At 58.1% G+C, this 56,463-nt stretch carries 61 protein-coding genes, 1 tRNA gene and 1 pseudogene (1 of these 63 cut by a window edge); 34 read left to right on the plus strand and 29 right to left on the minus strand.

All coding sequences use genetic code 11. The features are described 5' to 3' along the window. Positions 1–243: 243 nt before the first annotated feature. From E5554_RS15945 to E5554_RS15960, 4 genes are all read right to left on the minus strand, one after another. Entirely contained in the window at positions 244–684 is a 441-nt protein-coding gene (locus E5554_RS15945; protein WP_136187407.1) for a hypothetical protein, read from the minus strand. Positions 685–714: 30 nt separating this feature from the next. Then, positions 715–1,152, minus strand: coding sequence for a hypothetical protein (locus tag E5554_RS15950; RefSeq protein ID WP_136187408.1), 438 nt, complete (start codon positions 1,150–1,152; stop codon positions 715–717). Positions 1,153–1,850: 698 nt separating this feature from the next. Continuing rightward, entirely contained in the window at positions 1,851–2,225 is a 375-nt protein-coding gene (locus E5554_RS15955) for a hypothetical protein (protein WP_136187409.1), read from the minus strand. Further along, complete coding sequence (locus tag E5554_RS15960) at positions 2,222–2,524, minus strand: hypothetical protein (RefSeq protein ID WP_136187410.1); 303 nt, start codon at positions 2,522–2,524, stop codon at positions 2,222–2,224. Before E5554_RS15960 ends, E5554_RS15955 begins: the two co-directional genes overlap by 4 nt. 125 nt (positions 2,525–2,649) lie before the next feature. Between E5554_RS15960 and E5554_RS15965 the strand changes: the two genes are divergently transcribed. Together E5554_RS15965 and E5554_RS15970 are read left to right on the plus strand one after the other, a co-directional pair. Beyond that, a complete protein-coding gene (locus E5554_RS15965; protein ID WP_136187411.1) occupies positions 2,650–3,624 on the plus strand; it encodes a hypothetical protein in 975 nt (324 codons plus the stop codon). After that, a complete protein-coding gene (locus tag E5554_RS15970) occupies positions 3,624–4,241 on the plus strand; it encodes a hypothetical protein (RefSeq protein WP_136187412.1) in 618 nt (205 codons plus the stop codon). The genes E5554_RS15965 and E5554_RS15970 overlap by 1 nt, the downstream gene beginning before the upstream one ends. Before the next feature lie 71 nt (positions 4,242–4,312). On the opposite strand, the gene E5554_RS15975 is transcribed toward E5554_RS15970, so the two are convergent. Further along, on the minus strand, positions 4,313–5,134 hold the full coding sequence (locus E5554_RS15975; RefSeq protein WP_136187413.1) for a hypothetical protein: 822 nt from the start codon (positions 5,132–5,134) through the stop codon (positions 4,313–4,315). Positions 5,135–5,176: 42 nt separating this feature from the next. Between E5554_RS15975 and E5554_RS15980 the strand changes: the two genes are divergently transcribed. From E5554_RS15980 to E5554_RS15995, 4 genes are all read left to right on the plus strand, one after another. Continuing rightward, complete coding sequence (locus tag E5554_RS15980; RefSeq protein WP_136187414.1) at positions 5,177–5,731, plus strand: hypothetical protein; 555 nt, start codon at positions 5,177–5,179, stop codon at positions 5,729–5,731. A gap of 1,053 nt (positions 5,732–6,784) precedes the next feature. Further along, positions 6,785–7,078: a hypothetical protein gene (locus E5554_RS15985; RefSeq protein ID WP_136187415.1), complete on the plus strand. Its 294-nt coding sequence runs from the start codon at positions 6,785–6,787 to the stop codon at positions 7,076–7,078. Positions 7,079–7,523: 445 nt separating this feature from the next. Next, a complete protein-coding gene (locus E5554_RS15990; protein ID WP_136187416.1) occupies positions 7,524–8,894 on the plus strand; it encodes a phage terminase large subunit in 1,371 nt (456 codons plus the stop codon). Between the two features lie 27 nt (positions 8,895–8,921). Beyond that, positions 8,922–10,307 (plus strand): DUF4055 domain-containing protein, encoded by a 1,386-nt coding sequence (locus E5554_RS15995; RefSeq protein WP_136187417.1) that lies wholly within the window; start codon positions 8,922–8,924, stop codon positions 10,305–10,307. Here E5554_RS15995 and E5554_RS16000 read toward each other — a convergent pair. Continuing rightward, entirely contained in the window at positions 10,284–10,811 is a 528-nt protein-coding gene (locus tag E5554_RS16000; protein WP_136187418.1) for a hypothetical protein, read from the minus strand. The genes E5554_RS15995 and E5554_RS16000 overlap by 24 nt on opposite strands. A gap of 151 nt (positions 10,812–10,962) precedes the next feature. On the opposite strand from E5554_RS16000, the gene E5554_RS16005 reads away from it, so the two are divergent. The 11 genes from E5554_RS16005 (at position 10,963) to E5554_RS16055 (ending at position 19,466) form a co-directional block, all read left to right on the plus strand. Continuing rightward, the gene (locus E5554_RS16005) at positions 10,963–11,574 is read left to right on the plus strand and encodes a kinesin (protein ID WP_136187419.1); all 612 of its coding nucleotides are present in this window, start codon (positions 10,963–10,965) and stop codon (positions 11,572–11,574) included. 173 nt (positions 11,575–11,747) lie between these two features. Continuing rightward, positions 11,748–12,755 (plus strand): hypothetical protein, encoded by a 1,008-nt coding sequence (locus E5554_RS16010; protein ID WP_136187420.1) that lies wholly within the window; start codon positions 11,748–11,750, stop codon positions 12,753–12,755. A 66-nt stretch (positions 12,756–12,821) separates the two neighbouring features. Then, entirely contained in the window at positions 12,822–13,232 is a 411-nt protein-coding gene (locus E5554_RS16015) for a hypothetical protein (RefSeq protein ID WP_168708722.1), read from the plus strand. Then, positions 13,232–13,543 (plus strand): hypothetical protein, encoded by a 312-nt coding sequence (locus E5554_RS16020; protein WP_136187422.1) that lies wholly within the window; start codon positions 13,232–13,234, stop codon positions 13,541–13,543. The genes E5554_RS16015 and E5554_RS16020 overlap by 1 nt, the downstream gene beginning before the upstream one ends. After that, a complete protein-coding gene (locus tag E5554_RS16025; RefSeq protein WP_136187423.1) occupies positions 13,533–13,874 on the plus strand; it encodes an HK97-gp10 family putative phage morphogenesis protein in 342 nt (113 codons plus the stop codon). Before E5554_RS16020 ends, E5554_RS16025 begins: the two co-directional genes overlap by 11 nt. Continuing rightward, a complete protein-coding gene (locus E5554_RS16030; RefSeq protein WP_136187424.1) occupies positions 13,871–14,218 on the plus strand; it encodes a hypothetical protein in 348 nt (115 codons plus the stop codon). Before E5554_RS16025 ends, E5554_RS16030 begins: the two co-directional genes overlap by 4 nt. A 64-nt stretch (positions 14,219–14,282) precedes the next feature. After that, positions 14,283–14,732 carry a hypothetical protein gene (locus tag E5554_RS16035; protein WP_136187425.1) on the plus strand — a complete coding sequence of 150 codons (450 nt, stop codon included), beginning with the start codon at positions 14,283–14,285 and terminating at the stop codon, positions 14,730–14,732. A gap of 55 nt (positions 14,733–14,787) precedes the next feature. Continuing rightward, positions 14,788–15,147, plus strand: coding sequence for a hypothetical protein (locus E5554_RS16040; RefSeq protein ID WP_136187426.1), 360 nt, complete (start codon positions 14,788–14,790; stop codon positions 15,145–15,147). A gap of 235 nt (positions 15,148–15,382) precedes the next feature. Further along, complete coding sequence (locus E5554_RS16045; protein WP_136187427.1) at positions 15,383–18,622, plus strand: hypothetical protein; 3,240 nt, start codon at positions 15,383–15,385, stop codon at positions 18,620–18,622. A gap of 2 nt (positions 18,623–18,624) precedes the next feature. After that, on the plus strand, positions 18,625–18,957 hold the full coding sequence (locus E5554_RS16050; RefSeq protein WP_136187428.1) for a hypothetical protein: 333 nt from the start codon (positions 18,625–18,627) through the stop codon (positions 18,955–18,957). Then, a complete protein-coding gene (locus E5554_RS16055) occupies positions 18,957–19,466 on the plus strand; it encodes a hypothetical protein (protein WP_136187429.1) in 510 nt (169 codons plus the stop codon). The genes E5554_RS16050 and E5554_RS16055 overlap by 1 nt, the downstream gene beginning before the upstream one ends. Here E5554_RS16055 and E5554_RS16060 read toward each other — a convergent pair whose 3' ends face one another. Continuing rightward, positions 19,467–19,949: a hypothetical protein gene (locus E5554_RS16060; RefSeq protein ID WP_136187430.1), complete on the minus strand. Its 483-nt coding sequence runs from the start codon at positions 19,947–19,949 to the stop codon at positions 19,467–19,469. It lies immediately after the preceding gene. Between the two features lie 24 nt (positions 19,950–19,973). Here E5554_RS16060 and E5554_RS16065 point away from each other — a divergent pair, with 24 nt between their 5' ends. From E5554_RS16065 to E5554_RS23105, 11 genes are all read left to right on the plus strand, one after another. Further along, positions 19,974–20,720: an NlpC/P60 family protein gene (locus E5554_RS16065; RefSeq protein ID WP_136187431.1), complete on the plus strand. Its 747-nt coding sequence runs from the start codon at positions 19,974–19,976 to the stop codon at positions 20,718–20,720. Beyond that, the gene (locus tag E5554_RS16070) at positions 20,720–23,608 is read left to right on the plus strand and encodes a phage tail protein (RefSeq protein WP_168708723.1); all 2,889 of its coding nucleotides are present in this window, start codon (positions 20,720–20,722) and stop codon (positions 23,606–23,608) included. The genes E5554_RS16065 and E5554_RS16070 overlap by 1 nt, the downstream gene beginning before the upstream one ends. Positions 23,609–23,611: 3 nt before the next feature. After that, entirely contained in the window at positions 23,612–25,672 is a 2,061-nt protein-coding gene (locus E5554_RS16075) for a hypothetical protein (protein WP_136187433.1), read from the plus strand. Continuing rightward, positions 25,672–26,037, plus strand: a complete 366-nt coding sequence (locus E5554_RS16080; RefSeq protein ID WP_136187434.1) for a hypothetical protein — start codon at positions 25,672–25,674, stop codon at positions 26,035–26,037. The genes E5554_RS16075 and E5554_RS16080 overlap by 1 nt, the downstream gene beginning before the upstream one ends. Further along, positions 26,034–26,195 carry a hypothetical protein gene (locus E5554_RS23100; protein ID WP_168708724.1) on the plus strand — a complete coding sequence of 54 codons (162 nt, stop codon included), beginning with the start codon at positions 26,034–26,036 and terminating at the stop codon, positions 26,193–26,195. The genes E5554_RS16080 and E5554_RS23100 overlap by 4 nt, the downstream gene beginning before the upstream one ends. Positions 26,196–26,251: 56 nt before the next feature. Then, entirely contained in the window at positions 26,252–26,608 is a 357-nt protein-coding gene (locus tag E5554_RS16085; RefSeq protein WP_136187435.1) for a hypothetical protein, read from the plus strand. An 18-nt stretch (positions 26,609–26,626) separates the two neighbouring features. Continuing rightward, a complete protein-coding gene (locus E5554_RS16090) occupies positions 26,627–30,076 on the plus strand; it encodes a hypothetical protein (protein ID WP_136187436.1) in 3,450 nt (1,149 codons plus the stop codon). Positions 30,077–30,138: 62 nt separating this feature from the next. Continuing rightward, a complete protein-coding gene (locus tag E5554_RS16095) occupies positions 30,139–30,495 on the plus strand; it encodes a hypothetical protein (protein WP_136187437.1) in 357 nt (118 codons plus the stop codon). Between the two features lie 421 nt (positions 30,496–30,916). Continuing rightward, the gene (locus tag E5554_RS16100; protein ID WP_247594288.1) at positions 30,917–32,107 is read left to right on the plus strand and encodes a hypothetical protein; all 1,191 of its coding nucleotides are present in this window, start codon (positions 30,917–30,919) and stop codon (positions 32,105–32,107) included. A gap of 29 nt (positions 32,108–32,136) precedes the next feature. After that, positions 32,137–32,322, plus strand: a complete 186-nt coding sequence (locus E5554_RS16105; protein ID WP_136187439.1) for a hypothetical protein — start codon at positions 32,137–32,139, stop codon at positions 32,320–32,322. Beyond that, positions 32,322–32,498, plus strand: a complete 177-nt coding sequence (locus E5554_RS23105) for a hypothetical protein (protein ID WP_168708725.1) — start codon at positions 32,322–32,324, stop codon at positions 32,496–32,498. The genes E5554_RS16105 and E5554_RS23105 overlap by 1 nt, the downstream gene beginning before the upstream one ends. Before the next feature lie 25 nt (positions 32,499–32,523). Here the strand turns inward: E5554_RS23105 and E5554_RS16110 are convergent, their stop codons facing one another. From E5554_RS16110 to E5554_RS16140, 8 genes are all read right to left on the minus strand, one after another. Continuing rightward, positions 32,524–34,095, minus strand: a complete 1,572-nt coding sequence (locus E5554_RS16110) for a hypothetical protein (protein ID WP_136187440.1) — start codon at positions 34,093–34,095, stop codon at positions 32,524–32,526. Positions 34,096–34,533: 438 nt separating this feature from the next. Further along, positions 34,534–34,707, minus strand: a complete 174-nt coding sequence (locus E5554_RS23110; RefSeq protein WP_168708726.1) for a hypothetical protein — start codon at positions 34,705–34,707, stop codon at positions 34,534–34,536. Beyond that, positions 34,704–35,072, minus strand: coding sequence for a hypothetical protein (locus E5554_RS16115; RefSeq protein WP_136187441.1), 369 nt, complete (start codon positions 35,070–35,072; stop codon positions 34,704–34,706). The genes E5554_RS23110 and E5554_RS16115 overlap by 4 nt, the downstream gene beginning before the upstream one ends. Beyond that, on the minus strand, positions 35,069–35,461 hold the full coding sequence (locus E5554_RS16120) for a hypothetical protein (protein WP_136187442.1): 393 nt from the start codon (positions 35,459–35,461) through the stop codon (positions 35,069–35,071). Before E5554_RS16120 ends, E5554_RS16115 begins: the two co-directional genes overlap by 4 nt. After that, complete coding sequence (locus E5554_RS16125; RefSeq protein ID WP_136187443.1) at positions 35,458–35,961, minus strand: hypothetical protein; 504 nt, start codon at positions 35,959–35,961, stop codon at positions 35,458–35,460. The genes E5554_RS16120 and E5554_RS16125 overlap by 4 nt, the downstream gene beginning before the upstream one ends. Then, positions 35,958–36,461: a hypothetical protein gene (locus E5554_RS16130; RefSeq protein WP_136187444.1), complete on the minus strand. Its 504-nt coding sequence runs from the start codon at positions 36,459–36,461 to the stop codon at positions 35,958–35,960. Before E5554_RS16130 ends, E5554_RS16125 begins: the two co-directional genes overlap by 4 nt. A gap of 371 nt (positions 36,462–36,832) precedes the next feature. Then, positions 36,833–37,165, minus strand: a complete 333-nt coding sequence (locus E5554_RS16135) for an endodeoxyribonuclease (RefSeq protein WP_136187445.1) — start codon at positions 37,163–37,165, stop codon at positions 36,833–36,835. After that, a complete protein-coding gene (locus E5554_RS16140; protein WP_136187446.1) occupies positions 37,162–37,593 on the minus strand; it encodes a lysozyme in 432 nt (143 codons plus the stop codon). Before E5554_RS16140 ends, E5554_RS16135 begins: the two co-directional genes overlap by 4 nt. Before the next feature lie 119 nt (positions 37,594–37,712). Between E5554_RS16140 and E5554_RS16145 the strand changes: the two genes are divergently transcribed. Next, positions 37,713–38,468 carry a hypothetical protein gene (locus tag E5554_RS16145; RefSeq protein WP_168708727.1) on the plus strand — a complete coding sequence of 252 codons (756 nt, stop codon included), beginning with the start codon at positions 37,713–37,715 and terminating at the stop codon, positions 38,466–38,468. 47 nt (positions 38,469–38,515) lie between these two features. Here E5554_RS16145 and E5554_RS16150 read toward each other — a convergent pair whose 3' ends face one another. Continuing rightward, positions 38,516–39,163, minus strand: coding sequence for a hypothetical protein (locus tag E5554_RS16150; RefSeq protein WP_136187448.1), 648 nt, complete (start codon positions 39,161–39,163; stop codon positions 38,516–38,518). Positions 39,164–39,271: 108 nt separating this feature from the next. Here E5554_RS16150 and E5554_RS23535 point away from each other — a divergent pair, with 108 nt between their 5' ends. Further along, the gene (locus tag E5554_RS23535; protein ID WP_136187449.1) at positions 39,272–39,463 is read left to right on the plus strand and encodes a DUF6771 family protein; all 192 of its coding nucleotides are present in this window, start codon (positions 39,272–39,274) and stop codon (positions 39,461–39,463) included. Between the two features lie 337 nt (positions 39,464–39,800). Next, a pseudogene (locus E5554_RS16160) lies at positions 39,801–40,094 on the plus strand (JAB domain-containing protein); the annotation flags it as partial. A gap of 2 nt (positions 40,095–40,096) precedes the next feature. Here E5554_RS16160 and E5554_RS16165 read toward each other — a convergent pair. From E5554_RS16165 to E5554_RS16175, 3 genes are all read right to left on the minus strand, one after another. Continuing rightward, positions 40,097–40,477 carry a VOC family protein gene (locus E5554_RS16165; protein WP_136187450.1) on the minus strand — a complete coding sequence of 127 codons (381 nt, stop codon included), beginning with the start codon at positions 40,475–40,477 and terminating at the stop codon, positions 40,097–40,099. 97 nt (positions 40,478–40,574) lie between these two features. Beyond that, the gene (locus E5554_RS16170; protein ID WP_136187451.1) at positions 40,575–41,966 is read right to left on the minus strand and encodes a DEAD/DEAH box helicase; all 1,392 of its coding nucleotides are present in this window, start codon (positions 41,964–41,966) and stop codon (positions 40,575–40,577) included. Positions 41,967–42,100: 134 nt separating this feature from the next. Then, entirely contained in the window at positions 42,101–42,532 is a 432-nt protein-coding gene (locus tag E5554_RS16175) for a hypothetical protein (RefSeq protein ID WP_004207401.1), read from the minus strand. A 77-nt stretch (positions 42,533–42,609) separates the two neighbouring features. Between E5554_RS16175 and E5554_RS16180 the strand changes: the two genes are divergently transcribed. The 3 genes from E5554_RS16180 to E5554_RS16190 all read left to right on the plus strand — a co-directional run bounded on the left by E5554_RS16180 (position 42,610) and on the right by E5554_RS16190 (position 45,349). After that, positions 42,610–44,064: an FAD-binding oxidoreductase gene (locus tag E5554_RS16180; protein WP_136187452.1), complete on the plus strand. Its 1,455-nt coding sequence runs from the start codon at positions 42,610–42,612 to the stop codon at positions 44,062–44,064. Between the two features lie 116 nt (positions 44,065–44,180). Next, a complete protein-coding gene (locus E5554_RS16185) occupies positions 44,181–44,969 on the plus strand; it encodes a SapC family protein (RefSeq protein WP_004207403.1) in 789 nt (262 codons plus the stop codon). A gap of 305 nt (positions 44,970–45,274) precedes the next feature. After that, positions 45,275–45,349: transfer RNA gene (locus E5554_RS16190), tRNA-Glu, on the plus strand. A gap of 798 nt (positions 45,350–46,147) precedes the next feature. Here the strand turns inward: E5554_RS16190 and E5554_RS16200 are convergent. The 10 genes from E5554_RS16200 to E5554_RS16245 all read right to left on the minus strand — a co-directional run. Continuing rightward, positions 46,148–46,687 carry a lytic transglycosylase domain-containing protein gene (locus E5554_RS16200; RefSeq protein ID WP_230461472.1) on the minus strand — a complete coding sequence of 180 codons (540 nt, stop codon included), beginning with the start codon at positions 46,685–46,687 and terminating at the stop codon, positions 46,148–46,150. Beyond that, positions 46,671–49,604, minus strand: a complete 2,934-nt coding sequence (mobF, locus tag E5554_RS16205; protein ID WP_017502399.1) for a MobF family relaxase — start codon at positions 49,602–49,604, stop codon at positions 46,671–46,673. The genes E5554_RS16200 and mobF overlap by 17 nt, the downstream gene beginning before the upstream one ends. Continuing rightward, on the minus strand, positions 49,601–51,604 hold the full coding sequence (locus E5554_RS16210; RefSeq protein WP_017502400.1) for a type IV secretion system DNA-binding domain-containing protein: 2,004 nt from the start codon (positions 51,602–51,604) through the stop codon (positions 49,601–49,603). The genes mobF and E5554_RS16210 overlap by 4 nt, the downstream gene beginning before the upstream one ends. Next, on the minus strand, positions 51,601–51,903 hold the full coding sequence (locus tag E5554_RS16215; protein ID WP_026109438.1) for a hypothetical protein: 303 nt from the start codon (positions 51,901–51,903) through the stop codon (positions 51,601–51,603). The genes E5554_RS16210 and E5554_RS16215 overlap by 4 nt, the downstream gene beginning before the upstream one ends. Positions 51,904–52,371: 468 nt before the next feature. Next, positions 52,372–52,587, minus strand: a complete 216-nt coding sequence (locus E5554_RS16220) for a hypothetical protein (protein ID WP_048937920.1) — start codon at positions 52,585–52,587, stop codon at positions 52,372–52,374. 315 nt (positions 52,588–52,902) lie between these two features. Then, the gene (locus E5554_RS16225; protein WP_136187453.1) at positions 52,903–53,214 is read right to left on the minus strand and encodes a hypothetical protein; all 312 of its coding nucleotides are present in this window, start codon (positions 53,212–53,214) and stop codon (positions 52,903–52,905) included. A gap of 66 nt (positions 53,215–53,280) precedes the next feature. Further along, positions 53,281–53,706: a DUF2958 domain-containing protein gene (locus E5554_RS16230; RefSeq protein WP_037520612.1), complete on the minus strand. Its 426-nt coding sequence runs from the start codon at positions 53,704–53,706 to the stop codon at positions 53,281–53,283. Further along, positions 53,703–54,647 carry a zincin-like metallopeptidase domain-containing protein gene (locus tag E5554_RS16235; RefSeq protein ID WP_136187454.1) on the minus strand — a complete coding sequence of 315 codons (945 nt, stop codon included), beginning with the start codon at positions 54,645–54,647 and terminating at the stop codon, positions 53,703–53,705. The genes E5554_RS16230 and E5554_RS16235 overlap by 4 nt, the downstream gene beginning before the upstream one ends. Positions 54,648–55,114: 467 nt before the next feature. Beyond that, on the minus strand, positions 55,115–55,333 hold the full coding sequence (locus E5554_RS16240) for a sigma factor-like helix-turn-helix DNA-binding protein (protein ID WP_037520615.1): 219 nt from the start codon (positions 55,331–55,333) through the stop codon (positions 55,115–55,117). Between the two features lie 59 nt (positions 55,334–55,392). After that, positions 55,393–56,463, minus strand: the 3' portion of a protein-coding gene (locus E5554_RS16245) for a chromosome partitioning protein ParB (RefSeq protein WP_136187455.1). 462 nt of this gene lie beyond the right edge of the window; only the last 1,071 of its 1,533 coding nucleotides appear in the window; its start codon lies beyond the right edge, outside the window — the gene reads right to left on this strand; its stop codon occupies positions 55,393–55,395.

Below are 56,463 nucleotides of genomic sequence, written 5' to 3' on the forward strand. Positions count from 1 at the left end.
TTTAATGATGTTAAAGGCTGCCAGCGCAAAATGGATAGGCGCATGAACCCTAACCTGGTTGACCAGCCCTGCGACAACCAGTCCTCGTCAGTTGAGGAAGCAGTGACTTCTGGTGCACGCGGGATGAGGTGGAACCGCTGACCAACGCCATGCAGTATGAACCCACCCACCAGATGGTTTCTGAAATGATCTTGGATGCCCTTCTTATGGAAATGGGCAGACAGATAGGCGGTTCGCAACCGATTAGCGGCCGTCCCTTTTCCTCCGCCAATAGTCCTCATAACCAGTATAGTCATCGCTTGCCACTCTATAGCGCACCGCTGTGCCAAGCGACGGCCAATCACTTGGTGTCCCACCAATCCGCAGCGAACCTGAGTTTATGTCTTGTAAGGCCTCCTGAAGACTGATCATATTGCTGTTGAAGCTCAGCTTATATGGGCGCCAATCGCATAGAACCGCGACCATGTTCTTCCCACTTTTGCCACGAATCAGCCTAATCGCGCCTAAACATGGCGGAGAGTAATATATCGAATACGCTGTATCGTTCGGCGTCTTACGTTCGATGATAATCGGGATCGCATTTGAAGGAAGAGACATGCCACCGTAATTTGGCTTTCCTACAAAAGTCTGTGCTTGAACTGGCGCGGCAAGCACAAAGGTTGCAATAGCCAAGGAAATCCGCATTTTATACTCCTCTGGCAAGCCGATACGGCTTTACATTCTGCACTTACCAAATTCAGTCAAAGAGACATAGTTTCCGACGAACATATTGGTGGTAAGGGAATAACCAAGAGATCCGTCTTCATCTTTGTTGACATGCAGCGTATAGCTGAAGTTGAATCCCCCTCCCGACAAACCAAATTCCGTAGGAAAAACGCTTTTATCGAGCGCCCTTAGATCGATGCCTCCCGCTCGCACAGTTTTGAAATCAAACTGAGGCGTGTTCCAGATGATATCATACCTACCATCGGCGTCCTGAACCACTTTGAAACCATCGCCCTTATCGGGTTTGGTTGTGCTGCTCTGCGCCTCACCTCTTGCTTGGAATATGGAAGTCTGTGATAGCGGAGAACATATAATTTCTGCGGCCCATGTCGGTGAGGCCCAAACTGCCAGAGCGGCAATCGAAGTTGTGAACGCTGCCTTTGACATATGCCCCCTCATTTTCACTGGTATCCGAGTAAGGCGATCCTACGCCCGACCGCTACATAAACTGTTCGTTTCCCATATGCTATTCGCAGATTGCGCGCTTCTCATTGAACTTCGGCCAGATCACAGTTGTCCCGCTCTGCACCATGGCACAGTTGATTTCGATGCGGGCTTCATTCCGACAGATTGCGGTCACTCGATTATAGCTGGTCCCGGTTTTCCGACATTGGAGCGTCTGGCCGCTGGCCAACTCTGATAGTTTGGCGGTGGCAGAAGCGGCACTTGCCGAAGGGCAAGGATGACCGGGAGAGCATGTCTCGTCACTCTCGCGAGCCGCAACCGCATGGAGACGAACTCGCGTTCCATTCGCGCAGCGCAGTGTATCGCCATCGGTGATAGAACTGACCTGACAGGAGAAGTCGGATGCGAAACTCGCATGATGGTCACTGGAGATAGAAGACGACGGCCAGAAGAACACCGTCAAGCCGACCGCGACGACGAAAACTGCCGAAAGCAGGAGGACGACCGGATCATTGTCCTGCCGCCCCCTACGCTTCCGCGTCTGGCTCATCATCGCGCGATGATGAGCATTCGCCCAATTCCTATGTCCGCTGCCCCTCTTCATATCCCCACCCTTATCACGCTCCGATTGGAATGGCGTTAACGGGATCGCTTATCGGCGCGAGCGGCGGCAGCGATACTCAAACTGGCGCTGGGCTGAACTTGACCTTGAAAAGCTGCGCTTCCCGCTTGTTCTGAAACACGAACAAAAGTGCATCATACCAGCTTGGAAAAGCCTGCAGAGGCGTGACAGAGCCGGAAGTAGCAGCCGTCTGGAATGCCGGATCATAGGACAGGTCGAGCCTGCATTGATCGACTACCCGGTAACCAAATGCCTTGCCCAGCATGTCCGGGGTGTCTTCCTTCCAGCCGAACACCTGCACGGGCTCCGATCCACGCTCAAGAACTTGGTGACACTCGTCCCAGTCGGCCTCGGTCAGCCAAACGTGGAAGCCTGCTGTTGGTCCGCTATCCTGAGGAACTCGCTCTGCCAGGGCTGCAATTTCGGGCGTCATGCGTTCTCCGTTTCATGCGGCAACGTCGCTTCCACCAGTGTGGTGGCATCAACCTCTTCTACGATCAGATTGGCCTCCGCCATGAACGTGCCCATGATGCCTTGCATCCGCTCTGCCATCAGCTTTGCCTTGGCCTCGCTCGCCAGATCGGCATCGCGACGCGCATCGTGCAGTTCGCGCTTCAACTGAGTGCGAGCAGCGACCAGCATATTCCGCGCCACGTAGGCTTGCAGGTCGGCGTCCGGAGATAGGCCGAGAAGATCGGTATCGAGGAGAAAAGTAACACTTGCTTTGGTCATGCGCGCCCTCCTGCCGAACGGCAGTTAAAGCACCTTTAACGGCGAGATTGACGTGCTAAACAATCACAGCATCTCGGCTCTTCCCATCTACAGTCGATCCATTATCTTCCTTTTGAAATCAGGGGATGATGATGATTAATCTGGACGTTGAAGCGGGTAAAAAACAGCCACGAACTCGCACGGGCTGGAACGACCGGCTCGCACATTGGGAAAGACCCGCAAGCGACCATGAAGAAGCCAAAATCGAGCGGGCCGCAAATATCGCTCGCAACCTAATTGCCAACAGTGACATTCTGAATGCTGAGCAGGTGGTTGTCCGTCCGCAGGGAAGCTATTTCAACAACACGAATGTGCGCCTCGAAGCTGACATGGACTTGCGAGTCCAACCGACCGGTGGGTTAATTACCCGCTATGCCGAAGATGTCGATCGCGCCGCAGCCGATGTAGACGGAGGCTATACCAACTTGGGCCGAGACGGCGTTGATGTCGTTGCTACGATAAGGGACGAATTAGCACGCATATGCAGGGCGCGCTTCGGTTGGCAAAATGTGAATGTCGGAAACAAGGCGGTTACCGTGGACGGTCTTGATGGCAGCCGAGCCGATGTCGATCTTGTGCCTGCCCTTCGATTCCACTGGATTTACAACAATCCGTATGGCGGCTTCTATACCGATGAAGGCGTTATCATCTACGGCAGCGATGGTCGTGAAACAATCAACTTCCCGCAGCAGCACAACGCTAACGGCATTACCAAACGAGCAAACACCCGGCACCGCTTCAAGAAGGTGGTCAGGATGCTCAAACAACTCAACTATGAGCTTGACGCGATGGGAGCGATATCCCACCGCGCCCCCTCCTTCCTCGTTGAATGTCTCGTTTATCTAGTCGAGGACGGCTATTTTCTGTGGGAAAACGATGATCGGCTAGACCGTTTGCGGCGCGTGGTAGGCAGGTGCCTGGACCTCCTGTTTGATGAAGAATTTACCTCCAAAGCCACTGAGATAAATGGCATCAAATTCCTGTTTCATTCCAGCCAAGCATGGACGCTGCTGGATGCCAAATCATTTATCCGAGCTGCCCACGCAAGGGTCTATGCCTGATGTGGTCCCTGATAGATCGCAAGGCGCAGCTTACAATCGTCGTCGCCCTGACGGTGATCGTTTTGCTCGGCCTGCAAAGCCTTTTTGAGCTAGTGACCGGCGACAAGGTGTCGCCCTTGAAACTGATTGCTGCTTTGGTTTTCGTAATCGGAACGCTATTCGCATTTATCTTCAATCAAGTGTGGCGATGGCTATGGAGAAAACTCCCTTTCCTTAGTCGCGCTTTCTTCCCTGACCTCAATGGTGTCTGGGATGGGCATCTTAAATCGACCTGGATCGATCCTGAGACAGGAAAGCCGAAGGGGCCAATACGATCTACAATCACAATCCGTCAGAGTCTGTTTGACATCAGTATCATGCAGAAGACTGGCGAAAGTGACTCCTACTCATTGATCGTGATTCCAGAAGCCACACCTAAGGCCGACAGGTATCGACTGTGGTATTCTTACTCCAATCGTCCCAAGGCCCAATTTGCTTATCGCTCTGCGAATCACGATGGTATAGCTTGGCTGGAGGTAAACGTAGCTGAAGACCCAGACTTACTTGAAGGCCAATACTTCACAGCGAGGCGCACTACCGGCGATCTATCAGTGCGGAGGCACTCTGACATCAAGTGAGGCCGCTTTGAAAAATCTCAATTGCGGCTTTATTCTCTCACGACGCGGATTGCCCAGCGGACAGCCAACGCTCATTTTTCATTGGCGGCCTTGGTATGCCCATCCTTTTCCTCAGCATCTGCCTGAGCACCACCAGCTTCTTCGACGCTTTCCCCACCAGTTAGTAGCTTCACGATGTTGCCCCCATGGGTCAGCGCATTGTCCACATGCTCAACCGTCGCACTGACGGACGTGACTGCCAAGCCAATGGCACCAAGGATTGGCAAAGCGCCGCTATACCACTTTTTCGCCTCAGGACTGCGCGCTCCCTGCATACCTTGGCTGCGAGCGATCTCTCCAGCCATAGCGCCCCAAGCCTTGGTCAGCCCCTCAATACCAATTAAGTCAAATGTCTGTATGCTCCACAAAAAGTTCCTGATCTGCTTCTCCAAATGGGCCTTGAGCCGACTATCAATGTGACTTTCGTTCAAGTCTTTCAGCATGGAGGTAGCCTTTTCAACAAGGCTCTGAAGAAAACCCTCCGGCAATTCACGATAATCAAGCGGCCTCAATACGTCATCGACAAGCGTAAGATACTCAAAGGCTTTGACTTCACCGCGCAAACTGTCGTTCACGATGTTATTCAGCGATTCCAGTGTAAGATAATTTGATAATGCAGCAACGGCTCCGACATAGAGTTCTTGGCTCCCTTGCTTCAACGGACTAGCTCTGATGTCGAGAACAAGCTGATCGCATTTCGCCTTGATACCAGCAAGCGTCTGATGAAATTCGACACTACCGACCGTGGTATTTGCCGTCTGAGCAATGGCATCACGCATGGCCCGATTTGGCTTGCGCGCCAGTGCCTGAAATAGTTCTCGCACTTCCGTTGCCAACGTCCGCTCGTCACTCATGCCAAACCGTCCCCGTTCGCGTTTCGTCCTATAAATAAACACATGGCGCAGAAAAAACTACCAAAGCTGGATGAGAAATCGAAGCGAGCTGTTCATTGCGCGGCCCGCACTATTGAGGGAGCCAAAGCCTTGGGCGAACTAGCCGACCAGATGTTGGCAGAGAGCGACACCAACGCATGGCGCAACATCAGCGAAGAGCATAAAGAGATCGTCCTGTATCGCATCCGTGGTGGTGAACTGCTCACCACCATCTGCAAGTCCCTTGGCCTCGATCCCGGCAACATCCGCAACCTCGCCGCTATGGACGAGGATTTCGATCACCGCCTTGCCGCATCTTACGCCCATGGCCAGCACGCCCAGGTCGAGCGCCTATATTCCCTTCCTTACGACACCACGCTCAGCGATGCCCGTGCGAAGCTGCTCAGCGACAATATCAAGTGGATCGCTGGCCGCTCCAACCGCAAGGCGTATGGCGAGCATGTGAAGGTCGAAGGCAACATCGGCATCCAGCATGTGGCGATGCCCAATTGGTCGTTCGGCCAATCTGTCGAGGGCCAGATTATCAGCCGTGATGATGATCCCGACAAAGAGGATTGAATCTCACGCAAAGCACCAACGGAGTCCTGTCGGCGATTGTCGGCAGGACTTTTTTTCGACTGATGCAGTTTCTTTGGTCGCAGTCAGCCCGATCAGGCTTTATGTTCATTAGAACCAGCCCACGCCATAGGCGCTCTGTAAGGGCCGTTCAGCCCCTATGGGCATCAAGTATGCTGTAGGGCCGTCTAGGCCCGCGTTGACCCCTTACAGGGCATCAGCGACCCCGACCATTGTTCCGCCCTTACTCAGCGAAAAGATGCAGATAAGAATGGATCGCAAGTCTGCCCATGTTGCATCGCACAATAAGCAATCAGTCTAGCCGAGATACGAAGTCATATCTCCACTCTTACACATTAGACTCTACAGGAAAAGATGCGACCACAACCTGCACGGTTCGTCGCATTTCGCGCTAGATCAGGAAGTCATACCTCCACAATCACACACTACAATCTACAGTCAATACGTCAACCAGTAAGGCGAATTATCCTGAACTCTTTCTGTGCCGCGCTAGGAAAGATGCTCACACCTCAGCATAACTCACATAACATCGTTAGGAGTCAAATCAACCACTCATTGCAGGTATGGACAATATACGAAAACCATACCTCCTTCCACTTGGTTGACCACAAGAAAAAAGGTGTCAAGCCTATCTTTTTTGTCGCTCTTTGACGGCATCATGCTATCGTTGAATCGTAAAGGAATGAACACCATTCCTAGCGCGACAATCACCCACATCAGCAACGGCTCGTCGCATTTCAGGAAAATAAACCTGTGACCAGCCCTGAGCGGTTGATTTGCAGAACTGTCGCGCTAGTGTGAATGTAGAGGTATTGCCACCGGTCAGATGGCTGATGGAGGGGGTATACCCCTATCCTGAGGGCGGGTGCCCTGACGCAGGATTTCTATAATCAGTTTCAAATTCCCGACTCAGAATTTCTATAATCAGTTTCAAAATCTGATGTCAGGATGTCTGCAATAACGACCAAGCCCTGACCCAGATTTTTTTGTCAGTTCCAAAATCCTGACCCGTTCGGCCGTCCGATAAGATATCGCATGAGCGAAGATATCGACCACCTGAAAGCCTTTGACCGGGCATCCCGCGAGAACCTGTCCACGAACTATGTGGACCTGTTCGGCCTTGATGAATTGCGCGCGCACATTCGAGCCGACAAGATGGGACGACCAGCGGAGCCGCCTAAATCGATCAGGCAATCCAAGCGCCAATTCACGCCCGATCAAATCCGGGACATGGAGACCAGCATGGACCCGCTGGCCGTCATCGCCAAGCGCGTCGGCACATCGCATCAGACGGTATCCACCTACAGACGTAAGGCCCGCAACCGATAAGTAAATGCAGAAGAAGGCTGCTGCATATCTCCTATGTCCGTTTGTCGCGGGATCGTGCAAGTCATGCCTGCTCCCTTGTGCACCTCCCTCCGGTTTAGCTGCTGGACAGCGAGTATTTTTGAAGGGGCTATGGGGAGTGAATGCGGGGCAGCAAGCCGTAAGGAGGCATTACCCGTTTAAGGTATGAAAAGACACAGAAAGGGCCGGGAGTAAATTCCCGGCCCTTTTGCGTATCAGCTTACCGCTGAACTTAGATGCCGCCGCTAGCGACGCAGGACACCACAGCCAGAATAGCGATAGCTGCTACTTCGATGGACCTCAGTGGGCGGAAGTTCGCATACATATGGGTCGTCTCCTTCCAACATCATATGCTGCCTTTGAACCAGCGTGTCATCCGAAGAATACATGCCGATGAGTCTTAATCCGTCAACAGCTTAAATAGCTAATGACGGACTACAAGAAGACATTCACTCCTAATCCCAAACAACAGAAGCTACTCAATCTGGCCTGGCACGACCGGCAGGTAGAGAACTTGCTGGCTTACGGTCCTTCCCGTTCGGGCAAGTCTGCGATCCTGACCACGCTTACTGTTAATCGCGCCCTAGCCTTCCCCGGCACCAAGCACGCCATCTTCCGTCGAACGCTGCGCTCCTGCCACTCCCAGCTATTTCAGGGCACGTTCCGCGAGATCATGGGCATGATCTATCCGGGGTATCTGGATAGCCAGAACGTCACGGTCAAAGCCGATGGCAACGTAGAGTTTCACAACGGGTCAAAGCTCGTCTTCGAAGGTCTGGACCCTACCCGCATCGATAAGGTGCTGGGTGCGCAATATGCCACCGCTTGGGTCAACGAATGCAACGAGATCGATGACTATGAGATCATCCAGCAGCTTGCGAGCCGTATGGCCGATACCGCGCCCATGGTCGGTGGTGACGGCAAGGTCGTCCTCGATCCAGAGGGCAACCCGGTCATGTGCCGCCCGCTCATGCTCTTCGACTGCAACCCAGACCTAAAAAGCGATTGGGAACACCAGTGCTTTGTCGAGAAGAAGCACCCGACTTCCGGCAAGCTGTTCAAGGATGAGAGCCTTGGCAAGTGGCGTCGTGTGTTCATGCCCGCGCATGAGAACAGCGGCAACATCGCAGCCGGTTATCTGGACTCCCTTGCCGAACGCTATGACGGCTCACCCAACATGGAGAGCCGCTTCCTGCTTGGGCAGTGGCGCGACGACAACCCGAACGCGCTCTTCCGCAAGAGCATGTTCAAATACAAGGAGGTCGCCAAAGACTTCCTCGTCCGCATCATTGTCGCGGTCGATCCTGCTGGCACTTCTGGCAATGGCTCTGACTGGACCGGCATTGTGGTCGTGGGGCTGGGCTGGGACAACAATGCCTATGTCCTTGAGGATAGCAGCGTTCAGGGCACCCCAGAGACATGGGCCAAGCATGTTGCCCTGATGTATGACAAGTGGGACGCCGACATGGTTGTGGCGGAAAAGAACTATGGCGGCGAAATGGTGGAACACACCATCCGCACTGCCCGCCGCAATATTCCGGTCAAGATGGTGACGGCTACTCGCGGCAAGATCATCCGCGCTGAACCGGTCCAGATGCTCTATCTGAAACAGCAGGTCTTTCACACTGACTCGTTCAAAGAGCTAGAAGCGCAGATGTGCGACTACAAACCTGAAACGAAGAAGTCTCCCGATAGGATGGACGCACTTGTCTGGGGATTGACCGAACTCATGAAGCTGAGTGGTGGTGGTGGTGGAAGCCTGACGGTCAAGCGCGCCGGTGGAGTGTGGCGGGCATAAATATCGCTATTAATAGCGAGGCCGCTAATGGACGTCAGTAAACCACATTCAAGCATTGCTTGCGAGCATGAGCGTTGGAACATCAATGCCGATGTTATCGCTGGGCACTATGCCGTCAAGAAGCGCGGCCCGAAGTATCTCCCAAAGGCTTATAGCGAGCAGGAAGCGAAGGACTACAAAGCCTTCAAGGATCATGTTTCCTTCTACCCTGCCGCTAACCGCACCCTGACTGGCCTGCTTGGCCTGATGTTCCGCCGTGCGCCCGTGCTGGAAAACAGCGGCATCATCGAGAACCAACTAAAGGACATCATCACCCGCGACGGCAAGACGGTCAACGAACTGGCTAAGGCCATCTGCAAGGAATATCTGACCACCGCCTATTACGGTTTGCTGGTCGATCATCCATCAGGCAGCGCGACCAGCGCCGGTGAGGCAATCGCAGAGGGCATTCGCCCCTATGTGCTGCAATATCCCGCGCATAGTATTCTGGAGGTCCGCAGGGGCGTCGTAGGGCGTCGTCGGGGGCTAACCTACGTCCGCATTTTGGACGACGAAGAGACAGTGCGCGTCTTGGAACTCGTGAACGGCATCTACACGGTGGTCATCCACAAGAAGGTCGCCAACACATGGGTTCCCCAGCCCGCTATCGTGCCTCGTCGCAATGGCCAGCCGCTTCGCGAAATCCCGTTCGTCCTCATCAGCGAAGACGATATGATCGCACCCCAGCCCAGCATTATGGATCATGTGGTTCAGCTTAATCTCGACCATTACCGCGTTCAGGGGCTTCTCACCTCCTGCCATATGTTCATTTCCACCCCCATGCTGTTTGCCAAGGGCTTGGAAAAGGGCGCAGAGGACAAGCTGACGGTCAGCCCCGGCGCCATCATTTCCGCAGAAAGCACAGATGCAGACCTAAAGTGGGTCGCACCGTCCGGTGACGGCATCCCGTCGCTGGAAAGGCAGCTTGAACGCACGGAAGACAAGCTAGCCGTAGTCGCTTCGCGCATCCTCGCCCGTCAGAAGGCTGTTGCCGAGGCTGCTGAGACAGAAGCTCTGCGTCAGGGCGCGGAAAACTCCGTCCTGGCCTCAATGGCCAACCACATTTCGGCCAAGATCACGCAAGCATTGCAGCTTGTCGCGGATTGGACCGACGGCAGCACGGTTCTCTATCAACTTAACACCGACTATCTGCCCGCCAAGATGGACGCGAGCGAGATTTCCGCGCTGTTCACGGTCTATCAGGGCGGCGGCATGTCCTTCGAGAGCTTCTTCTATGCCCTGCGCGATCGTGGCGTCCACAATGAGACGCTGACGCTGGACGAAGAGCAAAAGCGCCTAGAGGCATCTGAGCCAAAGCCAGCGGCGCAGCCGACCGCCCCTGATGCCGATCTACAGGTCAAAGGTATTCCGTAAGGTCGACACAGCTTCTGACGGCCGACCGATGATGGACGGGCCTATGATGCCCGGCACCGAGCAGTTCTTGTTGAACCAAGTCTTTTTGGAATTCTGGACATTAGGATTGGCCCGCAACGCCATGCCGATCATGACCGTTTCGAGTTCGTCAATTTCCCGACCGGATCGGGCCGACGCCCGGCAGAAATTGCCGCGCACTGGTTCGATTTTTGCGATCAGATGAATAGCGGGATAGCCCTTCTTTCGTTGGCTGGCGCTGACATAATGATTCAGCTTGTGGTCCTGAAAAATCTCGCCGCGAAAGCCCGCTTGTGCATTGGTTTTGCCGACATACCATGGGGTATAATTCTCACCATGGCAGGTCGAAAACACATAGATGCCGACCGCGCGCGCCAATCCGGGGTGCATTTCCTCAATTTCATCCCAGAATGCGCGCAGTGCTTCGCCCTTGGCTTCTTCTTCCACTCGGGGCGACCAGAACGGACCATAGACCTGATATTGCATCTTTCCTCCCGTATTGCTTCAGCTTCCTGCTTAGATAGCCACGGTCAGGAAGGTCAATTCCGCCCCCTCGCTAAATAACTGGCATCGGTTGGGCCGGTGCGACGCGCGGCAGGGCCGCACCCCTAGACAGGCCGGGCCTGAGAGGATGCACATGACCACAGAAACTACCACCGAACCCTCGTCCGAGGACGTTTCGGGCCTCAAGAACAAGAACGCCGACCTCAAGCGCGAGCGCGACGAATGGAAGCGCAAAGCGGATGCCGCTCAAAAGCTACTGGATGAGGCGGAAGACAATGCTGCCGCCGGCGACGAACTGGCAAAGCTACAGCGCGAATACAATAAGCTGGAAAAGGCTCTCAATGAGATGACCGGCGAGCGCGACACCCTCGCGGCCGATCTTCGCACCACCCGCGTTGATGGCGCGATCAGCGCAGCCATCGCATCCGGCAACGTCCGTCCCGAAATGGTCGAAGCCGTCGAAGCGATCCTGCACCGCAAGGCGCAATATGAGGATGGCGCAGCCACGATCGACGGCAAGAGCATCGCAGATTTTGCGAAGGCATACTTCGCCAAAGACGGCGCGCATTTCGTCCGTGCTGCCGACAACGCCGGTGCTGATGCCAACGGCAATAATGGCGCAAAGTCGGTAGACTATGCCAACAAACCCTTTGCTCTCGGTGAGTATCAGCAGATGCTACAGACCAATCCAGAAGCTGCCGCAGCATGGGCGGATGCAACCGGCAACGGCTTCCTGAACGGCTAAACCAAGCACCTACCTTCAATACTGAGCGCGATCACTCTTCGCGCTCAGTATTCCTGCGTCAAAACGACTCCACAACCCTCCTTACTAAATAGCCGGACACACGAAAACGTGTCCCGGCAACTGCTTGATGTTGCCCGGAAGACAACATCAATAAGTTGGAGGGCAAGCCAAATATGGCATCCACAAATCTATCGAACGTGGTCGTTCCAGAAGTCTTCGACCGCTACACTCGTCAGCAGACCACCGTTAAGTCTGCTCTGCTGAACTCAGCAGTTCTCATTAACTCGGTCAACTTCGACGCTCTCGCCGCAAGCGAAAGCACCGTTGTTACCCTGCCCCACTTCAATCCGTTCGCATGGGTCGAGTCCGACCTAATGAACGACGACAGTTCCGTTAAGGGCGGCACCGCCGCTGTTAGCGCCGCTGCTCAGGTTGCTCAGAAGGACTACCGCGCCAAGGCATGGTCGGCAATGGAACTGACTTCGACCGTTATCGGTGAAGACGTTCCTGCCTACATCGCTTCGGTTGCCGCTACCTACTGGACGCAGGACATTCAGCAGAACGTGCTGGCAAAGCTCAAGGGTCTGGAAGCTGCTAACGCTGCGAACAACGGCGGCGACATGATCGTCAACGCTGCAACCGACGCAACCGGCACTCCCACCGCTGCTCAGTCGATCGGCTACGGCCTGATCCTCGACACTCTCCAGACCATGGGCGATAGCTCGGACAAGCTGGGCGTCGTGGTCATGCATTCGCAGATCAAGACCAACCTGCAGAAGCAGGAGCCAGGTGCTTTCGGTCCAGCCTCGCAGGTTGCTCCTTTCGGAACCTACTACGGCAAGACCATTATCGTTGATGACACTGGCCTCATGGTTCAGGGCACCAACCGCAAGACCTACACGACCTACTTCTTGGGTCAGGGCGCTTTCGCATACGGCGAAGCAGCTTTCGGTCGCGGCACCACCATCGGTTACGACGACCACAGCGGTAACAATGCCGGTGAGGAAAAGCTGTTCACCCGTAAGCAGCTTCTCATTCACCCACAGGGCTTTACCTGCTCCGCTGCAATCACTGCTCCTGCGAAGTCGCCTTCGCTGGCTCAGTATTCGGCTGCTGGTGCGTTCACCCGCGTTTTCGAGCGCAAGAACGTCCCAATCGCGATCCTCAAGACGAACGCCTAAGTTCGCCTGAGACGGCATACAGAAGCCCCGGCGGAAACGTCGGGGCTTCGCTGTGTCAGAATAAATATGGCTATGATGGACATTACCGTAGCCGAGGCAGACGCCTACCACACGCTCAGGGGCAATGAGGATTGGCAGTATTTCGGCACGGACGCCGAGAAACTGGCCGCGCTCTATCGCGCCTCAGACTACATTCGCGCCACCTATCGAACAGCAACCGGCGACGATGCTGATTTGCTCGTTCGCGAGTCAGTCATTCGGCTGGCTCCGATGATCGACACGCTTGCGGCAAAGCGAGAAGCCGCCGCGATTAAGACGAAGAAGGAAAGTCTGGATGGCGTATTGGCCGAAGAGACGACCTACTTCGACGGCATCGCGGACAGCGACCCATTCCCAGACATCACGGCGCTGCTCAGCCGCGTCACGCTCGGCCAGTCCAACGGGCGCGGCCTGAACATCATTAAGGTGGTGCGCTGATGGATATCGCGAAGAGCAAAGCCACCGCAGACCGCTTGCTTGCCAAGGTAGCGAGCATTGGCCTCGTGACGAAGAAGAGCGACATTCTAGGCGAAGCCGTCCTGTCCGCGTCCGTCAGGGTGAAGATCAAGAACCGCACGGCACTGCCACAGCAGCCGGTCAGGTGCGAAGCCATCATGAGCGCGACCACCTTCCCCGTCGAGGGCGCTGAATTGCTGCTCAAGGGCGTCACCTATGACATCGTTGAAGTGACTCAATCGGGCATCCTGTCTGAGCACATCATCCAGAAGGTGGTGCTGCATGAGCGTTAAGGGCTGGGGCGCACTGGTGCGCAAAGTCACCCGCATCCGCGATGGCGTTGAACAAGCGCCACAGAAGGCCGCAGAGACATGGCTGGAAGATGACTTCAAGCCATACGCAAAAGGCGTCGCGCCCTTCCGCACAGGCGAGTTCATGGAAAGCATTGATGGGCGCGTAACCCGATCAAGTGTCACCGTGTTCGCCGATGCACCACATGCCCGATACGTCGAGGAGGGCACATCGAAAATGCCTGCTCAGCCGACCATCGGCCCTGCTTTCGAGCATACCAAGGGCAAGCTGCGCGAAAGGATCAAGAACGAGATTGCGAAGGTGACACGATGAGCGCGGCAAAGCTGGCAAACCACATTCGCGAGTTGATCGCCGCCGACGCTACGCTCTCCAGCCTGAATCTCGGTCTGGTCAATTTCGGCATCCCTGCGAAGCTGCCCGCGATCTATATCGATGGCATTGTGTTCGATGATACGATCCGAACGCACATCACGTTCAACCTCTGCTACGTCACTACAGACCTGAGCATTGAGCAGTTCGATGTTGCACAACGCATCCTTGAAGCTGTTCAGGAAAGCAACGCGCTAACTGCATCGTCTTTGCTGCCTCGCCCTGAACCGGAGAATAAGCGGAACCGCTGGATGATTCCATGCAAGGCTTATCCTAGCAGACTCTGAACGATAATACCCGGCGACCAATAAATACCTCTAGTGTTAACACAACAATGGAGGTAAGCCAAACATGGCTACTGAAAACATTAAGCTGGGTTCGAAGTGCCGTGTTTACATCGGCAAGACTCAGACTGCTGATCCAGCGACGCTGACCAATTTCGAGCTAATCGAAAACGAAAACGAGTTCACCCTCTCTTACAGCGTCGATGCGCAGGAAATCGATACCAAGTCGGCTGGCAAAATCTCGATGCCCGGCACTGAGTCTTGGGAACTTACCTTTACCACCAACGCCGCGCTCTCCGACGCAGCTTTCCAGTATCTCCAGAAGGCGCGCAATAAGTCGTGGTCCTATGTGATCGTGGAAGACGGCACCAAGAAGCTGTTCAGCGGCTCGTTCCTGATGACCGGTGTTGAAACCACTGCTGGCGCGGTTGGCGTTCGCGAAGGCAGCTACACGCTCAGCAACTCCGGTGCAGTCACCGAGTATGACGAAGCTGGCGTGGCTCTCACCGACGACTAAGAAACGATGTGACCGGGCCTGCCCCGGTCACACTGCCTGATAAGGAAAACATAAAATGGCACTAAAGAACCGTCTCGGCACTGGCGTTTTCGTTTGGGACGACCAGTCAATCAAGTTGCAGTCCAGCCTTGGAAATCTGGAAGCTCTTTCAGAGGAAACCGGCAAGGATGCAATCGAGTTTCTACAGACCGCGAACAAGCCGTCCGATCTAGCGACCATGTTCTTTCATTTGCAGTATGGCAGCGCCTATACTCGTGATGAAATCTACGCTGCATTCTTTGGTCGCATCTCCGAATTCGACAAGCCTGAATGGCAGGAAGCCTTCGCAAACTGCATCAGCGACATGCTCGGTGTGGAAAAGATGAAGCTGCTCAAGCCATCGCAGGAAGATACCCAAAAAAAGACAGTCGACTAAAGCTGCACGAGGTAGCTTGGACTAACCTCTTCGCGCACAAGATACCGCCACAGGATATTTGGGACACAACATGGCCTGAGTATCTTCTGGCGGTAGTCTCTTGGCAATCAGGCATCGAAGACGATCAGCAGTCATCCGATTCGGTATCTGGTTCAGAAGCCATGCGCCGCATCCGTCGAGCAAGAGATAGCGTGACCTCCAAATAAATAAGCGAGCAAATGGAGGCGCCTATCGCATGAGTGACGCAGTAACGATTGAAGTTGGTTTTAGCGGTAGTCGCGCCTTTAGCGGACTGGATACGCTTCGCGGTCTTCTAACCAGCACAGGGCGCGTTGCAGAGCGCGAGTCCAACAGCATCCAACGCAGCCTGAGCGGCATTGGCAATGCCCGCATCAACACAGGTTTTGCCAGCGGAATCGAAAACGCGCTTGGTCGCGTTCGCTCCAGCGTCACTACCACAGTTGGCGGCATCGCATCCCAGATGGGCGGCCTTGGCGGCGCGATGTCGAGCATCACATCGTTTGTCCCTGCCCTCAATCTAGCCGCTGCCGCCACTATCGGTGTCGCGGCTGGCGTCGGTATGGTTGGCAAGGCCGCGCTCGATGCCGCGTCCAAAGTGGAAGTCTGGAAGGCCAACTTGCTCACCATCACCGGTGACGCGAAGAAGGCAGAGGACAGCTATGCGGCCCTAGTTAAGTTCGCGGAGAAGACGCCTTTCGACCTCAGCCAGTCGGTTGAGGGATTCATCAAACTGCGAACCCTTGGCCTACAGGCGACCGAAAAGGCGCTAGTCTCGTTCGGCAACACCTCTGCCGCTATGGGCAAGCCGCTATCGCAAATGATCGAAGCGGTTGCTGACGCTGCTACCGGCGAGTTTGAACGCCTAAAAGAGTTCGGCATCAAGTCGAGCAAGGAAGGCGATAAGGTCAAGTTCACCTTCGCTGGCGTGACCACAACCGTCCGCAACAATGCTCAGGAAATCCAGAAATACCTAGAGGACTTGGGCAATACCAAGTTCGGCGGCGCGATGGCCCGCCAGATGGACACCATCAGCGGCAAGATGGCGAACGTCGAAGATGCGATGTTCCAAGCCCTCGCTGCAATCGGCGGAGGCCAGCTTGGCACGGCATTCAAGGAAATTCTCAGCACAATCGCGGCTGGCATCAGTGCGATTACACCTGTGCTGGGCAGCATCGGCAACGTGGTCGGCTCTATCGTGGGCGCAGTCGGCAAGCTGATTAACGGCCTTGCTGGTATCTGGTCATCCATTGCCACAGGTGGTCAAGGCGTCCAGCCTGCGCTTGATGCACTCGCTGCCGTGTTCAACGGTTTGGCTGCTGCCGTCGATATGTTCGGCAATGCCGTGTCCTATGTGTTGGGCGGCCTATCCAGCTTCATCAATGGCGTAATCGGTAGCCTCGCCAGCTATCTGGGCATCAACAAGAAGGTCTCTGCCGAAACCGCAACATGGGGCAGTCTGGCAAAAGCTGCATGGGAAGAAATTGGCAAGTCCGCGACCAACGCGAAGACGGCCACCATTTCTGCCCTGTCCGATATGTGGACCGGCACCAAGGGTGTCTTCTCCAACATCGGCAAGTATCTTTCGGAGGCGTTCGCAACTCCAATCGCTGGCATCAAGCAGATTTGGGGCGGCATCAAAGGCTGGTTCAACGACTTGTTCGGCGACCTGGAGTTCAATCCAGAGGGCATCGTTACTGGCGCTGCTCGTATCGTTGACCTGCTCATCGGCACATTCCGCGGCGGCGTCGCTGCCATCGGCGTTCTGTTCGATCAGCTTCCCGGCGCTATCTGGTCGAGCCTGTCACCGGGCTTCCAGACAATCCTAACCGGCGCGAAGAATCTCTTCGTCGGCATCGGTCAGGCCATCGCATCGGTTTACAAAGCGGTCGTAGGCTTCGGTAAGAGCGTGGCGGGCGATGTAGCGTCCGTGTTCAACGCGATTTCCAGTTTTATCGAAAAGTGGGTCAACAAGACCATCGGCGCAATCAACACCGTGATCGGCGCAGCCAATAAGCTGGGTGCCGGTATCAGCGAAGTGGCCCAAATCCAGATTGGTCGTGTTCAGGCTCCCAAGGCCGGTGCCGCTGAAAACAGCGCGTGGGCGAAGCTGGGCAATGACATGGGCAAGGCGTTCAACGGCGGCTTTGGCCATGAGGCAGAGAACGGCGTCAAAGGCCTGATTAAGCGCGCTCGCGCAATCGGCAAAGCGGCTGGCTCTGCATCCGGTGGCCTCGATAGCGGAACGGCCGTGAAGCCCGCTGCCGACAGTGGCGGCGGTGGCAAGGGCAAGAGCGATAGCGCCAAAGCACAGGAAGCGAAGAAGTATGCCGATGCTGTTGCCGACCTGAACAAGCGCATCAAAGACCTGACCCTGAGCGAAGAGCAGAAGGCATTGGCCGACGAGCTGGAGCGCGCAGGGTTGGGGCGTGACGTTGAGCAGATCAATGCCAAGGCGAACGCTATCAAAGACCTGTTCAAGAAACTGCGCGAAGGTGAGCAGGCCAAGAAGGTCAGCGACATTCTCAAGGACTTCAACGAAAAGGTCCGCGAACTCGCCTATTCGCAGGAACAGCTTGCGATGGTCGAGGCGCGTCGTCGTGCCGGTCTGAACACCGATCTCGCCGTCAACGATGCGATGACCGCCAAGGTCGATGCACAGGCGCAGGCATATTACCGTCTGCAAAAGGCGAAGGAAAGCGCCAAGGCCGTCAAGGATATTGAGACGGATCAGGCCCAGCGCGGCCAGCAAATCGAACTGGACAATCTGGCGCGCACCAATCCTGACAAGGCCGACGATCAGCGCCGCATTCTACAAATCCAGATAGAGCGTGACGCCAATATCGAGAAGATCAGGGCGCTTGAGGGCATCAACGAGCAGAAGCGCGCCGAACTGATCCTCAACGAACAGAATCTCGCGAAGCAGCTTGAACAGGGCGTTGCGATGGATCGTCAGGCCGAAGGTGCTTCTGCACTGGCCAACTTCCTGACCGCAATGTGGGATGGTCCCAAGCAGGCGTTCAAGACATTCATCAGCGGCGTTTTGCGCGGCCTGCTCGAAGCTATCGCGAAGGCGGTGATCCTTGGTGACAAGCTAGGCGGTAAGGGTGGTATCGGTGGATTGCTCACCAGTGTCATCACCGGCGCGCTCGGTGGATCGTCCGGTGTCAGCGGCGGTCGTGCTTCTGGTGGTTCTGTCCGTGCCGGTGATGTTCGCTGGGTCGGTGAAAACGGCCCTGAACTGATGCGATTTGGTGCCGCTGGCACGATCATGAACCACAACACCGCGAAGCGCGCTGTCGGCGGCGGCGGTGGCAATGTCACCATCGGCGGAACGTCCATCGTGATTCAGGGCAATGCAAGCGAAAGCAGCCTGAACCAGATGAAGGCCCAGCTAGACGCCCATCAGCGATCCATGCGCGCAATGGTGCGCGATGAACTCCAGAAGCAGAGGTAAACATGCCCGCTCTCCCCTATCAGGGACAACTCATCGTCCCTGTCGATTGGACCATTACACCCATTAAGCAGACGATGCAGGCTGGCGCTTATAACATGAGCGGCACTGTGGGCTGGCGTCCATGGACTGAAACAGCAACTCTGACATGGACTCTGCCGAAGCCTGATGCACTGGCATTGATGACCGAATTGAAAGCCGGTCACTTCAATCGCGTTTACGATTACACCTGCAATGTGCGCGGTGCGATCAGGGTGCGTCCGACTTCTGCGTTCGGATACAGCGAAACATACGGAAACCTGAATGTCACCGTGACACTGGCTGTTGAGGTGGTCTGATGCCGAATCTCAACAAATCCACTTTCGACAGGCTGATTGAGTTCTACTCGCTGGACCTGACCGTGTTTGGCGATGCCGTTTACAGGTTCGTCAACACCAGCACTTTCGAAGCTGACCTACCAGAAGATGGGATAATCCGTTTCAGCGGTCAGGATTGGACACCATACGCCTTTGTAACGTCTGGATGGCAGCGCGGCGGGGAAAATCTCGTGCAGCCGACAATCGAGATGCCCGACTTTGGTTCGGCTCTGGCTGTGACGCTGGCCAAGTATGACGATGCACCCGGCGCGCCCGTGACCCGCTACCTAGCCCTAGCCGACGATGTGATTGCCGATAACCCGCAAGCCGCGTTCCAAACAGAACGCTACCTGTTGGACAGCGTATCGTCGGATGGGCAAGTGCTAACCCTGACCCTCGCTACCCACGCTGACTTCAAACGAGCCAAGTTCCCCGGCTTCAAGATGACCCGAGAGCACTACCCCGGCCTTGGTTCAAACCTGCTGCGATAATTACTTTAGACTTTTCAGCCCAGATTTCGCGTTGTCCACCAACGTGACAAGGGTTCGGCAGCGTGATTGCAGATAGCTGTTATTTGAATCGTGCTGCTGGTCATCCAACCTACATGCCAAAGACAGGCCGCCGAGACTGACGAAGAGCCGAGGATCGTTGCCCGGATAGGCTTGCAGCAGGTTAATCTGATTGCTGACCTGTATAAGATCACGCTTCAACTCGAATCCACTGTCGGCATGGATACCGCCACCGAGGCTAACAAGTTGTATGTAGCTGGTCGCGCGTTCTGCTGCGATTTCCGCCAATCTCACACCCTCATCGATAACCGCACATCTGCGGACATACTCTAGCTCTTCCGCTCGATCTTCCATCTGAGTGGAACGATTGCGCTCATGCAGTGCAATGTATCCAGTGGCTGCAATTGAGAGCAGACCACCCAACCCCGAAACCCAATCGGCTACGCTGCCCCATTCAATCGCCATCTGCCCCGCCTGCTTAAATACTATGTGAAAATCCTATCCGACGCTCTGTGGCTGGAAATCAAGCCCATCTTCATGCGCGCATGGCCGCGCGAGGCTATCGTCGCCATCTGGCCAGATGGATCATGGCGCGAGATTGAGAATATCAATCCGGCACCACACGAGGCGTTCAGCTATTCCCATGCCGATAACGCCCTGCTTCTCAACAAGCGCCCTGCCCTCTTCCTACATAGCCATCCCCACGGATCGGCCGAACCCAGCGATAGGGACACAGAGAGTCAGATTGCGACCGGCTGGACATGGGGCATCGTCGCTGTCCATGCGAACCTGACCGGCGTTACCGATGTAAGCTACCCTGAAATCTGGGGGCCAGAGAAGCCCGTAGAACCCCTGCTAGGGCGCACATATCTTTGGGGTATCCGAGACTGCTGGAGCCTTTGCGAGGACTATTACAGGGCGTCTGGCCGCGTCATTGACCCTATTCCCCGTGTCAGGGAGCCGGGACAGCATCACGCTCATGCACGAGGGCAAGATCCTTTCCGCTATTGGCCGCCCCGCTTGGGCTTCAAGCCTGTCGATCGAGCAGACCGCCAGCCCGGCGACCTCGCCATCATGTTCTGGAACAGCCCAATTGCCAACCACTGCGCGATCTATTTGGGCGAAGGAAGATACCTTCACCAACTCAGCCAGCGCCATTCGGAAGAATGGCTTCCGCAGCAGGAAGAGCGCGCCATCGAAAAATACGCAATGCAATTCTGGAGGCTGAAACCATAATGATAAAGGTCATCCTGCACGGTTCCTACAAGGACAAGGCACCAAAGGGCTATAAGCGCGGCATTACTGTCCACGCATCAACTGCGAAAGAAGCTGTCGCTGCACTTGAGCAGATTATCCCGCTCCGTCGAATGATCGAGGTGATGCCAGCAGAGTTTCGCATCGGCAAAACGCTTAAGAACTCGGTCAGCCTAACCGGCAATCAGGTATCAAACAACTGGACCCTGCCCGCTGGCACCGTTCTCCATATCGCACCCCATGCGACCGGCCACGAAATCACATCGGCCATGCTCATCACCGCGCTTGTCAGCACGGCAGTAGGTATCGCAGTCACTCAACTGCTCAACCTGCTCATGCCGGTTGCTCAGACGAAGAACGATAAGCGCAAGTCGGCCCTGTATGAGAATGGCTTGAACACCCAGACAGAGGGTGCAGTTCTCGCCTACATTGCCGGTGATCGCGTCCTTTGCGGCTTCAACGTCCTTGAGGCTGACGTTGATTATTCCAGCCCCATGAACTCCCCGCAGTCGGCTTGGGAAGCCAAGTTCGGTGGCACAGGCGTCTATCGCGCAACGGACGCCCTGCAAACGGCTATGGAAGCGAACGGCAAAAAGGGTGGCGGCAAGACGATCAGCAACACCACCTACAGCGATGCCACTTTGCGTCTGACCGCTGCGCTCGGCGCGGGTGAAATCGGCGGGATCGTCGGCAGCACGGTTGAGGAGAAAGAGAAAAATATCCTCGTCAACGAAGTCCCGCTTCGTGATCGCGGCAGCAATGCCCTGAACTATAACGGCATCAGTTGGGCCGAGCGATATGGTGTCGAAGGTCAGTCGCCAGTGCCGATCACTCCCGGCATCCCTGCGAACTTCGACAGCAACATTGAACTGCGCCAGACGCAGGCCGGTGGCGGCAGTCAGTTCTACATCACGAACACAGTTACCAATGCCGATGTGAACCGCGTCAAGGCGCGCATCCGTTTCAACGGTTTGGTGCAGACCAGCAAAAAGGGCAATCAGTCCACGACCGTTGTTCAGGGCGGCTTCGACGTTAAGCGCCTGAGCGCACCGACATGGACGACCGCTGGACAGTGGTATGTGAATGAGAAATCCAGCGATCCATTCGTGCGCGATTACTCGATTGCGGCACCGCCAAAGACTGTGGGCGACGAGTCCGATCCATGGATGTTCCGTGTTTATAGGACCACACCAGACAGCACCGACGACAAGCTACAGAACGACACCGCATTCAATGGCTGGGTCGAGTATCAGGATATCGAACTAGCCTATGACGGCAGCGGCGGCGAAGTGCCGACCGCGCTGTTCAGCACCATGATCGACCTCGCGCAGTTCGATCTAGGGTCCAGCCCTGAAATCGCTGTCATCGTGCAGGGCCAGAAGGTCCGCGTTCCCGACAATTACGACCCGGTTGCCAAGACCTATGACGGCTTCTGGAATGGTGCATGGAAATATGCCTTCACCAGCAATCCGGTATGGCATTGGCTAGAAATTGCCACGAATGCGCGCATGGGTTGCGGCTTCCCTGATAGCTTCTTCAATAAGTTCGCGCTGCTGAATACGGCCAAATACTGCGACGAGCAGGTCAACGGCCGGACCCGTTTCACCCTCAACAAGCAATTCACGGACGAGATTGACGGCTGGCAGGGGCTAATCGACCTCGCCCAGACCTTCCGCGCCTTCCCATATAACAATGGCAGCGAGATCGTCTTGATGCAGGATCGCCCGCAGGACGCTGTTGACCACTACGTCAACAATTCCGCGACCGCAGACGGCAAGTTCAAATATGGCAGTGCGCCGGTTCAGGATCGTCTAAATGAGGTGATTGTCGAGTTTGACGATCCCAACGATTACTACCGCAAGGCCATGGTCGTGTATCGCGATCAGGAGAGCATCGACCGCAATCGTGCGCTCGGCCTCTCCAACAATGGCGTCGTGTCGCGCACGGTCTACAAAACCGGATGCACGAACAGGCAGGAAGCATATGACTTCGCTCGCATCCTCGTATTCGCAGCACAGAAGGAATATGTCACTGTCGAGTTCGACACTCTGCTTGCGGGCGCCGGATATGCGCCAGGCCAACTGATTGAAGTCGATGACTGGTCGCGTTCGGGCAAGGCTCCGACCGGCCGCGTTGCCGAGATCATCAGCCCGACACAGCTTCGCCTAGATCAGCCAATCCCGCTCAAAGCGGCAACTGCCTATCGCGCGCATATGGTTGTCGGTAACGGCCTTGATACCCGCGCTGTGACGATGGTCGGCAGTGCGACGACCACTGACATTATCAACGTCGATACGACCGACCTTGAAGCTGATACCCCTATCGGCATCGTGGAGTTTTCCAGCGCAGCCGTTCAGCCCCGCGTCTTCCGCATCAAAGATATCGTTGAGGCCGGTCAGGGCCGATACACCGTCAAGGGCACCCTCCATCATGAGGGCAAGTTCGCCTTCTTCGATGATAATGTCCCGGTCGACTATTCGCCATGGACGACCCTCAATCCCATCACGCCAGCGCCTACGGGTTTGAAAGCTGTTGCCCGTTCCTACACCGACGAGCAGCTAGGCCCACAGAATGTTTTCGATGTGTCGTGGGATGCCATCGACAATGTGCTGGAGGATGGAACGCGCCTGCTTCTGGACGGCTACTCCCTGCAGGTAAGGCGTCCCGGTAGCAGCGCATGGGAAGACATTTATCGCGGACCGAACAACTTCGCCACCATGCGAAACGCAGAACCCGGCGAGCATGTCTTTAGCTGTCGCTCAATAAATACGCTGGGCAAAGCAAGCCCCGCAATGATCCTGCGCGTCACCTTTGAATATGGCGATTCAGGCGTTGATGTTTGGCCGCCAGAATTTGTGAGGTTCGACTAAGCCATGGCAGCAGTAGAATTCACTGGCCGTGACCTAGTAGTCTGGTTCAGAGAGCATCCCAGCAATGGACAGGAATGGCAGTATCGTTTGCGCTATGAGTGCGCGAACAGCGAAATCGTCCATTATGTGAACCACACCGTTTTCCAGAGCACCGATACCGATGGTATGCGTATCTACAAGGATGCGCTCACCTATGAGGAAAATGTAGCTGCTGGCCTAACCCGCTCGCCCAAGGTCTTCATGGCAACGCAGGAGGCTGGCGGCAAATGGTCTGACGAGCGCGAGATTGATAGCCTCAATCCCGCACCGCCCGTGCCTGCCATGATCCCCATGCACGGCTATGACATGGCGGTTCTGCAATTCAGCAAGCCGGAAGACACCGACTTTGCTGGGTTCGTCGTCTGGGCGGACACACAGAACCCGCCGCGCAAGAACGAGATTACCAGCAAATATCTTGGGCCAGATACGACCGTGACGCTGCCGCTGGCTCCCGACACGGAGTATTTCATCACCTATGCGGCCTATGATGCTTTTGGCACGGACTTGCTCAACGAGGCGACCGTTCGCATTCATACGCTGTCCGTCGAAAGCAAGCTGCTGCCGATCCTGAATGAGAAGTTGGAAGGCGTAGCCGCCCTCAACGTCCAGCGCAGCACGGCCTTTGGCAAGCTGGCCAACGCCTATGGCAAACAGAACGAACGTCGCATCCAGAAGGCGGTCGAAAAGCTCTACACCGACATCGATAACGGCACTCTCATTTCCGGCAAAATGCTGGAACAGGAGAGCAAGTTCGATGAGTTCGACGCTGTGTTCAATCTCTATCAGGAGACACAGGCCGGGGTCGATTTTGCTCAGTCTCAGCAGCTTTTGCAGATGGGCGCTAAGTTCGAGACATTCGACGGCGATGTGTCCCGCATTGTTGAAGCTGCTCTCGTTGAAGAGCGTAAAGTGTATGTCGATGCCGACCAGGCATTGACCCTGCGCCTCGATCAGCAGGCCAGCCGCATTGACGATAATGAAAGCCAGTTCAACGACCAGATTGAAACACTGGTCGATGCTGACACGGCTCTAGCCAAACGCATCACCGATCAGTCCGCAGTCTGGAACAGCGACATTTCGGGCGCAATCACGGCGGCCATGCAGACCGTCAACGAAACGATTGCCGATGAGAGCGAGGCTCTGTCCAAGCGCATCGATACGCTGTCTGCACAAATCGGCGACGGCGAGGACGACAACGGATGGGAAAGTGCCCTTGAAGAGGTCAAACAGGCTTATGCCGCTGGCGACAAAACCAACGCCGACAACATCACCACCCTGACGAGCAGACTCAACGATCAGGGCGGCGTAACGCTGGAGCAGAAGCTGTCCACCTACGGCAGCGCCATTGATGGCTTCGGCGGGCAATATACCCTCAGGATCGACAATCAGGGCCGTGTCGGTGGCTTCGGTCTCTACACGGATGCCAGCCAGAATTTCGAGTTCGCGGTTAATGCTGACCGCTTCGCTATCGGGCATCCCGGCGGCGTCGAAATGGTTTTCGAAGTGGTCGGCGGCGTTGTGCGCTTGAAACAGGCGGTCATGGACCGTGCGACCATCGACGGTGCGCAGATTAATGACCTGTCCGTCAACACGCTCAAGATCGCGGGCAATGCCATTACGGCAAATCAGGTGATGACCAGTGCGGACGCTCTTTGCGCAGCCGGTGGCTCGGTGGACTTCCTGACAACCGGCTTCATGACCATAGGCGACGGCGTATCTGGCAATGCGACTATCGAAGTCGGCTTCACGCGAGACGCCACCACCGGCTACGACGCAAGCTGCAAAGTCCAACTCTGGGTTGATACTGGCAGCGGCTATGCCATGGCATCTGAACAGACGCTCGGCATCACAACCGATAACGGCAACAGCTATAGCCGAACGAGCGAATCAATCTCTTGTCAGGTTACGGGCGCACAGGTTCGCGTCATTGCCCGAATGATTTCTGGCGCTTTCCTGCCGCGCTCTGTTTCTCGCATTCAATATGCGCGGGATATCATGATGACACTTCAAGGAACGAAACGATAATGGCTTATGCTTACTTCAAAGCAGATGGCACAACGCTGGCCATTTCGCGCAACGAAATCGAATATCAGGACAGCAGCGTGATCGTTGCTGAATTGCCTGACCTCTTGAACGCCAACCTGATCTATCTCGACCTTGAAACATTGAAGGTCAAGGCACGACAGCCCTTCCCTATCAAAGTCAGCTATAATCTCGTTAACAATGTGCCAGCAGGAACAAGCGTCACATTGAACGATGAGGTTCTGACGGTAGATGATGGTTCGATTGAATTTGAGGCTGACACCCCAGAGAGGTTGATTTTGTTCCTCTACCACCCGCATTTCATCGAGCAGTGTATAGAAGTCCAGACAGGACCGGAGGCAGTATGAAGGTGAACGTCAAAAAGGGCTATGCGGCGGCAAGAGCGGCAGCTTACCCTAGCTATGCAGAGCAATTCGATATCCTGTTTCATCAGGGCTATGATGCTTGGAAGGCTATCATTCAGGCCGTGAAGGATGCCAATCCCAAGGATGACCCGACCGACTGAGCGCATCGCGGAGGGACAAATAAATACTCCTGTATAAGAACAGGAGAAAACCCCTGATGGCGTGGTTCAAGTCCGGCACAATCAATCTCACCAACAACTCCGATATTGTGATCGGAAACAGCACCAATTTCGACAGTTCGATCCAGCGGGGAGATATCCTCGTTGTCGATGGCAAAAACTACGAGATTGATGGTGTCGTGAACTCCGTGCAGTTGAAGCTGGCTAGTCCGTTCAGCGGCGGCACGGGCAACGGCGTCAGCTATGGCATCGTCCACACGCAATCGACCGTGGCCGGTCTGGATCGCGACGTAAACACGATGATCGAACTTGCGGCAGAGATTATCGAGAACGGCATTGAAGGCGGCGACAGCGCCTATGAAACAGCCGTGAAGAACGGCTTCGTTGGAACCTAAGAGGAATGGCTGGCCAGCTTGCACGGTCAGGATGGCCGCGACGGTTCCGCAGTCGGCTTGGGCGCTATCCAGAACTGGACCGAATATACCGGTCAGGCGGCTGGTTCTTCTGGCGTGAGCGTGATTGTTCCTGTCACCGTTGGCGATCCCCCGATGAACCTGACGCAGACGGCACAGGTCATCATTCCATCCGGCAACAAAGACGCAGGCATCGCTATCTGGGCAAAGATGCAGACGAGCGGCCTTGCGGTCGTTATGGGCCTCGTAAATGCCCCCGAACCGCTGCCGGGTGGCTCAGATGAGGATTTGGACCTCTCGGGTTCCGGCACTGTCTATGGCGATCCCGGCACGATCTTTTCGCTGGGCATTTTCCTTGCTGGCAGCACCGGCAACTTCACCCTGACCGCACCGAACAATTTCCCTCTTCGCATCGAGCGCCGCAACGAAATCACCGTGCCTGTCGCGAGCCAGTGGAACATCACTAACGCGGGAAGCCCTTGGCCCGTCAGCGGTGACGCAGTTGGCGCATCGAACGTGATCTACAAGCGCGTCTATGGTTCGACCGATGGCAGCAGCATGGTCAACGGTCGATTGCGCCTCATGAAGGGCGTCTACCTCATCACCGATCCGCTGGCGCTGGCATTTAAGCAGACCAACGATGACGGCACGACCCAGACCCCGGCCAGTATCAAGATGACGTTCTCCGGTGTCGTGACCGAAGAGTATCCAATCCTTGCCACGATGTATGACTACAATGTGGGCAAGTTCGAGTTGCGCCGACATTGGGCTGGCTCCAGCACGCTCGTCGTCACCGTCGGACGCGGCAACTCCGAGACTCAGATTGTCAGCGCCGATGACCCGGCTTTCGCTGCCGGTTCGCTCAAAACGTGGTCGGTCGAGTATATCGACAATGTGGGCGGCACAGGAGGCACCGTGCGCTTCTACAGCGATGGCGTCCAGATCGGCCCCGATCAAACGTGCGAGGTGAAACTGCGCGTGACGCCCGCGATGTGCCTTGAGTGCAACTCGTCGGGCAACAACACCAGCGACAGCCAGGACAACCTAGAGGTGGCCTATGTCAGCGTGGCCTACGGCAAGCCAGAGATTGAAAGCAGCTATGAGCCGGTTTCGTCTGGCACGATCAGCGCAGCCGATCTGCAGATGCTTGTCGTGGATGCCCGATCGTTCTCAACTGCTCAGGCACCTGTCACCGTCAGCTACGCGGCTGCTGGCCAAAATCCCTACAACATGGAAGTCGTCGTCGGCGACATGGTTCTGCCCGCTGGCCGAGCATATAAGGCGGTCCTTGAGAACTGGTCGACCGGCGAAGGCGTTGCCCATCCCAACGAGCTGGTCATGACTCGCCCAGCGGCACAGAATTGCCGCTTTGAGGATGCCGACCTCTACAGCGCGCAGGCGTCTTGGACAGAAGTGCTGCCTAAGGGACCGGTGCCAAACATCAACGGCATCAACTATTACTGCGAAGGCATCCGAATGGGCACCTACGTGCAGTTTCAGTTCGGCTACGATTGGGACACGACGCAGATGCCCAATAATCCGTTCGGTGACCCGCAGGGCAAAGACAGCTACATGATCCCGCATAAGTGGCTGATCTACGATAATGCCGGCACATTGCTGGGTCGCATCGAACAGCCAAATGGCCAGCCGCTCAATACGACTACCTCGCCCGTTTCTTGGGGCGGCACATTGGACGGTCGCGGCAATCCGATGGTGACTGCCGCGAACAAGTGGTATCCCAAAGGCACTGTCCGTTCCGGAGTTATCTGGCGTTCCCATGCCGAGCCGCCAGCATATTCGCAGGCCGACATTTGGGCGCGCGTTCCTACCTATGACGTTGCCGTTCCATTCGGCTCTCAGGGTGGTGCATCGGTTAACGGCGGCGACTTGCGCGCTGGCACAGGTGAGCAGCTAAACGGCTTCGCGAACTACCGCATGATGCCATGGGAAAGCAGCACCTATAACGACCTCATCACGGCCGGTCAGAACACGCTCTCGCCATGGAAATATGGCTTCGATCAAAACGGCATGGTCCCGAACGCGAACACATGGCTGAAATACACGCCATTCAACCAGATGGGTCGATCACCGATCACCGGCCCCGGTGGTGTGCGCGATGATCGTCAGATTATGCCTGAGCCGGTCGCCCGTTATGCGCGTGACGTTGCGGTCAAGCGCCTGCACGACAACAGGGACATGAAGCAAATCGCGCTCGACTACCTGACCGGCTATGTCAGCGATCCCTTCCACTGCTTCGAAAACGGCCGACTGACGCCACTGTATAAGGGCCAGCCAAGGCGCAACATCACCCTTCGCAACCACTATTATGGTGGTGGTGAAGCGGGCACGCCGCCTGAGCAGGCATATTACATTCAGGGTGGCCGCCCTTACGAATGGGTCACTGCCAACAATCCGCTCCGCGTTCAGGTGCCTTTCGCTGGCGTCGCATCCGATAAGCCGGTTTTCGGCACGAACATGATTGACGCCGACCACGCGCACCAATTCCCATATTGGGGTTCGCTGATGTGGCAGACGCCGGAATTCGCATTCCTAGGCCATAAATTCTCCGATCAGTCGTGGCTCTATATCCCATGGATTTTGAACAACGGCTGGGGCGAAGTTGGCGAGTTCGCCTCGCGTGGTGCTGCATGGAAATACATGCACCTCGCGCTGATGTGGAAAACCGCGTCGAGCAATTCGAGCAGGCTCTATAACCGCGAGGAAATCCTTGATCGCGTCGTGTTCGATTTCGAAGGCTTCTACGACAACTTCTACGACAGCACTCCGGGCTTCCTGAACCCACCAGCGAACATCACGGGCGGCGGAAACAATGCCGTGTTTGCAGCCGCGCAGCATTTCGGTCCATGTCTTTGGGACGGCACTTATGGCGTCTGGCAGCATGAGTTCATGATTGGCTACTGGATGAGCGCGCTTCATGCAGGCGAGAAGCTGGGCTTCAACCAAGCACTGCGCGATGCGTCGGCCAAGTGTAAGGCTGTCGTTGATTGGCTCATCACCATGCACCAGAAACGCATCACCGGACGCTTGAACGGCGGCATGACGATCAATAGCTATGAAATTGACTACACGGTTCCCGTCTGGACACCGGCCATGATTTCCGCAGCCGGTGGCAATGTCACGAACCTGCCAAAGACTTATTCTGCGATCATCACCCAGCAAGGCGCGGACGCGGCCTTTAGCTGGGATAGCTGGAATAACAACGGCAACCCAAGTTCGCGTGATGGTCAGTCGATGGATCAGCTTTTGGCCGGTCCTTCTCTGCTGCGCGACATGGGGCGCACCGATAGCGCGCTTGTAACTGCCGAGACTAATGCGCTCGCTTATCGCCAGAGCAAAATCGACAGTGAAACGGCTAAGGGCGCATTGACCGCTGGTAACGGATGGTTCGGCTATCATCAGACGACCAACAACCCGCCGTTTAAGCCCTAAACACCACCTCTGCGCAGGGGTGCCTCAATAAATATCGGAAACGATATTGGAGGCACCTTTGCGTGGCAGAGAATAAAACAATTGAAGTCAGGTATTACGGGCCATCCTCAGACGACTTCGTAACCTACACCTCAAAGCTGGCGCTCACCAATCCCGGCGAAGGCAGCCCAATTGAGTTCAGCGTTAGAGAGGCGCATTTCCGTATCTCGCGCAACGAACGCATTGTCCTAGACCTGACGCTGGACGACAACATCGTCTGGAACGATGGCGAGAAGTCAATCTACGTCTTCATCCGCAACAGCGAACTAGGCTTCATCAGAGCCGACACCGAACTCTCCTATAGTTGGTGGGTGGTCTGGGAAAATGGAACTTCAACCACGCTCAGAGAAGGAACCGTAACAGCGGTCAGGGTGGACTAATATGGCAACAGAAGTCGGGATCACCGAACTCGCCAACGAATCAGAAGCAGAGGTTGTCGAAGTTACATCGGGCCTAGTTTCCATTCCGGGTCCACAGGGGCCGCAGGGCGAAACTGGTCCAGCCGGTCCACAAGGCGAGCCGGGGCCAGAAGGTCCAGCTTCAACCATCCCCGGTCCAGTCGGGCCGGTCGGTCCTATGGGGCCACAAGGCCCGCAAGGCGTTCCCGGCATTCAGGGCCTTACCGGTGCAACCGGACCTCAAGGTCCGCAAGGCCTTGAGGGGCCACGCGGCGCACAAGGTCTAACCGGCCCTGTCGGTCCTGCTGGGCCAGCAGGCGCAGCATCAACGGTTCCCGGCCCTCAGGGTCCAGCCGGTCCCGCTGGCGCGACTGGTCCGCGCGGTGAGCAAGGCTTTACGGGCTTGCACGGTCCGGCTGGTGTCAAAGGCGATAAGGGCGACAAAGGCGACAAGGGCGATCCCGGTGCCGCTGGTGCGCCAGGCACTCCCGGTTTGCCCGGTGCCAGCGTCTCCGACCTTCGTTATCTCGACGGCACTCTGACTCTCGAAATGGACAACGGCGCGACCTACGAAGCCTTCATCGAAGGCGGCGAAGGTGGTTCGGGCACTCCCGGCGCAGACGGCGTTGGCGTTTCGTCCGCAACCGTAAACGGCAGCGGCCACCTTATCATCACGCTGACCGATAGCACGGTCATTGACGCGGGATTGGTCAAGGGTGCCGATGGCGCTACCGGCGCGAAGGGTGACAAGGGCGACACCGGCGATACTGGACCGGCTGGAACCAACGGCACGAACGGCACCAATGGTCAGGGCGTTCCTGCCGGTGGCTCGGCGGGTCAGGTTCTCCGCAAAACCAATGGCACGGATTACAACACCTCATGGGTCACGCTCTATGGCGCCCCGACTGGCGGCACGACCGGACAAGTCCTGACAAAGAGCAGCGCGACCAACGGCGCATTCTCGTGGACTACGCCTGCAACCGGGGGCGGCACCGGCAAGCCTTGGTATTTTGACGTTCCGCTGGCCAGCACATTCACAAAGGTCAGCGGCGACGCCACGCAACTGACGATCACTGACGACGCCGACGCGGGCTTGCTCATCAAGAGCGGCCCATCTGTTTCGGGCGATGTTAGCCGTCTGGCCTACAAGACGCTGACCACGAAATCGGCCGATTGGGACATTGTTGTCCGCGCGCCGATCATCATGAACGACGCCGACTACCGCAAGGGCGGCCTGCTCATCATGGACAGCATCAGCAATCGCCACATCATCATGGGTCAGACCAACGAATATAACCCGTTCAACGTGGTCTATTTCAGCGGACTGACCGGCTATGGCGGCGCGCTAGATGGTGCGGCGCAGACCTTCAAGACGCAGCCGGATTTCTACCGCATTTCGAGCGTCGGTTCGACCCTGACATTCTACGTCAGCCACTGCGGCAAGAACTGGCTCCAAGTCGGCACTTCCTCTGTCACGGCCTACCTGCCGAACAGGGCCGATAGGATCGGCTTCGGCTTCAACATCAGCACGAACAATTCCATGCAGGCATCGATGACGGTGGACTGCTTCAAGCTCACTGGCCCGGCTGTCTAAGGGCCAGCAACGATAAGAGGGGTGCCGCCGTGAAGGCCAAAACAAAGAAGATGGTAGCCGATGTTCTCGGCTTTGTGGGAAAGTCTGTCGTGGGGATCATCAAGAACCCCGTCACGCAGACTGTGGTTGCAACGGTTGTGAAGCATAAGGTCAAGAGCGCCACCGGCGCTGCCTTGATCGTGGCGATCTACGAAGCATTTTCGGGTAGCCTCTGATGTTCGATCACCCGATGAAATCCGCCGCCGATTTATGCGCGTGGGCGGTCACAGGCTTTGGCATGTTGACCCTGAACCAGTGGGCCGGATTGCTCGGCATCTGCTGGTGGGCTTACCGCTTCGCTGACGAGTTCTATCGCAAATGGAAGCGCGCAAGGCCCGCCGACCCCGAATGAGTCTGGCGCGGGCCGTGGTGGATGCTCAAGCGACACCCGCCTGACGCTTGCGATAGCTGTATATTGCCGCCTGCTGCTCCGACTGCTCGATCAGCTTTCTGTGCGCGGCCAAATCGGCATCCGCCGTGTCGAGCGCCCGCTTGAACGTAGGCTCTACCCACTCACGCACCTCGTCACAATCAAGGGTCATATATTCGCGAAATTCCCATGCGTCCGCGATGTCATCCATGATGCGCGCCGACAGCTTCTGCCGAACGATAAAGGCGTCATGGATGCGGGCGACAACCTCGATGCCGTTGCGCTCCAACACCTCGACCGCAAGATCCATGATATCGGTTTCCCACTGCTGGTAGACATAGGCGAGCAGGCCGCCTCGCGTGACCCGACCGTTCGCCTTATTGGCGGATGCGACAATCTGCTGGATCGCTGGCCATTCCTCGCTTGCCTTGATGCTTTCGAGGATGGCGTCTTCGATTACGCGCTGCTCTGCCAGAAACTCTTTCACCCAGCTATCCGCGAGGAAGCGTTCGCGAGCGACCGGCGACTTCATGACCTCGGTAAGCGCCGTGCCTTCCATCTGTCCGTTCTTGCCCATCCATGTCGCGCCTGAGGTCCGAGCGCCAAAGCCGACGGCCGTCAGGGCGTCCTTGACCGACCGCAATGCCGTCTCCTGGGGGACGATGATGCCCTCGAAACACTCGCGGGCAAGGCGCTGCCTGATGTGATTCTTCTCCGCGAGATACTGGCGCGTGTAGGTGCCGAGCATCGTGCCACGGATTTCATTGTCGCCGCCGTTCAGGACGCCATAGAGGAACAGCTTAATCGCGAAGACCGCCGCGTTCATGTCGTATTGGTAGTGGTGCCCCAGAATGGCGCTGCGAACCTGCTTTGACACCGACTGGATATTCAGGCCCTTGTAATAGGTGCGCCCGAAGGGGCTTTTGCTCGGGATAAGCGGCAGGACCGCTTCGCCCACTTCCTCTTGCGTGAACTGTCCGACCTTCGCGATCAGACGCGCTTGGCGAGCATTATGCTCCAGCTTCGCACGGAGCGCGCCAGTCGGCCCCTTGGCCAATTCATATTCCGTGTTGCCGATGAACCGCTCTAGATTTGCCATGTCGATTGGCAGACCCATAGCGTCGGCCATGTCGGCGCGGTCATAAAGTGCGTCGAAAACGTGTTCGGGGGACTTCTCGTTAATCAGCAGGGCCATTTTCTCTTCGTTCACGATTTTCACCTTTGTATTTTTCTCCCACGGGTTGTTGGTCGCCTTCACGTTGCTGCCCTGATCGAGGACGATGAAGAAGGGGTAGAGGTCTTTGAATTCGTTCCAGACGCTGTAACGGACCTTGTTCACGTTGAAGGTGCCGCAGGCATCGAACAGCTTGTGCGTCGAAATGTAGGCGATGCCGTCAGAGGCAAAGCCCAAGGCCGGAAGCAGCGCGGCGGCTACCGCGTCGAGATATCGACGGAAGAGCTTTTCCGCCTTCTCGGTCTTCATGTCGGGGAATTTGGTGCGAAACGCTTGGGGGAGGACAATGCCGTCCGTTTCGCGGTTAGCGCGCTTCTGCGCGAAAATAGCAATGAGCTGATCCATGTAAGCCTCAAATAGAATGACCCGCCTTCGCGGGCTGGAAATTGCGAAAGCGGGCCAAAGTCATCTATTAGAAGTGCCAGGGGCTACCGCTGCGAGCGCAGCAGTATCCAGCCCCTGTGCTCACGTTCTTATTTATATCTCCTCCCCTGAATCAGCGTCATTATGTTCAGCGCAAAAAGTCACGGGACGCTAAATCAAGAGTTACAGCACGCTAAGGGTTGATGATTTGGCTCGAAATAACGCTGATTTCTGCGGGTTTCACGAAGTTGCAGCACGCTAAGGGCCGAAAACGTCAGAAGTTACAGCACTATAATAGAGAAAGGGAAAGGAAGTTGAGCGGTAGAACCCCCCGGATGGGTGGGTTGGGTTAGGCTTCCTGTTCGCCATTGCCTGCCGCCGCACCCGTGTTGAGGGTCAGGTGCGGCGACAAGGCGCGGCTTAGCTGCCGTCCTTCTTCCGAGGTGGAGCGCGGTGACGCCATCCCTTCGGGGTTAGGCTCGGGAACAGCCGCTCGTCCAACTCCATCCCATGATGCTTGTCGAAGGCACGGGGGTGAGTCAGCGGGTTGATCGGGCGCTTCTTCTCGCCATCAGACGGCTTCTTACCGCTCATCGGCCTGCCTCCCTATTGACGATAGACTGAGCGATGTCGAAAGCCTGATGGACACGGGGCATATATTCGTCGCGGTCTTCCTCCGATAATGCGATGCAGAACTGAGGGACCATCGCGCCGCCCGCGAATTTGTCGGCTGCCTCCCAGATCGCAATGAGGAATTCGACACCAAGCCCCGACAGCGTGTTTACGACATGAGCCATCCATTCAGGATCGCCACTATCTACGGTATCGAAGCTGATACCTTCCTCGTGAAAAATGAAGCTGTCGCAGCGCCCCAGGGGCAACATGACGCCTCCCTCGCGCGGCCAGTCCTCGACTTCCGAGTTTATGGGATAGGCTTCGTTCAGACCGAAAGCGATCATGCCTCATCCCCTTCCGCATCCATGAACTCATCAACAGCAGCCAGATAAACCTCTTCAATCCTGTCGAGGGCCTTGCGGCCCCGACTGTTATTAGGAGCGAAGATGACGAGCCAAGTGAACGTCTCCGGATAACCGTCATACATCAGCGACAGCTTGAGCGGCTGCTTCTTCGCCAATTCCGCCACGATAGCACCCTGAACGGGATGGACTATCGCGGACGGCACATCGCCAGAGGTGCGGACAAAAAAGTCCACGCCGTCCCACGATACCCGGCTCGCCGGAAACAGCTTTATGTGGCGGGCTTTCGTGAACCTAGCCTTCCAATTGAAAGCAAGCGACTGCCCTGCGCCATCGAGGATTGATGGCGTGAGTGATGCGACCGCGCTCATGCTGCACCTCCCGGAAATGCGGCAAGGAAGGCAGATTCGTCGCCCTCATGCAGGAAGCGCAGCACGAGCCAATACCAATCGTCGTGCCGACCCTCTTCGAGATCAGCGGTTAGGAACCACGGGCCTTTGGCGTTCGCCAACACCCATGACAGCTTGGCGCAGCCATCCTTCACATAGTGCTGCTCGACTTCCGATTGGAACCAGTCTGCCTGCCCGTTCGCATCGACAGTGATGCCAAGGCCACCAAGCGCGCCGATGACGAAACCGCTATCCGTGCCAGCCTCCTTATCGATCACCCCGTTGCCGGGATGAAGATAGAAGCCCTGCTGGACGTTCAGATCGATATACCGTCCGAAGCGCATGAAGCCGTGGTCGCGCTTGAGCCGTGCCAGAACCGTCCGGTCGGACAGGTCAGCCAGTTCATCCTCACGAAGTTCCGCGACATAGGCTTCCGGCCAATCGCTAATCTGCGGCGGTGCGTTGAGATTGGGGCCGCTCATTGTGCAACCTCCGGGAACTTAGCAACGAAAGCAGCTTCCAGATGCTGGCTCGTGAAGGCCACGCTGTAGACAGTTTGGGGGAGCATGATGCCGTCGCCGGTATCGTGACGGCGAACCCAGATGACATACCCGCCCTTACCCGACAGCCATTCCATGCGGCGTTCGAAGACCTCATCGCGCTCATAGTCACGGTCGTCATGCTCGCTCAGAACCTGAAAATCGCGCGCCGGGGCAAAGCCGACGATGGCGGTGTAAACGATGCCCAGCACATAGGCACGGGCAATACGCCCATCGACAATCGCTTTGCTTTTTTGCCATTCCCGGTGCGCTGCAGTCACGCATTCTGCCGGGGGGAAACCGGCATCGGCCAGCTCTTCGGCATAGTCCCCATCGGACGCGCCCAGCATGTCGTAATCAAACATTTCACGCTGCGCCGCCGGGAACGCGGACAACGGATAATCAGTGCCGTCGATTGGCACGACCGGTTCAGAATTTGACACGAAAAACCTCCATGCGTGTCAGTTCACCGACAGCGACATGCTGGCGGCGCGATCGGCCTCAAGGGCCGGTTCGATCTGACGTTCGCTATGGAGAGTGGGCTACCGAGATACCCATCGCCGGAACGGCACGCTAACCGGGATGGGTGGAACCATCGTCGATTGCGATGGACGCCCTATACGCCTCCACTGATCGGAAGGCAACAAAAAAATGCAGCGATAACAGCACATTGATGGTTAAGGTGTGTGTGTGAATCTACTGAACCACGCGCGCGCGCGCGCGAGGGCGAGTCATGGATAACCCCGACGCCTTCCAGCGCCGGGGCACCGACGATAGGACTGAGCAGCCCCGTTCGAAGCATCCTACCGTCATATCAATTTATCGGTGCGGACCTCACGACGAAGCCATTCTTCTCGGCCCATTCCCGATATGTCGTCTTGCTTCCCTTGCTGATTTTCGTTTCCGGCCGCTGGAAGCAAATCTCGATGCGCCAATCTGGGTTTGCCTTCTTCACCGCCAGCATCTTCGCACGGTCGCTGGCCGGGAAAAATCCCTTGGTTTCGATGATGGTCTTGTTCGCGGCATCCACGAAATCCGGGGTGTATGTGTGGCTGGTCGTATAGGTCAATTTGATCGGTTCATACTGGTATGCAGGGCCGAACGCGGCACCGCATTTTGCTTCGAAGCCGTTCCGGTATCCGGTCATGGCTGGACGAACAGATCGGCTTCGGCCTTCCGCCTCCGTGTAAGCCCTGCAAGGGTCTTTCCAGCAGCCCTATTCCATCGGGCAAACTGTGCCGCTGCGCCGGCATAATCGCCCTGATTGAGCAGTCGTAGGAGTGTGCTGGACTGTAGCGCGCCGACGCCCACATTATAGGCAAAGCTGACCAGTGCGCCGAGTTGGTTCGGTGTTACCGCGACCCTGATAAGGGCATGGACCTTTCGCTCGAAAGCATCATATTCCTGAACCAGCCAAGCATCTGCTTGGGCTTGGGTGCAGGTATCGCCGCGCTTTACGTTGGTGGTTCGTCCCCAGCCGATGGTCCAGACACCAGCGGGACAGAGATAGGCTGATAGCTTACAGCCCTCGAATTGCTTGATTAGGTCAAGACCTTTACGGGATGATTGTGTCATCCCGTATCTATCAGTCTTGCAAAACGGCTCGTTTTGACCCTATATCAGGGCACATCTCCAGATTTCCGATAACTAATGGAGCAGGACAACTGCATCACATTATTGTTCGGAGAGATAAAATGACAAAAATCACCCTAACGCGATTCAACGTAAGCCCACGCTCTTACAGCTATCAGGACTGCTACAGAGCTTGCTTCGATCCTAATGCTGGCGAGAACTGTCCCGGCATCTTAGGCTATATGGACGGCCTCATTCAATTGATGGGCAAGTTCACCGCTGAACCGGCGGCATGGTCATTCGGTGAATGGAAGGGCAGCAAGGCCGCAAACAACCATGCAGAGTTCTGGCTGTCGGCATCGGCAATCGGCTTGGAATATCGCGGCAAAGACCTGTCCGCGAAAGCTGCCGCCCTGCACGAAAAGGCAGAGGCGCTAGGCTACGCGCATATCATTTTCGACTCGATGACGCGCAAGGGCGAGGACACGGTGACGATTGTGTTCCCCCTGACCGAGGCGATTAATGAAGGCCAATATGCAAGGCTGGCCAAGGTGCTGATGAGCGAACTGGACGAGTATCTGGCCGCAGACGGTAACTGCGCCATGACGCACCTATTCCATGTCCACGAACGCACCGCTGTTCAACGCTTCGACGGCGCGGTCATCGCTCCCAAGGCGAAGATCAAGGAGACGGCGAAACTCTACCAGTCGATGGACCCGAACCAGTATTGTGCAGGCGGCAAGCGCGCCGTGCCTCATCTGGTGGAGCCGACATATACGAGCCATGACGGCTTGTTCGAATGGGCACCCAGCGAGGCAGAAAAGGCGCAGCGAACAGCCGACGAATTGCTGGCGAGCATCGGCGTCAAACTGTCCTGATATTCGGCCCAGCAGGTAACTGCTGGGCCTTCCCACGACTTCGCGGATCAGTTCACTTTCACGACCTTGTAGCGAAGGCCCATCCCCGTCACTGCTCCGACCTCAAGCTGGATGTTTTTCACCATAATCATCGCAGGATAGGGTTCGCGCGGGATAGACAATTCTTCCGTGAAAGCGGGTCGCGCGATATCATTTTTGAATTCTCGATAGGAGAAGCGCAGCGTGTCTGCCGTGGCCCCCTGATATAGCAGAACCGTCTTGAATGCGTCCTCGCGGACAATCGAGATTTTGGTTTTCGAGTAAGGCACCGGAGTTTTCATTTTCCGAGCCATCGTCACCTCATCGGCAGCTTGCCGATCGAACGTCCCGTCGCCGTCATCGTCAAGGAAGCATGGACCAGCCGCGACTAAGCTGTCCTTCTCCGGCGCACATGCCTTCAGCTTTGCCTTGGTGGAGACAGGTATGAGTTTCGTGCCAGCCGGATATTTGCTTTCCAGCAGCCAGTCTCCCGCTTTTGCTTCGGCATCGAGTTGAGCGCCTTCGATGCTGTAGACACGCGCATAGCTGTAAATCTCACCACCCGCTGGAACGGTGGTTTCCACACCTAGCTCTGGAAACCTGATGGTTTCGACCTCTTGCGCGGCCAAAGGCGACGCAGCCAAAAGGATAGTTGCCCCAACAACAATCGCTCGCATTTTACCCCCGTTTTCGTCGGACCCCGACCAATCGGCGCGACCCTACCTCTTTAGCGATTGATCGCAAGCCTCTTGCCGTGTTCCCGCTTTGTTCCTTATACCGTTCGCATGACACAGCCTGATTCTCTCTGGCTCGCTCAGAGCCTTCTTCACGCTCCCGGCTGGGCGCGCGTCGCACTCACGGCACCGAATGAGCGTCTTCGCGAAAATGCTGCGCTGGAACTGGCGCAGAGCATTCTAGCGGCTTGGGAGCGCCAGCCAGCAATGCCAGATGCGCGACAGATGACCTTCCCGCTTTGAGGTGGGCGCAAACGTCACGCTTCGCAATCTAGGCGACTATCAGCGCAGGGGCGCAAATCTCTTCATCATCTGCGACTGCGGCCATTCAGGAGTTGTCGATGCGGGAAAGCTCAACAGGTTCTATCTCGTCCACTGCTGGAACACCGCAATGGAAACAGTCGGAGCGCATCTGCGCTGCTCGCGCTGTAGGGGCCATCCTAACCGATTTGCTCCCACGCCTCGCAGACCGGATCGCCCCGACTGGATGAGTTCGGAAGATCAGTGGAAACGCTTGGTCCGGCGTTTGAGGGGCTAAACAAACGCGAAACTGCGGGTTTCTCCTTGTTTGCACTACAATTTGTATGTGAACAGCCGCAACATGCTGATCCGCGACGAGAATATGGGTGACGGATCGATCGACCAGGCGGCCATATATACGCGCGAGGTTATCAAGCGGGCGATGGAACTGGGATCGGCAGCCCTGATCCTGGTGCATAATCACCCGTCGGGCGATCCATCGCCCAGCAAGCAGGATATCGAGATCACCCGCCAGATCGTCGAGGCCGGCAAGCGGCTGGGTATCGGCGTCCACGACCATATCATCATCGGCGCGCAGGGGCATAGCAGCCTGCGTGCGCAAGGACTGCTGTAGAATCAGGCGCCCTCGATCAGCTCGGACGGCCAGCCGATCCGCACCAGCAATCCATCCGGCCCGTTGATCCCGACCTCATACAGCCCCCATTCGCGATGGCGCAAAACGCCGCCTGGCCGGATGACCAGATCATCGACCAGCGCCGCGATCGCCGCCACATCGGGCGTGCGCAGATAGATGCCAAAGGGATTGTGCGCCGGCACATCCCAGGGCGGCGCGCCGGCCTGGGTCAGATGCACCTCGCACCCCCATCCCTCCATGATATGATAATGGTGATCACCGCCGACCCGCGCGAAGCCCAGCCTTTCCCAGAAGGCCAGGGCAATGGCGACGTTATTGCTGGGCACGATCGCAAAAGCGCCAACACTTGGAATTGCGGACATGGCCTTACCCTCCCGTTGCGCCGTTATGGTCACATGACAAAAAGGCCCCCGCCATGCCTGCGCGTGACGGGGGCCTTTTCAATCAAAGTGGCGCCGTTCAGCCGCCAAAACCGAAATTCAGGAATTCGGGCACCGGACCGTTCCAGCCATCGTCCGGACCATCATCGGGTTCCTGACGGCGGCCATGCGGCGCCGGCCGTGCAGCCGGCGCATCGCGGCGGTCGTCACGACGATCATCCCGCTTGTCGCTGCGCCGGTCATCCTTGCGCTCGGGCTTGCGGCGCGCGTCGCGGCCACCGGAACGCTCATTGTCGCGCTCCTCGCGATCGGCCTTGCGCGGCTCTTCCTTCGCGCGCGGCGCAGGCGCAGCCGCGACCGGCGTTTCGACATAGTCGATCTTGGTGCCGATCAGCTTCTGGATATTGTCGATCGCCTCGGCATCCTCGGCCGCGACGAAAGTATAGGCGACACCCTTGGCCCCCGCGCGACCGGTACGGCCGATGCGGTGGACATAGTCATCGGGATGCCAGGGCGCGTCGAAATTGAAGACGTGGCTGACGCCCTTGATATCGAGGCCGCGGGCTGCGACGTCCGACGCCACCAGGATGTTCACGCTGCCATCGCGGAACCGCTCCAGTTCGGCGATACGCGATGCCTGGTCGATGTCGCCATGGATCTCGCCCGACTTGAAGCCGTGACGCTGCAGGCTCTTGTTCAGTTCGCGAACCGTGGTCTTGCGATTGCAGAAGATCACCGCGCTCTGCACATCCTCTGCTTCCAGCATCGCGCGCAGCGCTTCACGCTTCTTGCGCGAATCAACCTTCACCAATCGCTGGGTGATGTTGGTCGACGCCGTTGCCGGGCGCGCCACCTCGATCGACTTGGGATTGTCCAGGAAACGATCGGCCAGCTTCTTGATGACCGGCGGCATGGTGGCAGAGAAGAGAAGTGTCTGGCGCTGCGCCGGCAGCTTGGTGCAGATTTCCTCGATATCCGGGATGAAGCCCATGTCGAGCATACGGTCGGCTTCGTCGATGACCAGCATGTTGCAGCCATTGAGCAGGATCTTGCCGCGCTGGAACAGGTCCATCAGGCGGCCCGGCGTCGCGATCAGCACGTCGACGCCCTTTTCCAGCGCCTTGATCTGGTCGCCCATCTGCACGCCGCCGATCAGCAGCGCCATGGAGAGCTTGTGATATTTGCCGTATTTCTCGAAATTCTCGGCCACCTGGGCAGCGAGTTCGCGGGTCGGCTCCAGGATCAGGCTGCGCGGCATCAACGCACGGGCACGGCCATGCGCCAGGATGTCGATCATCGGCAGCACGAAGCTGGCGGTCTTGCCTGTGCCCGTCTGCGCGATGCCGATGATGTCCTTCATCATCAGCACCGGCGGGATCGCCTGCGCCTGGATCGGCGTGGGCGTGTCGTAACCCGCCTCGGTTACGGCCTTGAGCAATTCGTCGGAGAGGCCGAGATCGGCAAAAGTCATTCAAATGTCCGGGACAGGAGGTTGGCCGTCCTGCGCGTCCGCACGACGGAAATCGCGCGCGACTTGCGAAAATATCGCCATCTTGTCAAGGAAATCGCGCAACATGCTGGGCAAACCAGCCGTTTTTCTGCCGATCAATCCTCGGCGTCCGCTTCCACCAGCCGCCTGAAGCTGTCGATCCCGCAACTCGCGCCACTGCGCGCCTGCAACTCGTCCCGCCCCGAACAGAGCGAACCATCCTCGTCCGGCTCGACATAGAAGCCCGAATAGAAGCTGGCGGAATCGCATCCCCGCTCCAGTCGCGCGCGATAGCGATGCTTGTCCGCCAGGATCAGGTCGACCCCGTTGGACACCACGATGCTGGCGCCGCGAATCGATCGCAGCGCCACACAGCGCGGCCCCTTCTTCTCTTCCCAGCGCTCGTCACTCTTGGGCACGACTCGCGTCGGCGCCCGCCCCTTGGCCATCGGAACACGAATGATCACGCGCTGCTCGATCGTCAGTTGCGCCCATTGCACCGGGTCGGCAGCAGGCGCTGCAAGCAGCATCAGGATGGTATGAACCAAGCGGAACCCCTTTTGGGAGTGGCAAGCTATCGGCCAACGGTTGAACCGTCGATGAATTCCGGGGCATAGCATGTCCCATGACAGAACAAGCCATAATCGCGCAGGATGCCATCGATCGCTTCGTCGCCCTGCTCGGCCCCAAGGGCGTCATCACCGACGCCGATGATATCGCCCCCTGGGTCAGCGACTGGCGCGGCCGCTATCATGGTGCCGCGCGCGCGATCCTGTCGCCGGCCACGACGCGTGAAGTGGCCGACTGCGTGGCGCTGGCAGCGGAACTGGGCATTGCGCTGGTGCCCCAGGGCGGCAACACGTCGATGGTCGGCGGCGCGACACCGCCAGCCGATGGATCGGCCCTGATCCTCTCGCTGCGCCGCATGAACCAGATCCGCAGCCTGTCGGCCGACGACAATCTGGCAGTGTGCGAGGCCGGGGTCATCCTTTCCAACCTGCACGACGCCGCCGAAGCGGCCGGCCGTCGCTTTCCGCTCAGCCTGGGTGCCAAGGGATCGGCCACGATCGGCGGCCTCGTCTCGACCAATGCCGGCGGCACCCAGGTGCTGCGCCACGGCACGATGCGCGCGCTGGTCGAGGGGATCGAGGCTGTGCTGCCTGATGGCAGCATCTTCGACGGGCTGGACGCGCTCAAGAAGGATAATCGCGGCTATGACATCAAACAGTTGCTGATCGGTGCGGAGGGTACGCTGGGCGTCATCACCGCGGCCGCCCTGCGGCTGGTGCCCGCCATCGCCGCCCGCGCGGTCGGCTGGGTCGGTGTGCAGACGCCCGCCGATGCCCTCGCCCTGCTGCGTCTGGTCGAAGGCGAACTGGGTGACAGCGTCGAGGGGTTCGAGGTGATTGCCGACGATGGCCTTGGCCATGTCCTGTCCCATATTCCCGGCACGCGCTGCCCGATCGAGACCCGCACGCCCTGGCATGTGCTGATCGAGGTCGACCATGGCGACATGCGCGAGCCCGGCCCGACCGAGCGGCTGGAAGGCGCGCTCGGCCTGGCGCTGGAACGCGGCATCGCGATCGACGCCGTCATTGCCACCAGCGAAGCGCAGGCGGAGGCCTTCTGGCGCATCCGCGAATCCCTGTCGGAATCCGAAAAGGCACAGGGGCCCGCGCTGCAATATGATATCAGCGTGCCGGTGCCACGCATGCCCGCCTTCATGGTCGAGGCCGCCGCCGCCGCCGAAGCAGCCTTCCCCGGTACGACCGCCTCCTCCTTCGGTCATCTCGGCGATGGCAATGTCCATTTCCATGTCCGCGCGCCCAGGGGCACCAGCGACGGTCCGGCGTGGATCGCCGCACAGGGCCAAGCGATCAACGCCTTTGTCCATGACGCGGTGGTCGCCGCGGGCGGCTCGATCTCGGCCGAACATGGCATCGGCCAGATGAAGCGCGCCGAACTCGGACGCCTCGCCAGCCCGGCCCGCATCCATGCCCTGCGCGCGATAAAGACAGCCTTCGATCCGGGCGGCATCATGAACCCCGACAAGCTCATCCCTCGCCCCGACGAGGGTTGAGCGCAGCATATCCACAAAGCGATTGCCTAGCGGGATAGCTCCGATTATCCCGTCACACCCATATTCGGATCAGCGACGCAAGCCTTGCGCGCTTTCTAACAGGACGGAACAACATCATGGCCAGCGCGCCCGCGAACAGCCTTCCCATCTTCTACAACGACCTGATCCCGCTCAGCACCGTCGATCATGCCGATTATCGCACCCAGCCGGTCGATGCCGCTCCGTTCCTGGTAACCCAGCACGCCGTGCCGCTGACCATCGACGAATTCGTCTCGGCCCAGCGTTTCGTGCCCATCATCTTCTCGGCGGGCCAGGATTCGGTGCCGCTCGCGCTGATGGGCCTCAACGAAGGCGTGAACGTCTTCGTCGATGACGAAGGCAAGCTGCGCGGCCCGGCCTATATCCCGGCCTATGTCCGCCGTTACCCCTGGATGCTGGCCAAGCTGCGTCCCGACAGCGACGAACTCTCGCTCTGCTTCGACCCGACCAGCAAGGCGATCGGCACCGAAGGCGACGGCCCGGTCCTGTTCGAAAATGGCCAGCCGACCGACGTGACCAAGGGCATCCTGAAGTTCTGCGAGGATTTCGAGCAGGCAGCGGCCCGCACCGGCCAGTTCATGAAGGACCTGGCCGAGATGGACCTGCTGATGGACGGCGAAGTCGCGATCCAGACCCCGAACAACGAACAGCCCTTCGTCTATCGCGGCTTCCGCATGGTGAACGAGGAAAAGCTGCGCGACCTGCGCGGCGACCAGCTGCGCAAGATCAACCAGAACGGTTTGCTGCCGCTGATCCACGCCCATCTCTTCTCGCTGCAGCTGATGCGCGAGATCTTTGAAGGCCAGGTCAGCCAGGGCAAGGGCCCGATCGCTGTACCGGCCGCACCGGTGCCAGCAGACGCCTAAACTCCGATTAACTCCGTTAATCGCAAATATATCGGGACAGGGCGGGGCTTGCTCTTGAAAGCAGCCGCGCCCTGTCCTATTTCTGTTGCATGCGATGCATCTGCCCCCCTTTCGGGTGTGTCGTATAGGGCGCCTCCCCCTTGGAGGCGTCTCCTCCCTGAACCTGGCCACCCCGTGCATCGCATGGGGTGGTTTTTTATGGGCTGCAGTCAGCGTAGGTCGCCGGAAATTTTCGCCGCTTTCGCTTGACGCCATCGCCAGCCCTGCCTAAAGGCACGCCCCTGCCTGTCGCCCATGCGACATACGGCCCCTTCGTCTAGCGGTTAGGACGCGGCCCTCTCACGGCTGAAACACGGGTTCGATTCCCGTAGGGGTCACCAATCTTTTCAATGACTTAGCTCTTGAGGTTGGCCCCAAAATACCATTTTGCCTATTTCTTGTCCTTTTGACCGTCTGGGATTGTGTAGGACGCGCTTGGAAAAATTTTTCTTGATGAACTGCGGCGTAGTGCCTCGCCGCTGGCTCAGTTGACCAGCGTTGTGCAGCGCGAGGCTACACCTGCCTGAGCCCCACTCCGCATTCTTGTCTGGGCTTTAGCGTGATCGCCGTCGCTCGATCGCCTCACGCAAACTTGCAACCATGATCAAAGTCGAACTTCGATCTTTCACGATCTCCAACTCACCGGATTTGATCAGCTCATAGAGGCGGGACCGGCTTAACCCCGTCATTGTCACCGCTACCGCGATCCTTACGCTGATGGGATCAATGAGTGTAGGTGGCTTTGACTTCTCGACAGGAAGTGGCGCGTTAATTCTTGGCAGGCTCTTACGCACGGCAGAAGGTCTCCTTGTTGGAGTCTGCCAAATGGGATGAAGCCTTCTCAATCTATCGGAACTATGCGGAATTGGAAGTCCAAAGCTGACAGGTATGGGGCGGCGAAATGCGCGCGCGGCGAGGCCTCACCGTTTACGAGGAACATAAACCTACTGAAAGAGCCGCAGGTCCTGACCCTGACGCCTCACGGTGTCGCCAGCGCGGCACGCCGGCAAGGTGCCCGGAAAAGGGCTGGTTGAATGAACTCCGAATCGAAAATGTGCACTGCACAGCGTCACATTCGCTTTTCCTGAATACCGTTGCGGCAGGCTCAGATGACCGGGGGCGCCGATCATTTTGTTCGCTCAACGAACTCTTCCTCCAATGCCCCCCGCGCCGAAAGATGAGAAAATCGTTACACCAAACCGGCGCTTCAAATGTTCCGCTACGCTGCGGGCATATCGCCTCTGCCGATCAGACCTCGGACTGTGATAGACGCCCACCGCCTTCCAATAGCTGCCCGTCGATGCCAGAGCAGCGACGAAAATCCAACGGGCTGCGTGGGCATTGAAGCATGGATCGTAACGCAGCCAATGGCGAACTTCCTCCGGTGAACGATCAAGCGTTGCTGCGATTTTTGGCACCCACCAGCTATTGATCTGGAGAGGTCCGAGGTCGTGGCTCCCATTGCGGTTCGGAACCGCTGCGCCGATCCAACCGCCTTCCTGATCGCGCAGCCCCCACAGGGTCACTTCGAGCCATTTCTGTCCGCCCGCTGCTTGCCTGATGCAATGGGCGACCCTCCGTTCATCGGCTGCATTATGACCCGACGGTGCTGCAAGACAATCCGATTGCCAGATGATCAGTATCATCAGGGCGGCTGTCCGCTTACCGATCGTGATCATGCGATCGCTCCCCAATGTTCCGCTCTGTGGCAAGGTCCTCCGCCTTGGGCGCATGGGCTTGCCGATTCTCGGCCAGCGTCTGCAAATGACGGTCGAGCGTCTCGAACAGTGAGCGGGCATCGCCTGCAAGACGTCCGACAATTCCGCGGTCCGGCTCTCGCTGATCAAGTTTGCGCGCGAGCGCCCTTCCCTCTGCCTTCCGCCGCTCCTCAACCTGTTCGAGCTTCATTCCCTTCAACCGCGCCTCGTTCCGTGCGGCAAAGCGCCTGTTGTGATCGCGCTCCAGACGGCCCAAACCTTCGAGCGCCGATGTCTTCTCGCCCGACCTCTCTTCGAGTTTCGCGATGAGCTTCTTAGGGTCTTCTGTCCAGAGTTTGACGCCGTAACGGGCTCGCGTGATGGCGGTGTAGAAGTTTTGTCCATTGACAAGCGGGGACGCCACAGGGGCCAGCACATAGACGCGGTCATAGGTCTTTGACTGAGCGGAATAGACGGTCTCGGCATAGCCATGGTCCCAAGTGGAGTGGCGTCCAAGGTCAATCTGCTGGACCCGATCCCCGCGGTCCCAGCGAACCGTCGCCACCATGCCATCGAGCCGCTCCACCGTTCCGCGTTCGGCGTTTTTGAGACCAAGCTCCTTGGTCGCGAGCCGCCACTGGATGCGATCACCAGCGGCGAGGTTGCGATGCTCGGAGAGGAATATATTCACGTGCGCCGCCTTGCTGGTTCGCGGATTCCAATTGTGGATGCGCCCCTGCTCATCCGCCAGTCGCACAAGCTGCCGGCCCTTCGCATCGCGCACCACGGAAACCACCCGATACTCGCCATCGCGCGCCAGGCCAGCGCCGACCTGATCGCGGTTGAATTTCAGAACCTGGCCGCCGGAATAGAAGCGGGCCATCTGCTTCTCTTGGTCGCTGAGCCCGGCGGGGGTTAGGACCGCGAGCCGGGTGTCCTCGGCCGCAACGACGCCTTCCCGCTGCAATGTCTCGCGGATCTGACTGTTGACGATGAGGCGCGTCGCATTCTCCAGAACGAGGATATTCGTGGTTGCTCGGCTTTCAGGCTTGAGGCGCGTCCATTCCCTCACCAGCCCCTTGGCCAGTTCCTCCGCGTCTCCGCCGCTGACCACCTTATCGAGATGGTCCAGCGAACCGGCATAATCACCGGCGCGAGCCTGGGTGACAGCAAGCTTCATCGCCCTGGTTTCCTGCCGCCGTGATTCAACCAGCTCGGCGGTCGCGAGCCCAAGCTTCTGCATCAGCCAGAATGCCTTTCCCTGTTCGATCGCGCCGGTCTGCCGGTTGTCACCAAGCAGGATAAGTCTCGCACCGGTCGCACGGCTGATCTCCAGCACCCGCAGCGCCTGGCGGTTTCCGAGCTGGCCCGCCTCATCGAGGACCAGGACATCGTTGCTGCTCAGGCCATGCCCGCCACTCGCCAACAGGCTGGCGACGGTGCGAGATGCAATCCCCGCGCGATCACCCAGTTCAGCGGCGGCAGATGATGTCGGCGCAAGCGCCGTCAGTACCATCCCCGGATGCGCGGCGTTCTTGAGTGAGCGAACCAGCATGGATTTCCCGGCCCCGGCCACGCCATGCACGGCCGTTATCCGGTCTCCTGACAATGCCATGTGCACGAGAGCCTGCTCCTGCGCCGGGGATAGACCAGCGCTTTCCAGAACGGGCAGCAGCCGGTCTGCGCTGGCTACCTGTCTGCCGTCTCCCAGCGAGAGCGCGAGATGCTGGGTCAGCGCCTGTTCCAGCCTTACCGTCCTGCGGCTGGTTCGCCCACGCGTGAGGATTGCGTCGCCGGTCTGCCCCCGAGTAGCGAGCAGTTTGCGGCGGCTCTCATGGTCAATCAGGAGCGGTCTCAGGTCTTCGAACCGAACCTCTCCCACATGGGAGGCAAGGCCTACGGCAATGACGCGACCAAGTGGATTGACCGCCTCGCGCCCTTCCGATTGCCTGATCCCAAACAGGGCCGCCCGCGCTGCGTCGGCGGGCTCAACCGGGACGGGGCGCTCACCAGCCTCCATGGCCTGGGCGAGGACAGCTGCAAGTTTGGGCTCATAAGGGATGAGCCGCGCATCCCAGCGATCATGCAGCTCGTTCAGCCCGACTTTCACCTTTGCGCCACGCGTCTGATAGAAGCTCTGCCTACGCGCCGCCTGCCCGGAAAGGCCATGCTCAGCGGCATGAGCGTTGATCTGCTCGGCACGCTGCGACATCTCTTTGATCAATGCCTTTGGGACGCCCCTGATTTCGAACAATCCTTGGCGCGGATCGAAGTCGATCTCAAATCCATATTCCCGCAAATGGTGGGCAAGGGCGTTACGGTAGATTTGGCCGCTGGCCATCTGCTCGGCATACATGGCCCGCGTTTCGAGACTGGCCATCGGATTGCCCGGATCGCGGTTCGTCATGTTGAGGATCACGATATGGGTATGCAGATGGGGGTCGAGTTCGCGGCTGGCATGCTCAGTAAAGCGTGCCCACAGGAGCCGCCCCGTCGTCTCATGAACGATTTTCCCTTCTTCCCGGCGGCGCAGCTGGGCATGTTCTTCAAGATAGGAAAGCGCTGCGTCGACAGCCTTCTCATGCGCCGCGACCATCCTCTCATCGCGAAGGGCAAGCGCCATGATCGATACGGATTTGGGGGCGCTGATCGCAAAATCCCATCCGGGATGGTGGTCGATCCCGTCTGCACGCCGACGCCCTAACTGCTGGTCCTCGACAGCGCCGCTGAGCAGCGCATTAAGCTGCGCGGAATCCACCTCTCCGTGCAAACCAAGCTCGCCAGCGAGCGCTCCGCCCCAGGAAGATGTCTCCGCATCTCCCTTCGTGTAATAGTCCCCGACGGTGTAATAGCGGGCGATGTTGCCCGGGGAGCCCTTGAGGCGGCGCGGATGCATCATGCCGGCCTCGCATCGTCACGCTCACCGTTGGAACGGCTATGCTTGTGGAGGTTGAAACCACTCCTTGGCCCAAGGAGCTTGGGCGGTTCGGCGTTCGAGCTGTCCCCATCCTGCTTCGGAATTTGGTTGCCCTTATGCGCAGGCGGTTCACCCGCAGTTGCTTCTTCGGGTGAGCTGCCGTCCAAGGGCAGCTGCGGCGCGGGCGGCGCTTCCTTCCCGGCGCGACGGCGCTTTTTCTGCGACACCTTTTCGGGGTGGGGTAGAGCGTTGCCCTCCTCGAACCTCCTCGCAGGTTCCGTTCGCTCGACGAACGCCGGCTCAATCGTTGGCAGCCCATTGTACCGATCCCGGAAATGGACGACGGGCAGATTTCTTCCGAACCGGAGAAATCCCGACAGGTTGGGGAGGTTCGTGACCTCGGTATGCATGACCAGCGGGCGGGTGACTTGCATACGGGAGAGATTGACGCCGTCCCGCATGTCGTTGACCCCATAGGACATGCCCTCATTGGCCTCGACCTGTTCGACCTGCCCCAAATTCTCGGACACATGCTTGGCCGTGGGGGTATCGTTCGCTCGTAGCGCCACCCAGGTGGAACAGTATCCGGTGATCGCGGCCGCATCCTGGATGCCATAGGTTGCCTCCAGCTGCGGATAAGACTGGAACCCCAATATGCCGCATCCGCCATATTTGCGGGCGCGCGCCAGGAAGTCGCTCAGCGAGGGCAGGCGCTGAAGCGTAGGCAGCTCATCGATGACGCAATAGAGGCGGCGCTTCTGGTCGGGCGGAAGGCTCATGATCGCGCTGATCGCGATGTCGAGCCAGACGGTGACGAGCGGCCGCAGAGAAGGAAGCTGGTCGGCTTTCACCGTGATGAAAAGCCAGCTGTCATCCTCTTCATTCGCCACCCAGTCGCGCACCGAGAAGCCGTCCAGTGTGTCGTCAAGATAGGAGAAGCTGCGCATGACAGAGGCCAGTTCGGCGCGAATGCCCGCGGACGTACGGTCTCCCTCCAGCGAAATAAAGGCGGCGGCGTCCGTCCCTTCCGCAAAGGCCGCCAGCGTCTTCAGAGGGCTCCGCAGTAGCGTGTCGAGCAAGACCGAAACGAGCATCTGCTTGTTCTTCGCAAGCTTGCGGAAGACGGCGACCAGCGTTCCCCTCGCCGCCTTCGCCCAAAAGGGATCGCCGCCCTTATCTGGTATCGTGGACTCCGCGATCTGATCATAATGATAGTCGCGCGGCACATCGACCCAAGGGGACCAGCTGTCGGCTCGAGCGTCGAGCGGGTTGAGCAATATGTCATGCCCGGGCCGGTAGAATTTTTCGACGAAGGTGCCGGCCGTATCGAACACGATCGCCCGGCGGCCCTTCCCACGCATTCCCGCCAGCATCTTGACGATGATGTTGGTCTTGCCCGTCCCCGGCGCACCGCAGATTAATATATGCTCAGGCTCAAACTCTTCAGGAACCGGCACACCGCCGATAGCGAAGCTTCCCCGCTTCGACCGCCACAACAGCCGGCGCAATTGCCGTGCCGTCCCGAACCGGGCGCCGCGAATGAACTGATTGGACCCAAGCCCTTTCCCCGTTCGCGTGAAATAGAACCAGGCCCACAGAAGCATAAGCGCGGCAAAGGCACCTGACAGCCCCGCGCCATAGATCAGATGCTGCTCCATCGCCTGCATGGTCTTCTTCGCGATGGGGGAGGCCAGCAGCGCGTCCGAGTTCGTCCAATATTGGCGCCCAGCCGGGGTCCTGAACAGGATCGGCGCCCCACCCGGCACGTCGCTTTTCAGCGTAGCTTCGGCGATCTTCATCGCGACGAAGCGCTGATAGTCGCTGGATTTTTCGAGGACATACCAGATGATGCCGCCAACCCAGATCGCGAGACCCGCAAGCGAGGTCTGGAAAAAGACCTGGGTGGTCATCCTGACATTGTGGACAATGGCCTGACCACCCCGGGTCCAGGAGCCCAGCGTGTCGTTGCGGAAGATGCTCATAGTGCACCATCCTCGGGCGCGAGCAGCCCCCTTTCGAGGAGCAGGGCGCGGGCATCGTCCATGCCCTTCTGGAGAATGTCGGGGCGCCGCGTTCCGACCGAGGCGGCCAATATAGCGAAGACCTGAATGAGCGTCGCCTGCACCTCATCGAAGCGACCATGATAGCCGCCGGCATCGATGCCTTCGAAGCGATCGAGGATGTCGCGGACATATTCGGGGAGGCTGAGCCGCGCCGATCGGGCGCCAGCGACAAGGCGCTCGTAAAGAGCATCCTTCAATCTGATATTGATCCTGGGCAAACGCCGAACTCCTGTTCGATGCCTGTCCAGATGGGGTGAAGCCCGGTCGTTATACGCCTATTTACAGGGGATCTCAACGCCTTACGATGAGGAAGTGCGGCACCGACATGGTGCCAAAGCTTATCAGGCACTTAGCCCTGAATTGCCTTCATATGGTGACCATTTGGTACCAGCTACCGATGAAGAAAGCGACATCGGCACCGGCTGGCACCTTGCCGAAACCCGCGGAAAACCTCGCGATTCGCGCCCGCAGCACCCGTGCGTACGGTGCATTACAAAACGCCCTGTGCGTGCGTCCGCCCTTCCGCAGCGCGCTTGCCCGCTGCGCCAGCCTCGTGCCGGAAGGCGCGGGCCCACGGGGACGGTTCGCGGCGCCCCTTCTCGCCAACTCGGCCACCGGGGTTCGATGCCCCGATGGGCGAGGCCCAATCAACAAAAATAGGAGGGCCCCATGGCCCCTCCCCCGTTTCACATTTCGTCGATGAGACCGCCCGTTACCGTGTGGACGATCCGTTCGATAAGGCACTGAGGCAGCGCGCCATAGTCCCCCTCGTCGACCACGATAAAGCCGTTCTCGCCATCCTCCAGCACATGCTGGTCGAAATAGCTGCACACCGCGCGGCGCTGAGCGGATTGAAGTGCAGCACGGAATGCGCTGGGGTTGTAAGCGACGTTCATCTGCATGAGAGCCTCCTTCAGATCGAAAAGACGGGAGGCTCCGCGTCGGGCCGACAAGCCCGGGTCAAGGAGCGCCGGCGCAGCCGGCGACCGCGCAGCGGGCGGTGGGGGAACCGATTTTCTCAGGGTCGGAACGGAGCAAAGCGCAGTGGAGACCCTGTGAAAATTGGGGGGACCACCGATCCTTGAGGCGGGCGCACGCGGCCTGGCACAATCGGACTATTGTGAGAGAGTTTCTTTCCCTGACCGGCGATGCGTAGCGCCGCACGGACCGGCGGGTTCGTGCGATACGCGAGCGAGCCGGGCAGTTCCCCTAAGCCATCAGGGGTGCCGTCCGCAGGGGCAGCAGTTCATGTCGAGGCCAGTCAGCGAACAGGCACCCGGCTCCAGATCGCATTCTTCCTCGTGATCGCCATAACCATATTCATGCGCAAGCTTGGTCGCGGCGTCCATAAGGTCGGATGAAATGGTTGCGAGGAGGTCGCTCACTTCTGCTGAAAGGCGTTCGACATAGAGTTCATATATGAGGCCGCCCCCCCGATTTGCACGAGCAGCGGCGCGCTCCAGCTGTTCCCGAAAGATCGAAAGCGGATCGCCGTCTCCGGTTGCGACGTCGTCGGCTGAAACGGTCATGATCGTCTCCATTGCGAAAAAATGCATGACCGGGATCGGGGAGCGATCCCGGTCGCGTGATGCAGTTCAGGAGTTTGGCCTTTCCGCGTCCGGCTGGTCGGACTGTCGGCGAGTGAGGTGCCGGAGCAGCGCTTGGGCATGAATGATTGATCCTGCGCCACGCGACGCCTCGGCCCATTCGGACAGCGGCACCAATGCGTCAAAGCCGATATCGCGCTCGATCCGCAGCCCAAACGGCAACCGGATTTGGCTGATCTCATTCAGACTGAAATATCCCATTTCCGGGCAGCCAAAGCCAAGATCGGCCAACCCGAACAGGGTGTCGCCATCCTCCAGAAGTTCGGTCACAAGCCACGTCGCCGCGCCCATTGGATTGAAGAGTTTGACGACCGGGACATGGTCGGGATCGCGCTCGCCTCGTTCCTGTGCGGCCCGGCTGGCTGCGCAATTCGCGGTCAGCGCGGCGATGTGCTGGGGTTCGAGGAGGATCATGCTGCCAGCCTCCCTTTGCTTGCCAATTGTTCTTCCCCGGCCTGCGCGGGAGGAAGGAAATTCAGCAGATAGTCGGCGGCCTTGCTGGCCTGACTGGCGGCGCGGAAAATCGCCTTGCTGTCTTCCCGAAGAACGGAGAGCCAGGAGCCGATATAGTCGGCATGACGCACGGTCGGGACGATGCCAAGCTGCGCGCAAAGGAAGGCACTCGCCATCTCGGCGACCAGTTCCTCGCGGGCATATTCCGGGCTTCCAAAGCGCGCCTTGGGGAGACGATCGAGCCGCGAGGGGTGGCCACTCCAATGCCCTAGCTCATGAAGGGCCGTCCGATACCAATTGATCGGCTCATAATAGATGTGCGGCGGCGGTACGACGATATGATCGAATGCCGGGGCATAATAGGCCTCTTCGCCGCCGATCCTGATGTCTGCCCCGGTCGCCTCGATCAGCGCTTCGGCGCGGGGGATCAGCACCGCCTCATTATGGGTGACGGGACCGATTGCGCTATCGTCGTCCAGCCCCTCGCACTGGTCGAGATTGAAGACCGTGAAGCGCTTGAGGAACGCAATCTGACGCGGCTCTTCCCCGCTATTTGCCTGCGCGCCATCGTCCCGCTTGGGCGTGAATTTGTCGGCATAGCAGACGGTCGTCCCCTGCTCGCCCCTGCGGACATTGCCGCCCATGGCAAGGGCTTGCCGGAAGGTGACCCAGCGCTGCGAATGGAAGCGCCGGTGAAACAGGGTATGCCAAAGAATGAGGACGTTGATCCCCGAATAGCAGCGCCCCGTCTGCCCATTGCGCGGCAACCCCAAGGGTGCGCGGCCATCATCCCATGGCTTCACCCAAGGCAAAACGCCTTCCTCCAGCTGCGCGATAATCCGGTCGGTCACCTCACTATAGAGGGTAGTGCCGGTGCGCTGACCTTTGTGCTGATAACCCATTTCCTTTCTCCCTTCGCATCGCACCGGCCGCCGGAGCGGCGGGGGTGGGCGACAGGAGCGAACCGGCAGTCCCACCGCATGAGGCGGGCTGCACCCGAAGGGCCGCAACGATAGTGGAGGAGATGGGGCGCAGCCCCGTCTTGCGGCTCGCCGCGGGGGGACTAAAGGGCAGCGACGCCCACCCCCGACGTACCGAAGGTCGGCATCGCCGCCGCCATCGGGCCGCAGGCACGATGACCGCAGCAGACGGTGTCAACCAGTCTTCCCGCGCAAGGAGCGGGACAGGATGACGTCCCGCCGCAGCCTGCTCTCGGATCGACGAGCCCCGCTTGCCCCCGCCATGTCTCTGACCCAGCATCATGGCTGGTGTCACGAAGGGAACGGTAGCCATACCCCCCGGCTTATACCGTCTTGCAACGCCAAGGCCGGGCGGCAGAGCCGCCCGGCCGAATTTTCCAGCCCTGCACCTACCCCTCCCGGTTCACCGCCTTGTCCAGATGGGCCAGCGCGGCGGCGAAATGGTCCTCTACGTTGAGGACGGAGCAACCGAGACGATAGGCGATTTCGGGGAAGGTGAAGTCGTCTCGGCTATGGAGATAGAAGACGATCCGGGGGATCGGAGCAAGCGTGGCAAGGCCGATCTGGAAGCGCTCGGCCAGCGCGCCTTCGGGTCTGCGTCCGGGCATGGCGATGTCCTTCTTCGTGAGAAAGAGCGGGAGACATCGCGTCCCCCGCTCCGCTTCGGTCAGGCAGCAAGCTGACCGGGTTCCTCTTCCTCGCCCTCGCTCTCATCGGCAGCGGGGTCAGGATCGTCCTGCCCGACCGGCTCAAGCAACGATGCATCGGTCTGTGGTGCATCTTCTTCCCGCTCGGCTTCCGGCTCCGGCTCCAGCAACGCCTGCGCTGCGTCCCACTGCTCGACCGTTGCGACGCCCCCGCGCCCGGTGTAAGAACTCGGCGGGAAGGTCATCCAGCGCGGTGCCCAGCCGACCCGCTTTTCACGCCCGCGCTTGCCTTCGATGCAATCCTCAATGATCGAGCGCTGGACCTTGCCCGTAGCCTTGGCGTTGGCCTGCGCCACATCTTCACCCGCGACTTCGGCAAGGATGGCGTTCACCACCTCCTTGTCGCCGAGCAGATCGACCAGCGCCATGTCGGGTTCCCAGCAGAGCGTCATGTCGACCTCGAGATACTGGCCGAGCAGTTCGATCATCGGCGTCCCCGCCTGCAACGTCTCGGCCATGACGACGGATAAGATCGTCATCACCCCCTTGTCGTCGAGCGTCAGCAGCTTGAGGAAGAGACGACCCAGATCACGCGAGAAGCTGCTATATTTGCCGCCGGATACCGAGGCATCATCTTCTCCGAGGTCGAGCAGGGACAGAGCCTCGCGCCGATAAATGTCGATGGAGGCCTCCCCCAGCGAATTCTCGATACTCTCGCTGATTGCGTCCGACTTGCCCCGCCGCGTCTGGATTTCGACGTCCCACAAGTCTGATCCGGCGATGGCGTGGGCCACCATCAATCGCAGCGCGATGGCAGGCGCTTCGGCGAGTCGCGCCGACACAGCGGCATAGCGATGGAGGGTCACATAGTTGGCGAGCGGGGCGGAAAGTTCGGGCCGAGCCTTGCGCTCGATGGCTCCCCCCTTTTCGACCTTGCGGGCCTCCTTCGTGGTGACATAGCCCTCATGGAAGGTGACGCCGCCCCGGCTGTCGATGGCGATATAGACGCGCCCGCCCTTCTTCTTGGGCAAACGCTCATGCTCCCATGTGTGGAAATATTCGCCCGGTTCGAGGATCACCACATCCTGCCA

Origin of the sequence: Sphingobium sp. PAMC28499 (assembly GCF_004795815.1) — a bacterium.
In the GTDB taxonomy this organism is placed as follows: Bacteria; Pseudomonadota; Alphaproteobacteria; order Sphingomonadales; family Sphingomonadaceae; genus Sphingobium; species Sphingobium yanoikuyae.

Coding starts and splice junctions, on each gene's coding strand:
- E5554_RS15945 (WP_136187407.1), bottom strand. CDS start 684: ATGCGGATTTCCTTGGCTATTGCAACCTTTGTGCTTGCCGCGCCAGTT.
- E5554_RS15950 (WP_136187408.1), bottom strand. CDS start 1,152: ATGTCAAAGGCAGCGTTCACAACTTCGATTGCCGCTCTGGCAGTTTGG.
- E5554_RS15955 (WP_136187409.1), bottom strand. CDS start 2,225: ATGACGCCCGAAATTGCAGCCCTGGCAGAGCGAGTTCCTCAGGATAGC.
- E5554_RS15960 (WP_136187410.1), bottom strand. CDS start 2,524: ATGACCAAAGCAAGTGTTACTTTTCTCCTCGATACCGATCTTCTCGGC.
- E5554_RS15965 (WP_136187411.1), top strand. CDS start 2,650: ATGATGATGATTAATCTGGACGTTGAAGCGGGTAAAAAACAGCCACGA.
- E5554_RS15970 (WP_136187412.1), top strand. CDS start 3,624: ATGTGGTCCCTGATAGATCGCAAGGCGCAGCTTACAATCGTCGTCGCC.
- E5554_RS15975 (WP_136187413.1), bottom strand. CDS start 5,134: ATGAGTGACGAGCGGACGTTGGCAACGGAAGTGCGAGAACTATTTCAG.
- E5554_RS15980 (WP_136187414.1), top strand. CDS start 5,177: ATGGCGCAGAAAAAACTACCAAAGCTGGATGAGAAATCGAAGCGAGCT.
- E5554_RS15985 (WP_136187415.1), top strand. CDS start 6,785: ATGAGCGAAGATATCGACCACCTGAAAGCCTTTGACCGGGCATCCCGC.
- E5554_RS15990 (WP_136187416.1), top strand. CDS start 7,524: ATGACGGACTACAAGAAGACATTCACTCCTAATCCCAAACAACAGAAG.
- E5554_RS15995 (WP_136187417.1), top strand. CDS start 8,922: ATGGACGTCAGTAAACCACATTCAAGCATTGCTTGCGAGCATGAGCGT.
- E5554_RS16000 (WP_136187418.1), bottom strand. CDS start 10,811: ATGCAATATCAGGTCTATGGTCCGTTCTGGTCGCCCCGAGTGGAAGAA.
- E5554_RS16005 (WP_136187419.1), top strand. CDS start 10,963: ATGACCACAGAAACTACCACCGAACCCTCGTCCGAGGACGTTTCGGGC.
- E5554_RS16010 (WP_136187420.1), top strand. CDS start 11,748: ATGGCATCCACAAATCTATCGAACGTGGTCGTTCCAGAAGTCTTCGAC.
- E5554_RS16015 (WP_168708722.1), top strand. CDS start 12,822: ATGGCTATGATGGACATTACCGTAGCCGAGGCAGACGCCTACCACACG.
- E5554_RS16020 (WP_136187422.1), top strand. CDS start 13,232: ATGGATATCGCGAAGAGCAAAGCCACCGCAGACCGCTTGCTTGCCAAG.
- E5554_RS16025 (WP_136187423.1), top strand. CDS start 13,533: ATGAGCGTTAAGGGCTGGGGCGCACTGGTGCGCAAAGTCACCCGCATC.
- E5554_RS16030 (WP_136187424.1), top strand. CDS start 13,871: ATGAGCGCGGCAAAGCTGGCAAACCACATTCGCGAGTTGATCGCCGCC.
- E5554_RS16035 (WP_136187425.1), top strand. CDS start 14,283: ATGGCTACTGAAAACATTAAGCTGGGTTCGAAGTGCCGTGTTTACATC.
- E5554_RS16040 (WP_136187426.1), top strand. CDS start 14,788: ATGGCACTAAAGAACCGTCTCGGCACTGGCGTTTTCGTTTGGGACGAC.
- E5554_RS16045 (WP_136187427.1), top strand. CDS start 15,383: ATGAGTGACGCAGTAACGATTGAAGTTGGTTTTAGCGGTAGTCGCGCC.
- E5554_RS16050 (WP_136187428.1), top strand. CDS start 18,625: ATGCCCGCTCTCCCCTATCAGGGACAACTCATCGTCCCTGTCGATTGG.
- E5554_RS16055 (WP_136187429.1), top strand. CDS start 18,957: ATGCCGAATCTCAACAAATCCACTTTCGACAGGCTGATTGAGTTCTAC.
- E5554_RS16060 (WP_136187430.1), bottom strand. CDS start 19,949: ATGGCGATTGAATGGGGCAGCGTAGCCGATTGGGTTTCGGGGTTGGGT.
- E5554_RS16070 (WP_168708723.1), top strand. CDS start 20,720: ATGATAAAGGTCATCCTGCACGGTTCCTACAAGGACAAGGCACCAAAG.
- E5554_RS16075 (WP_136187433.1), top strand. CDS start 23,612: ATGGCAGCAGTAGAATTCACTGGCCGTGACCTAGTAGTCTGGTTCAGA.
- E5554_RS16080 (WP_136187434.1), top strand. CDS start 25,672: ATGGCTTATGCTTACTTCAAAGCAGATGGCACAACGCTGGCCATTTCG.
- E5554_RS23100 (WP_168708724.1), top strand. CDS start 26,034: ATGAAGGTGAACGTCAAAAAGGGCTATGCGGCGGCAAGAGCGGCAGCT.
- E5554_RS16085 (WP_136187435.1), top strand. CDS start 26,252: ATGGCGTGGTTCAAGTCCGGCACAATCAATCTCACCAACAACTCCGAT.
- E5554_RS23105 (WP_168708725.1), top strand. CDS start 32,322: ATGTTCGATCACCCGATGAAATCCGCCGCCGATTTATGCGCGTGGGCG.
- E5554_RS16110 (WP_136187440.1), bottom strand. CDS start 34,095: ATGGATCAGCTCATTGCTATTTTCGCGCAGAAGCGCGCTAACCGCGAA.
- E5554_RS23110 (WP_168708726.1), bottom strand. CDS start 34,707: ATGAGCGGTAAGAAGCCGTCTGATGGCGAGAAGAAGCGCCCGATCAAC.
- E5554_RS16115 (WP_136187441.1), bottom strand. CDS start 35,072: ATGATCGCTTTCGGTCTGAACGAAGCCTATCCCATAAACTCGGAAGTC.
- E5554_RS16120 (WP_136187442.1), bottom strand. CDS start 35,461: ATGAGCGCGGTCGCATCACTCACGCCATCAATCCTCGATGGCGCAGGG.
- E5554_RS16125 (WP_136187443.1), bottom strand. CDS start 35,961: ATGAGCGGCCCCAATCTCAACGCACCGCCGCAGATTAGCGATTGGCCG.
- E5554_RS16135 (WP_136187445.1), bottom strand. CDS start 37,165: ATGACCGGATACCGGAACGGCTTCGAAGCAAAATGCGGTGCCGCGTTC.
- E5554_RS16140 (WP_136187446.1), bottom strand. CDS start 37,593: ATGACACAATCATCCCGTAAAGGTCTTGACCTAATCAAGCAATTCGAG.
- E5554_RS16145 (WP_168708727.1), top strand. CDS start 37,713: ATGACAAAAATCACCCTAACGCGATTCAACGTAAGCCCACGCTCTTAC.
- E5554_RS16150 (WP_136187448.1), bottom strand. CDS start 39,163: ATGCGAGCGATTGTTGTTGGGGCAACTATCCTTTTGGCTGCGTCGCCT.
- E5554_RS23535 (WP_136187449.1), top strand. CDS start 39,272: ATGACACAGCCTGATTCTCTCTGGCTCGCTCAGAGCCTTCTTCACGCT.
- E5554_RS16165 (WP_136187450.1), bottom strand. CDS start 40,477: ATGTCCGCAATTCCAAGTGTTGGCGCTTTTGCGATCGTGCCCAGCAAT.
- E5554_RS16170 (WP_136187451.1), bottom strand. CDS start 41,966: ATGACTTTTGCCGATCTCGGCCTCTCCGACGAATTGCTCAAGGCCGTA.
- E5554_RS16180 (WP_136187452.1), top strand. CDS start 42,610: ATGACAGAACAAGCCATAATCGCGCAGGATGCCATCGATCGCTTCGTC.
- E5554_RS16185 (WP_004207403.1), top strand. CDS start 44,181: ATGGCCAGCGCGCCCGCGAACAGCCTTCCCATCTTCTACAACGACCTG.
- E5554_RS16200 (WP_230461472.1), bottom strand. CDS start 46,687: ATGATCACGATCGGTAAGCGGACAGCCGCCCTGATGATACTGATCATC.
- mobF (WP_017502399.1), bottom strand. CDS start 49,604: ATGATGCATCCGCGCCGCCTCAAGGGCTCCCCGGGCAACATCGCCCGC.
- E5554_RS16210 (WP_017502400.1), bottom strand. CDS start 51,604: ATGAGCATCTTCCGCAACGACACGCTGGGCTCCTGGACCCGGGGTGGT.
- E5554_RS16220 (WP_048937920.1), bottom strand. CDS start 52,587: ATGCAGATGAACGTCGCTTACAACCCCAGCGCATTCCGTGCTGCACTT.
- E5554_RS16225 (WP_136187453.1), bottom strand. CDS start 53,214: ATGACCGTTTCAGCCGACGACGTCGCAACCGGAGACGGCGATCCGCTT.
- E5554_RS16230 (WP_037520612.1), bottom strand. CDS start 53,706: ATGATCCTCCTCGAACCCCAGCACATCGCCGCGCTGACCGCGAATTGC.
- E5554_RS16235 (WP_136187454.1), bottom strand. CDS start 54,647: ATGGGTTATCAGCACAAAGGTCAGCGCACCGGCACTACCCTCTATAGT.
- E5554_RS16240 (WP_037520615.1), bottom strand. CDS start 55,333: ATGCCCGGACGCAGACCCGAAGGCGCGCTGGCCGAGCGCTTCCAGATC.